This window comes from Bacillus sp. XT-2, assembly GCF_025696525.1.
Classification (GTDB): domain Bacteria; phylum Bacillota; class Bacilli; order Bacillales; family Bacillaceae; genus Bacillus; species Bacillus halotolerans.
Window position 1 is genome coordinate 217,096 of the sequence record NZ_JAHVOC010000007.1, and the last position, 45,820, is coordinate 262,915.

The following is a 45,820-nucleotide window of genomic DNA, read 5'->3' on the forward strand; positions in this document are numbered from 1 at the left end:
GTAACGCAAAATGAACTGATGATCGTCGGCGGGCAATTTTTAGCCTACGTTTTTAATGCGATTCTTGGTGTTGCAATGGCTGATACAGGGCATGTTTGGAGATACATGCTTGTCCTTTGTGCCATACCGGCTCTCATATTATTTGCAAGTATGCTCATGGTTCCGGAGAGCCCGAGGTGGCTAACTTCTAAAGGTAAAAAAAGCGAGGCGCTGCGCGTCCTTAAACTCATACGTGACGAGAAAAGGGCAGAAGCAGAATTTAAAGAAATACAAGCAGCGGCAGTCAAAGATTCAAATGTAGAGAAGGCATCGATCAAAGAGTTCTCTACACCATGGCTGCGCCGTCTTTTATGGATTGGGATCGGTGTTGCCATCGTTAATCAAATCACAGGCGTCAATTCGATTATGTATTACGGCACTCAAATCCTGCAAGAATCCGGTTTTGGTACAAAGGCAGCTTTAATCGCTAATATTGGGAATGGATTGATATCAGTCATTGCCGTTATCATCGGCATTTGGCTGGTTGGCAGGGTGAACCGGCGCCCGATATTGATGATTGGTTTATCAGGAACGACCACAGCGCTTTTATTCATTGCCATATTCTCAATCGTGCTTGATGGATCAGCAGCACTCCCGTATATCGTGCTATCTTTGACCGTTTTATTTCTAGCCTTTATGCAGGGCTGTGTCGGACCAGTAACATGGCTGGTCATTGCAGAAATATTCCCGCAAAGAGTAAGAGGGCTTGGTTCTGGCATCAGTGTATTTTTCCTCTGGATTTTAAACTTTATCATTGGTTTTGCTTTTCCAATCATGCTTAGCTCTGCAGGCTTATCCTTTACTTTCTTTATATTTGTCGCTTTGGGTATCTTGGCAATCGGTTTTGTGTACAAATTCATGCCGGAAACTAAGGGACGAACACTTGAGGAACTAGAAGAGCATTTCCGTTCAATGGATAGAAATTATGACTCTGAAAAATCAATTCATGAAGCGTGATTATCTTATTAAAATGATATTGAATGCAATGGTTAAGCAGCCCACTTTCATCAAGTGGACAATAACAAGTAATTGTTTTCGACTAATCTTATTGAAATTTTTACTTCTGTCTATGAACATATTAATAGTATTGCATTTGTAATTAAAGCTCTCTATATGAGGGCTTTTTATTATGCGTCATACCGGACACTTATATTGGGGAAGCTAATGAAAAAGAAAGAAGGAGATACGAAGTGAAGAAGCATTTACTTTCCTTATGTGTTTTATTATTTGCATTGACTTTTGTTCAAACAAAGACTCAAGCCCTGACATTTACAGAGTTGCCAATTAAACAAAAAATAGAACAATGGTCAGTCGAAATAGCTGAAGCAAAAAATGCAAAGGAATTAGCGAGTCCAAAAAAGGGGGAATATAACGTATATTCAATGGAGATCAAAAACATAGGGGAAGCCGCAGCCACAGTGGATGTAAAATTGTATAGAAATGATCCTGATTCAACCACGAGGTTTTCACTTTTTGGCTGTCCCGAAAACTGTGTGAGACAGAAGGAGGATTTAATAAGCTTAGCCAAAAGTTTAAACGATGGTGCACCGCTGAAGTTTAACCATTTTATGGTGGCTGAAAAGGCATCTGAATTAGAGGTTGTTATTATTTGGACACAAAAAGGAAAAGAAGGACGCCAATTAAAACAAACCTTTACATTCAGTTAGAAGAGGTGAATTAGACAATGTAGTGACCTACATAGGAGTTAAAATACTTGTAAGTAAACTTGTTTCCATTTGGGTTAACAGGCAGGTAATCAACACCTGGTCGGTCTAAAGGCAGATATAGACGCGCTGCGAATCACAAAGCTGAGAACAATGAAGAAAGTCTTATATGGCTGCAAAACTGAAAAGACAATGATTGGGCTGCTTTATGAGCAGCTTTTTTTATATTCTTTTTCAAGTAACATTTTGCCCATTTATTCTACTAATAAAATGAAGAAAGCGAGGGGAAACATGAGAAGCAAAAATAAAATCAAAAAATCACTAATCATTACAGCTCTATTATTGATTTGTTTAGTAACGTTCTTCGCAATGATATCAGGAGACAAAGTAAAATATGAGGGAAGCAGCAGGAACGGATTGTGGGTTTCTACCATTGAAAAATCAGATAAAACATCGATTGGCCCTAATTACTTCTTGAATTTATACTGGCAGGGGAACAAGAAAGAAGCGAAAAGAACCATTGTTGAAAGAATCATATTGTATATAGATGGTAAAAAGTACGATGACAGAGAAGATTATGATTTATCAGAGTACACAGGTGAAGAAATGCCAGGCGGAGGACAAATGGAAGACAACATTGCTACGTTTGATTTTATGCCTGAAGATGAAGTAATTGGACATGATGTAGTTGTTAAGGTGGAGTGGAAGACCGGTAGGGAAAAACATACAGATAAAATAAGATTACAAGAGAAACCATGGTATAAAAGATAAATCTGCAATGGCAAGTTTAGGGATGAACGTCCAAAATATAGGTCTGCTTTCAGAAACATCTGATTGATAAGTACATGTCATGATAAAGGCATGTTTTTATTCAAAGTAAAAATAAAACATGCGAGTTTAGTTCCTTACCTGTACATAAAATGCTTACATTTCTTTCAAATGCTCGTAAAGCAATCTAAAGCAAACAGTACCAGATATCAAAGGGACTGCAAACAAAATAATCACTGCTATGATCTCCCAGCCGTTAAAAAAATCGTGGTTTTTAATGAATACCTGTCCTTCTAAAATGATAAAAGTTATAATCCCTGTTAATACTAAAAAGCATGAAAACAGAATGCTCCTTGCTTTTGGTTTTAGCTTTTTAAACTTATCTTTAAAATAAATGAAAACGAGAACTAAAGAGCAAAAGGATGCTGCAGTGCTTATTACATCAATATTTTTCATGACTTTCGAAATGATGATACATAAGATGAAAAGAAAAAATGCTAAGTTTTTAGACAAAAAATCGCTCCTTATTTTATGGCTACCCAAAAAGTTTACAAGTTTTTCACAATAGGCACAATGCGATGTCAGTAAATTAATCTATTGGTTAACGAAATAGGTTTTTTTATCTTATTGTACCATGTACTAAATATTCAATTTTTTTTTTATGTGCGGGCACTAGGGAATGATGTGTAACGGAAAGGCAAAACTGAATTGAAGAGAGTTTACCTGTGGTAAATGTGTTCTTCAAATCTATAAACTTGTACTGTCTTTCCGGGTCCAGTACTCTTGTGTCGCGTTATTATAAGTTACCTCTAAAATGATTTGCCTTTTTTCACTGTTATAAAACATACACCAAAAAAGGAGAGATAAATGCATAAAATCGGGATATCGGTCTTAGCGTTCTTTGCTTTTATTTCGGGCTGCAATGATAAGGAAGAAAATAAAATAAAAACGCCAAAGATGCAGAACCTTGTTGGTTTTATCCTTTTTAAGGATGAAAGGTCAGCCGTTTTTCTTGAGGGCAAACATGCTCCTGAAAAAGAGGACTTTGAATTGTCTCAAGATAGACTTATAAGAAAATATAAAAATCATGTTGTGATATTGGAATTAAGTCAAATTGAAAACAAAGAAGACCTTGTGGAAGGTAAAAAAATGAAGGTGTGGTTCAACACTCTTAAAGAATCTGATCCTCCAAAAGCAACAATTAAAAAATTCAATTGGTTATAAAGGTTGGCATCCCCCGCATATGATCGCTTAATAGAAAGCTCTACAATTATTATATTTTAATAATGGTACTGCCATAAACAGCGCTATATTCAAATGCTGAGATGCCTGAAAAAAATCAATAAACACAGATGTTCTCTTTACCACGCGCAAGGGCATGAACATCACTTACACAATCAATGCAGCTTGTTGCTGTATAAAAGCAGCATGATGGGCGAGGGCGGCAAGTTTAGTATAAAAAACAGCACTCACACGAAGATGTAGTGCTGTTTTAACGTTTGCAGAGCATTGCATAAAAGTGGTTATTTCCAGACTGACAAATATTTCTTTCGATATTTGCTATCTTTCTCGATCTCAATCAAGTCCATTGCTATTTCCCTAATATGCTCATCTTTATCTTCATCGTATAATTTTTTTAATCCTACAATCATATCGTAGCGAATCAATGTATAATGTTTTTCGTTTATTCCATTTTTAAAGCGATCAATAATATGAGTAAGCACCAGTTCTTTTTGTTCTGGCCCAGCTAAACCAACCTTCCAGATTGCTTGCAAACTATGCCGAGCAGTTACAAATTTTGAATCCCTGGTCACTTCCCATAACGCTGGAAAGTCGTGCAGCATCCGTTTATCCGGATCACTGATTGCTAAACCAGCAAGAAACTGTGCAGCTCTCGCTCGCCTGTGGTTATCCGGATCGGTCAGCCATCCTATTAATTGATCCCACACTTCATAAGCCCAGTCCACTTTTTCTTTTGTGGCGTTAATAATATTCTGAAAGGCTTCTAATTGCAGGCTTTTGTCCTTTGCTTCTAGATTTTCAAAATGAGATTTCATTATACTGTCCATTTTCGAATCACCTTAAAATGATTAGTTATGTTGATTATATCCTTTCACTTGCGATCTTCCATTAAACATCATTTCTCGCGCTAGTGAATGCTTTATGATTGTTAAATCAATTGGAATATTGTAACGCTTATCAGTTCAAAGAAGTAAACGATTAAACAAACAATAACAAGATGCTTATCATTGGCCATTCGTTCTTTCTTAAATATAAATCGCTTAATAATTCTATAAAGAATAAAACCAAAATAAAGTACAAACATGAATGGCAAGAGAAAAGTTGAGTCAAGCATAAATACACCACAATTTCCTTTTTTGATCTATTTTAACATAATTAGGAAAGAGTTAAGATTAAATAAAAAAGACTTTTATTTAGATTTAAAAGAAGGAAAGGGAAGGTGAAACTCACTAACGACAGTGATTTCCAAACCAATTTTGCTGACATGTTTTTAAGAAACGGTTGAGGAGAAGTTTATTGCTCATATGAGTCAAAGTTGAAAATGATTGGAGTGATATTGAATTGATAAAGTTAAAGAATAAAAAATCAACTAAATGTGCGAAAAGATCAATGGCTCTAAAGAATGCCTAATTTCGTATGGACAAATGACATTTGGCTGTGAGGTAAATACAATACAGTAAACTAGAGGAGCGAATGGAGGGTTCGATGTGTTTAGACAATATCCAGTTTGGTATACACAAACACCTTACTACCTGAATTATCATGTGCCTCAATACCAAACAATCTCTTATGATCCACAACGATGTTATCAACGTTGCATGTATCAAACTGGCGGTAACTATGAGTTATGTGACAGATTATGTTATGGAGAAATACAAGTGTAAAAGAGGGGACTTTCTCCTCTTTAAAACCACATTATATAATTGAAAAATGAAGAATCTGATAAAAAGGATGTAAATTGGGATAGCTCTATTTGATAAACGATACATCTCATTTGTAAATAATGGTATATAAGTTGAAGGATGTAAACCAAGTAGGAGTCAGAAAAAGCTTGCAGCTTAAAGAATTACAAAGGAAACAAGAGGACGGTAGCATCGGCAATACATATGATTATAAGCTTGCTAAGAAAATAGAATGTTAACTGATGAAAAAGTTGACCAGGTCGATGATCTTCTATATAAGTTAAAGAACGACTTCATCACACATGCTTTGGAATTCAAGACCAATTAAACTCAATGGCATTTACACCATGCTTTTACGAAATTCAAAGGTATTGTAATCAAGGAAAACTACATCTATGGGAAAGACCGTAGCAATGAAACATTGGGTACCGGTCTAATGAAATCCAATACAATGTATTACAGCACATGAATACTAAAGAAAATGGATAAGAGTTTGGTGTCCATATCTTTAACAATAATGAGGGCATGGTTACACACGTCATATAGATCATCTCAATTAAGGGATCAATCCTGAAGTGAAGAACTTTATTACTTTACACACGATGATTTCAACTTGAATTAATTAATATAACACAAGTTTTCTTTTGAGACAGCAGTTTACATTATGTGGAGAAACACTGATTTGTTAAAATGAATATATCGTCACTATACCTCATTGCGAAAGGGGGATATTTATGACCAAGGTAGCGATAGTTACTGGTTCCGCAGGCGGATTAGGGAGAGGGATAGCAGAGAGATTGTGCAAGGATGGTTTTAGTGTCGTTCTGCATGATATTAACGAGGAACTGCTGCATGCAACTGTATCAGACTTCAAAGAAAAAGGCTATCATGTTATCGGAGTAAAAGGGGATGTATCCAAGCGTGATGACCAATTCAATTTAGTTAAAGCAGCGGCAGATACATTTGGCCGTTTGGATGTGTTTGTAAACAATGCAGGCATTGAGGCAGTTTCGCCATTTTTAGAAATAACAGAAGAACAACTGAATCAATTGTTCAAGGTTAATGTCAATGGCGTTGTGTTTGGTACTCAAGCAGCTGCTGATCAGTTCATTAAGCAAGAAACAAAAGGCAAAATCATTAACGCATGCAGTATAGCAGGTCACGAATCATTTGAAATGCTTGGCACATATTCCGCAACGAAGCACGCAATGAAATCTTTTACACATTCAGCTGCTAAAGAGTTAGCCAAATATCAAATAACAGTTAACGCATATTGTCCTGGTGTTGCAAAAACAAAAATGTGGGATCGCATTGATGAGGAAATGGTTAAACATAGCGATGATTTAAAACCAGGAGAAGCTTTTGAAAAATTCTCTTCAGACATTGCTCTAAAAAGATATCAAACTCCTGAAGATGTGGCCAATTTAGTCTCATTTCTAGCTTCAGATGATTCAGATTATATCACCGGTCAAGCTATTTTAACTGATGGCGGCCTGGTTTATAGATGATAGAATGTACAGTAAAATAAAAGAATCCATTTTAGAAATGGATTCTTTTTGTTTGAGATGAAACCATAATGACCTAGTTGTATAATGAGAAAAGCAATTCAGAGGTCCGTGTGTTCATTCAATGAAAATGGAGTGAACATGTTGGCAAAAAAATATTTGGTCCGTCAGCATGTTCATCTTGTGCAGGAATGATATGTTGGACAAGCAACATCGTGGCGCATGTGAGTTTTAGACACAAGCCAGACGAACAATACATAGCCATAAAGAGAGGCTTGGCGTTATACAAGCCCTATTTGTGTCAGTAGCCAAAAACCAATGTTGTACTTTGTGATCCGGCATATTTTGTGACAAATTCTTTTGTGTACTGCGGAGTTTGAACCCGGTAGCTGTAATTGGAGCCTGGATTCCACGTTGTCAACGGTGAGGATTGCCTGTTCAAGGATGGATAGCTTCCTGTATCCTTAAAGTATCCGGTGCCCTTGTCATCAAGGATTCCGCCTTTTTCGCTGCCTTTTCCAAAATAATTGTATTCAGAATATATTTTTGCTTTTGTCGCGATGGTAATTGCTTGGTTAAAATTGTTGCTGTAATTGTTTTTGACATGAAAGTAGCCATATCTCATCAGCCCCGGACCTCTTACATACAAATTCTCAAAATAGTTGTTGGCGATGGTCATGTGCGGATAGCCGTCATATTGGTGCTGGGAATCATCAGGATATCCTAAAATTAAACCGTACTTATGATTTGCGAATTTTGAGTTGCTGATGGTGATATAATCAGCTGATTTACCGATATACAACAGCTTGTCCAGGTCACTTCCGCCAGCACTATAGCTGTGTCCTGAAAATGTAACATGGTCGATCCAGTAGTTAAAGCCTGAATCGAGATAAAGCTGAATATCGTTATTTCCGTTAATCTGCGGGCTGTGTTCAAAGGTCAGATTTTGAAAGATGACGTTTCCGGATGAAGAAGATGTTGTTAAATAAATATTTTTCAGCGTTTTTTTAGCGTAAGAACCTACAAGTGTTTTATTTGAACCAATCGTTACCGTTGTTTTTGAAGAAGCGGTTAAATCATTTTGAAGCACTAAAATTTTAGGTGTTGATCCGCTCAGATGGGTTTTTAAATCATTTAGACTTTGGATATAAACGATCTGGCCGTTTTTTCCGCCGGTTGTGCTGGCTTTAGAGACTCCTTTTTCATTTTTTGCATTTCCGGCAAATCCTAAAATGCCATTCGTCGAGGTATTTGGAAAATCGACGGCGCCTAAAGCTTTTTCAGGCAAGAGAAGCAATAATAAACTTAACATGGCAAATAATAAAGAAAATCGTTTCAAAGCCACTCAGCTTCCTTTCAAATTTAAATAATTTACATATGGATTATTATTACAGTTGGACAACAGTAAGAATAGAGTCTATATTCCTGATCAAAACCGGGATTTTATATGTTTTTTGATGCAAATAAAAGAGTTACAGTTGGAACCACACGAAAGGATTGATACACCATTGACTGCTGCAGCATATCGAAACACTTTGCTTTCTCTTCTTTGTTTAACAGCGGGAATCGTGGATGTGATCGGTTATTTAAGCCTAGGACACGTCTTCACTGCTAATATGACGGGAAATATCGTTTTATTGGGATTAGCAATCGGAAAATCTCTTCAAGTCACTGTTTTTCATTCTTTAACTGCGCTAATCGGCTTTATCGTGGGAGTGATTGTTTCCACGATCATTGTTGGAAAGGCAGAGAAAACATTTTGGCCATCCGCTGTAACAAAAGCTCTGGCAATTGAAGCGTTCATTTTATTTGTTTTTGCTTGTCTTTCAATATCTGCTGCTTTCGTTCCGGTGTACATCCTTATTATCCTTTTGAGTATTGCCATGGGGATACAAACAATAGCAGCTAAACAACTGGGGATTGCAGGCATTTCTTCTACAGTTTTGACCGGAACATTGGCTTCTCTTTTAGAGGATCTTTCCGGCCGGTTGTTTTTCTCTAAACAGAATAAAACATTCTTAAGAGATGCTGTGTTAAGGGCGCTGGCCATCATATTATATTGTGTGGGGGCTGTTATTGTAGCTTTTGCAGATCCACATTTTCATTACATTATTATCTGGTTTCCGATTGTGCTCATTTTAGGTATTATACTTACTGCTCTGACCAAGTTGCAAAAGGTAAAGTGAAATTCTCCCGCTTGCGATTTCAAGCGGGGATGGGAATTTTTTGAGCTGATATACTTCAGATCCTCACTATAGCTATCCATATTCTATCCATATTAATGAAACAAGAATTTTGGCTCATATGTGCATCTGAACATAAGTAATGCATAGTCGTATAAACGCACCCTTTGATATATATAGAATAGTGAATTAGACATAAATCAATCTATGAATCTATGTCCTCTTTCAATCCATATCGAATGAGTATTACAATGATAATGATTCTCATTCTAAATTTGGATTAGGAGGATGTCTATGAAAAAGAAGATCAGTGCTGTTATTAGCGTGGTTATGTTGATGATTCTTTGTTTTTGCCCGCAGGCTTCGGCAGCCTATAACGATTTGCACGAAGGCTATGCAACCTATACCGGATCAGGCTATTCAGGAGGAGCTTTCCTTCTTGACCCTATCCCATCTGACATGGAGATTACGGCAATTAACCCAAAGGATCTTAATTACGGCGGTGTGAAATCCGCTCTTGCCGGCTCTTATCTTGAAGTGGAAGGGCCAAAGGGGAAGACGATCGTCTATGTTACCGATCTATATCCTGAGGGTGCCCCAGGAGCCCTTGATCTTTCACCCAATGCCTTCAGCAAAATCGGTGCTATGAAAGATGGAAAAATCAAAATCAAATGGCGTGTGATCAAAGCGCCAATCACTGGCAATTTCACATACCGGATTAAAGAAGGCAGCAGCCAGTGGTGGGCGGCAATCCAAGTTAGAAATCACAAGTATCCTGTTATGAAAATGGAATACTACAAAGACGGAAAGTGGATCAACATGGAGAAAACGGACTATAATCATTTCCTCAGCACCAATTTAGGAACGGGCTCTCTTAAAGTCAGAATCACTGACATTCGAGGAAAAGTTGTAAAAGACACGATTCCAAAGCTTCCTGCAAACGGAACATCTGGGGCGTACACAGTTCCCGGGCATGTTCAGTTTCCTGAATAAAACCTTTGAAAAACGGCGGAAAATCTAAATTTTCCGCCGTTTTTTTGTACGTGCAAATGATTATGAAATAAGAATGTTGTGACTTACTTATGCAAGTTGGCACAGCAACGGTAGAGGAACATTTTAAATGAAAAGTCCTGCTCAAGAAAAAGGGCTAAACGAATCCTGCGACTGGTCTTTGTCTTTCAGCTACTTGGATGCTAGATGGTGACTCTGTATTCATTTGGCAACCCCTCCACCAAAGACAGCAATACCTATACTTGATAAGTAAAAATCAATATTTGCATATGTGGGCTGCTTTCGTTAATGTGTTGATTGGTTTCAAATTAAATAAATAACTAAAGAACCAATAAATTGATCAAAAAGCGTTTCCAATCCTGCTTTTTGTTGTGTTTGGAAAAGAAATTTTATAGCTCGTCTTATTGAAAAATTCGCATTAATCTTTCGCTTGTTGTTTCTCTCCTAATGTTAATACCCATTCTCTTAAGATATGTTTTTGCACATATCTTTTTCCGTTAATATCAATATGAGGGAGGTCTGTGAGATCCTTTGCTAAGAGTTTCGCCTCCGCTTGGGTTATTCCTAAAAAATGCCCGATATAAAAGTAAATATCTCGTTCTTTAATCAGCATAATGTCATTTTTTTCGTTAGCTTTTGGGTTGTTAATATGCTTTAATCCTTCTCCGATAAAATATCCAGCCAATGCAATACCGATTCCTAAAAAAACGTCCATGTGTATGCCTCCATTATGTACTCGTCATGTTATACGGTCAATCTATATCATTGGTTTCATTTTTGTTGACTGTGTACACAAAAAACCGCCAGAGCAAGATCTGGACGGTTTCTATGCTTTTTCAATCTGAACTCGGCCTGAGAAAAAAGTGGCGCCTCCGCCCATATCAGACAAGCGGTCGGGGGTCAGGGCGTTAACAAGCTGATTTTTGCCTGGTTCATCTGCCCATAATCCTTGACTGACGACAACACCGGGCAGCACTTGTTCTCCGACTGCGGCGGTTAGTTCACACTCACCTCGGCTGTTCCAAATCCGTACGGCTTCACCATCAGTGATGCCGTGTTTTTCGGCATCTTTCGTGTTGATAAAGAGTTTCGGTGTCTTTTCAAGTTTGACGTGCTTTGCATTATTGGAAAACGTTGAGTTTAAGAAATTATGATTCGGCCCGGGAACATACATAAACGGAAATTCATGATCCGGCGCAAGCGGCGTATGTGTCGGTAACGGCGGGAAACCGGCTTGTTTCATTTTTTCTGAATATAATTCTATTTTTCTGCTCGGTGTCGGCAATTTACCCGGAAATAGCGGCTTTTCACGCTTCGCCTTCATAAATGAACGTTCAGTGAGTGATTCATAACTAATCTCCGCTAAATAAGGATTATCCGGATGGTGAAGTGCCTGGCGGATTAAGTCTTCATCTGAATCTTTGAGCTCCTGATCCGTAAATCCCATTGCCTCAGCCAATAACCGGAATACCTCGGTATTAGACTTGCTTTCTCCGTATTTCTCAATAACCGGCTGCTGAAGCTGAATGTAATGGTGCCAGTATGAGGTGTAAAAATCAGTATTTTCAAAAGCGGATGCAGCGGGCAGTACAATGTCCGCATATTTGGCCGTTTCTGTTAAAAACAAATCATGAACCACGGTGAACAAGTCATCCCGCAGGAGGCCTTGTCTGACTTTGTTCGCTTCTGGCGCCACAACGGCTGGATTCGTCCCATAAATAAAGAGGGAGCGAATAGGAGGGTCTGTTTCCAGAAGAACTCTGCCCAGCTGATTCATATTAAACGATCTCGGTGTGCGGCCTTTCAGTAAATCAGGACGCTGAAGCGCGGTGGTGTTATATTCTAAAATCCCGCTGTTATGTTTGATGGCGCCGCCTCCTGTATGCATCCATTGACCGGTAATCGCCGGTAGACAGGCAATCGTTCTAACAATCATTCCGCCGTTGTCGTGATGCTGAAGGCCGTTTCCGATTCTGATAAAGGAAGGGGAGGTTTCACCATACATTTTTGCCAGCTGATAGATATCGTCGATACTGATACCAGTGATCAGGGATACCTTTTCTGGATGATACTGTTTCACATGCTCGCACAGTTCTTCATAGCCGACTGTATATGCTGAAAGAAACGCTTCATCGTGGAGGTTTTCTTTAAATAAAATGTGCATGATGCCAAGGGCAAGCGCGCTGTCGGTACCGGGTTTTATAGGAATAAACCAGTCTGCGAGACGCCCTGTCTGATTTTTATGCACATCAATCACAATAATTTTTGCGCCTTTTTTCCGTGCTTTTTGAGCGATTGTAATTTGATGCATGTTTGTGCTGACTGCGTTAATTCCCCAAAAGATAAACAGTTTCGTATGTATCGTTTCTTCAGGATCGATTCCAGCACTCACACCCATGGTATATTTATAGCCCTCTGATCCGGCTTTGCTGCAAATCGTGCGCTCAAGCTGGCTTGAGCCCAAGCGGTAAAAAAAGCGGCGGTCCATTCCTTCAGCCGTTAATTTTCCCATATTGCCGTAAAAGCTGTAAGGCAGTATGCTTTCAGCTCCTTCTTCATCAATCAGCTGTTTCCAGCGGGATGTGATGGTGTCAATCGCTTCTTCCCAAGAAATTGGTTTAAACTCTGCCTCGCCCTTCACACCTGTTCGTTTCAGCGGAGTCGTCAGCCGCTTTTCATCATAGAGGCGCTCAGCCATATTTCGTACTTTGTTGCATATATTTCCGGCTGTCACGGGGTGATCAGGATCACCCTGCACTTTCACAATTTTCCCGTCTTTTTTATGTACCAGCAATCCGCACTGGTCCGGGCAGTCCAGTGAGCAAACGGATTTAAAAATGCCGTTTTGTTGAGTGGCGAACGATTTCATAGCCCAGTTCCTCTCCCTAGTTAGATATATTGTAAGAATTATAACATTTCGAATGATAACGTCAATTCTGAAAAAAAGACATTGACATCAATCTGGGTCTTCTTTATGATTAACGTATTCTCAATTCTGAAAATTACATACAAAACATTTTCTATCAAGAGAGGTGGAGGGACTGGCCCTATGAAACCTCGGCAACATTATTGTGCCAATTCCAGCAAGCGTCAGCTTGAAAGATAGGAAAGTAAGGTTTATACCGGCTTCTGTCTGTGGCAGAGTGCGCCTATACATGAATCTCTTTCCATCTTTGGAGAGAGATTTTTTTGTGTGAAAAATAACGATGAAAAGGATGTTTTGCATCATGACGGTTTTGATTACAGCACCGTACAACGAAGAAGGACGAAAAGAGCTTGAAGAATTGTTCGGTTCCGTTGTTTATCAGTCTTGGAAAGAAAACGGCCGGGCATACAGGGAAGATGAATTGATTCAGCTATTAAAAGGATCAAATGCGACGGGTTTGATTACTGAGCTTGATCAGGTGACAGAAAACGTGTTTGCATCAATGCCGGAACTTTCATTTGTAGGAGTATGCAGGGGAATGCCTTCCAATGTTGATGTGGCAGCAGCGTCAAACAGAGACATTCCGGTTTTCTATACACCTGGGCGCAACGTACAAGCTGTTGCTGAAATGTTTATTGGAAATGTGATTTCATTTCTCCGGCACACGAATACCTCTAATCAATGGCTAAAGGATGGAAAATGGAACAGCGATTATTTGCAGGCATATGCCAAATTCAAAGGTAATGAAATAACAGGAAAAACCGTGGGTATGGTCGGATTCGGAGCGGTTGGGCAAAGAATTGCAAAACTGCTGACTGCGTTTGACTGCAAGGTTTTGTATTACGATCCATACGTACAGCACGATTATCCGCAATATGAAAAAGTATCTCTGGAGAAGGTATTTTCAGATAGTGATATCGTTTCTGTTCATCTGCCGCGTACAGATGATACGCTTGGCCTCATTGATCGGCCGTATTTTGACTTGATGAAAGAGAGCGCCATTTTCGTGAATACATCAAGAGCTGTCGTGGTAAACCGAGAGGATCTTTTATCTGTACTGAAAGAAAGTAAAATCAGGGGTGCGATATTAGACGTTTTTTATCATGAGCCGCCAGAGCAATCGGATTATGAATTTATTTCATTGCCTAATGTTCTGGCAACACCGCATTTAGCAGGAGCAACATTTGAAGTAGAGGATCATCACGTTACCATTCTGAACGAAGCGCTTAAAAAGTGGAGGGATGAAAAAACTCTCAATATTCCGACTTTATATAACAAAAACGATCTTAAAGCAGAGGTGTAAAAAGGAGGGCATCAGGATGACGAAACAAAAAGGTTATCTCGTATTTGACATTGGCACTGGCAATGCAAGAGTTGCGGTCGTAAGTGTGTCGGGAAGCGTTCAAACGGTTGAACGGGAGGACATTGTATATACGACCGAGCCGCTTTACCCGGACAGCCGCTATTTTTCTCCACAGGCGCTGTGGAATCAAATCATGAATCTGGCTAAACGTGCGATTTCTCGTTCTCATCATATTGAAATTATTGGTCTCACTTCAACAAGTCAAAGACAGGGGATCGTGCTGTTTGATCAAAATGGTGAGTCTTTCCTCGGTCTGCCCAACATTGACAATCGGGGCAGGGAGTGGGAGGAAAACATACCGAATCGGGAAGAAGTATACAGCCGAACAGGCCGTCTGCCGACTGCGCTTTTTTCAGCGCTCAAGCTTTATGGTTTAAAGCACCGCCAGCCCTCCTTATGGGAAAAAACTGCAAGCTTCACAAGCATCAGTGATTGGGTGACGTATCAGTTGAGCGGAGTATTGACATATGAACCGTCACAGGCGACGGAAACGCTGCTGTTTGATGTAAAACAAAATACATGGTCAGAAGAGATGTGCAATATATTCGGTTTCTCGCCATCTATTCTTCCGCCTCTAGTAAGAGCGGGAACAGTCATTGGATCGATAACAGATGAGTATGCGGCAGAATTGGGACTATCACATCATGCGAAGGTTATAGCGGGTGGGGGAGATACACAGCTTGCTGTCAAAAGCACTGGTGCTGCTCTGGGAGACGCAGTCATAGTATCAGGTACGACAACACCGATTACCAAAATTATTGGTGAAATTCATGAGGACAGACAAAATAAAGCCTGGCTGAACTGCCACACAGATCAAGGACAGTGGCTTGCGGAGACAAATCCCGGGGTAACGGGTCTGAATTTTCAAAAACTAAAGGATATTTTCTATCCGAATGAACAGTACGATGTGATGGAAGAAGAGATTGCTGCTCTTGCTAAGGAAGATCATGCATGTGTATCTTCCCTCGGTTCGTATTTATCGGCAGAAAAAAACGCCCTGACGAAAGGCGGCTTTCTCTTTGATGTACCGCTTTCAGCCCATTTAAGCAGAGCGCATTTTGTACGCGCGGCCTTACAGGAGATTGCATGTTCAATCAAATGGAACTTTGACATTTTAACAGAGATCACTCCGTTTGATCGTGACTATGTGTGGGGATGCGGAGGCGGATTCCAAAGCAGAGCATTTACACAATATATTGCCAATCTTCTTCAGAAAAAAATCTATGTCAAAGAAGGGTACAGTCATGCATCAGTCGTTGGTGCTGCTGTGGTTTGCAATGAGGCCTATAGATTGACCGAAGAAATGTCTGGAAGTGTTCGGGTGATAGAACCGCAGGATTGCCGGATAGAAATGACTTTATACGAGGAGTGGAAGCAGGTCCAACGCTTCTTTTCAGGGTTAGAGCCGTCATCGGGAAACAAGGTATTAGTATAAGGCGGAATTTGCCGCCAATTGAGGAATTATACATTTTATTACTTTAATGAGGTAATACGGTAATTGAGATAAGCATCTAAGGAGGATACAGATATGTTAGATAAAATTGGTATACCAAAGCGGCTGGCATGGGGGTTTTTAGGGGTTGTGCTGTTTATGATGGGAGACGGTCTTGAACAAGGATGGCTCAGTCCTTTTCTGATTGAAAATGGGCTCACCGTTCAGCAATCCGCTTCGATTTTTAGTATATACGGCATTTCACTGGCCATCGCTTCATGGTTTTCGGGTGTGTGTCTGGAAGCATTTGGCGTAAAGCGGACGATGTTTATGGGGTTGTTGTTTTATGTGATCGGTACAGCGGCTTTTATCGTCTTCGGATTTGAACAGCTAAATCTGCCTGTCATGTATGTGACTTACTTTATTAAAGGCTTAGGATACCCGCTTTTTGCTTATTCCTTCTTGACATGGGTCATCTACAGAACACCGCAGAACAGGCTCAGCACAGCTGTCGGCTGGTTTTGGATTGCGTATTGTCTGGGCATGTTTGTTTTCGGTGCTTGGTATTCAAGTTATGCAATTAAAACGTTTGGTTATTTAAATACGCTGTGGAGTTCTATTTTCTGGGTATGCCTCGGTGCAGTCTTCGCGTTGTTTATTAATAAAGACCGGTTTGAAAAAAAGAAAAGAAAAAGATCAGAAACGGCGGAGGAGCTTTTAAAAGGGGTTACCATTCTTGTTACCAATCCGCGGGTGCTGACAGGAGGAATGATTAGAATCATCAACAGCATCGGCACATATGGTTTCCCTGTGTTTTTGCCGATGCACATGGCTCAGCACGGCATTTCAACTAATGTGTGGCTGCAGATTTGGGGAACGATTTTTCTGGGCAACATTGTATTTAACCTCATTTTTGGAATTGTCGGTGATAAATTTGGATGGAAAAACACCGTCATTTGGTTTGGAGGAGTCGGCTGCGGCATTTTCACTGTTTTATTATACTATGCGCCTGTTTTTTCAGGCGGGAATATGGCGGTTGTGAGCATCATCGGCTTTATCTGGGGCGGCTTGCTGGCAGGCTACGTGCCGATTGGTGCGATCGTGCCGACAGTTGCCGGAAAAGACAAAGGAGCCGCCATGTCCGTTTTGAACCTCGCAGCCGGCTTATCGGCATTTGTCGGACCTGCTTTAGCTTGGATGTTCATCGGACTCATTGGTGCACAAGGCGTTGTCTGGATTTTTGCGGTGCTTTATCTTGCGAGTGCAGTCATGACGAAATGTATTAAGCTACCTGAAGAAAAAGAAGTACAGAAAGAGACTTCCCCTCAATATGCATCCTGATGAAAAGCGCCCTGAAACAGGGCGCTTTTTATGATTTTTTTTCAGCAATGGTTTCAGTTACAGAGTGCCGCGCAGATGATTGTCTGGACGGGACTTTATCATTAGGAGTCCGCTCAATAAATAGTTTGGGCGATCGCTTCTGCACTTATATCGCTTTTTAAACTCTCATGGATGATGTTTCAAAAGCACATGATCGAGTGGCGGGTTTGGGGCAAAGCGGTGTGTGACAGGAAGTGTGAGCGCGCAGCCAGTTGCTGGCACGCTAACTAAATTCGTTGGATAGCATTCAGTTTATCTTGTTTCTGCAATATACCCTGCGGAGTGAAAACAGACGAGAGACTTAGGGAAGAGCAGCTATAATCTCTGCTCATTCTCTGATTTTCATGATTTTATCATAGAATAAACATTTGTATCATAAGGGACACCGCTTTGGTACATATATTGTCTTAATACGCCTTCTTTTTCAAATCCCATTTTTAACAGCAAACGATTTGACGCTTCATTTTCCATAAAAACAACTGCACCGATTCTCGTTAGTTCAAGGATATCAAAGCCGAAAGACACAATTTCTAAAATGGCTTCTGACGCATAGCCGTTTCGCCAATTCGCCGGGCTGATTTCATAACCGATTTCTGCACGTTTATGCTTGGGGGCCAAAGCATGAAAGCCAATCGTACCGATGAGTTCTTTGGTGTCTTTTCTTTCAATTCCCCACCGTATTCCCCGCTTTTCTTGATAATTGTCGGCAAACTGATGAATCATTGTTTTTGCTTGATCTATACTTTCAAAGGGATCAAGTCCGTAGTAGCGTGTGACGCCATGGTTTGAAAAACAAGTAAAAATGGCTTCCGCATCTTTCTCTGTCAACTCTCTTAGAATAAGCCTGACGGTTTCTAATTCAGGAAACACCGAATCCCTCCCTTATGGTGTATGTAGGTTTATCATATCCCTTTTATTTCCTCTTTTCTATAACGAAATCGAATTTGATGAAGCAAAGGAGCGGATTTGTTTTTCTAATTCCTCTTTGTTTTTATTAAATTGTTTCGTTCGATGGCCGTTCGCGCCCGATGGGTGAGGGAAGCCGTGTAGGCAGGTCAGCCGCCATTTGCTGTTTTCCCTGATCAGTGTTTCACAGACTGTTTCGGCTGCTTTGCCTAGCGGGATAAGAAGAGCAGGGCTCGATAGCTTTTCAAGTTCAGCGGGAAAATGCTTATATGCATAAGTGCTTAGCATAGATGAACGGGGGATAGCCGGACGATGTCCTGTATAGTTTTTCTGTTGAATGAAAACAGGGTATTTGATAACAGAAGTGGTGTGAAGCATATGGCGCAAGTCGCCGAAAAGCTGTGCGGCGCTTTGAATGCCTAAAACCTGCGGCAGCCCGCATTGATCCAGCATCGTAATCAGGTTATCTCTCATAGTTCCAGAAAGTCCTGCCGCTTTTTTGGTGTCTAAAGCTATCTGTTCTAGAGATCGGCCTTTGCGCAAGCTTTCTGCGGCTGTTTCATAAGCTGTTTTCATCTGTGAAAAACCCGGCGTTATGCCTGAAATCACAACTGAAGCATCTTGATTGATATATTCATTATGAGGTGAATAGTACATTTCAAGCGCGTTTTCTTGGTGTATGCGAAATGGGGAAGTGAGCAAATCCGTTTTCGAAAGCGGTCTTGATACCGGAAGAGTATTTAATTTCTCTGCAAATGCTGCTAAACCGCTGCGGTTTCCAATCATGGGTGAACCTCCCTAAAAATGATATCCCATTGTCCATTTTAAACGTTACAACGGGATATCATTCATATTTAACCTCTATTCAAATGTCCTGCGTGCCACACCTCTTTAACTGCTTGAGGGGCTTCTTTCACTTCAGCAGCAGTCTGCTGCAACGCGGTTTTTTTCATTTCAACATCGTACTGAATCATTTTTTGTTTTTGAGACAGCTGCTGTGCTTCCGTTTTTACCATTTCAACTTGTTTTTGCATGGATTGCGTAACTGCAGTGAGTTCCTTCATGGCGGGATCTATTTTCTTCTTGTTTTGAATCACATTTATCCCTAAGTAAATGATTGAAATGGCTATTACTGCGATACTGATATAAACGATAACCATATGTTCACCCCTTTTCTAATGTCATACCCTATTTCGCCTATTATAATCAGGTGAAATGTTATCTGGTCAGTTCATATGATTTGCGTATTGGTTTTCTTGTGCTTATAATGTGTTATCGTACATATGTAAACAAAGAAAGGGTGCTTCAATTGCAAAGTTTACAAAATAAAACTGCTCTTATCACAGGCGGAGGCAGAGGGATTGGACGCGCGACAGCTCTTGCGCTTGCGAAAGAAGGCGTAAATATCGGTTTAATCGGACGAACTGCCGCCAATGTTGAGAAAGTCGCAGAAGAAGTAAAAGCACTTGGTGTGAAAGCTGCGTTTGCCGCTGCGGATGTAAAGGATGCGGCGCATGTTGATCAAGCTGTGGCTTCTATTAAAGAGGAGCTAGGCGAGATTGATATTCTCATTAACAATGCGGGAATCAGCAAATTTGGCGGATTCTTAGATCTATCCGCTGATGAGTGGGAAAATATCATTCAAGTGAACCTAATGGGTGTATACCATGTTACTCGTGCGGTGCTTCCTGAAATGATTGAACGCAAAGCTGGTGACATTATTAATATTTCTTCTACAGCCGGCCAAAGAGGAGCAGCTGTCACAAGCGCTTACAGCGCATCCAAATTTGCCGTTCTTGGGTTAACAGAATCTCTCATGCAAGAAGTGAGAAAGCATAATATCAGAGTCAGCGCGTTAACGCCTAGCACTGTCGCAAGTGATATGTCGATTGAACTGAACCTGACAGACGGCAATCCTGAAAAGGTTATGCAGCCTGAGGATCTTGCTGAATATATGGTAGCTCAATTGAAATTAGATCCGCGTATTTTCATTAAATCTGCAGGATTGTGGTCAACAAATCCGTAAAACGAAAGCCTGTCTAGCGACAGGCTTTTTTTATTTGAATTCAATCCGCACAGGTAAATGTTTAACACCAAACACGAAAGGACTTGGTACCGCTTCGAGTTTCTGTTCATCATCAGCTTTTTTAATATAAGCTGACATAGACAAGAGGGAGGAAAGAGCGATTTTTGCTTCGAGCCTGGCCAATGGTGCGCCGAGGCAAAAGTGAATTCCGAACCCAAAGCTGAGATGGGGATAGGAGGGGCGGTTAATGATAAAACGATCAGGTTCAGAAAATTTAGCTTCATCCCGATTGGCTGACGCGACCCAGCTGATAACGGAAGATCCTTTCTTTATAAATGCTCTGCCAAGCGCTATATCTTCTGCTGCAACTCGTCCGATGGCTTGAACAGGCGGATAATAGCGGAGTGTTTCTTCTATTATATTAGGCACATAGTCTGTATTCTGTCTTATCTGTTGTTGCATGGCTGTGTCTTCCGTGATATAGCGAACAGCATTCGCGATCAAATTAGTAGTCGTTTCGTTTCCCGCGACAAGAAGTAGAATGCAAAAACCGAGCAGCTGCTCTTCTGTTAGATATTCTCCATCGACTTCTGACTGCAAAAGCATCGTAATCAAATCTTCTTTTGGCTGGGCTCGTCGTTTTAATAGAATGTCTCTAAAATAGTTACTTAAGAAAGCGTGGCCGTCCCGGCGTTTTTGAACCATGTCAGCGACAGATTTGTCTGAACTGTCCTTCGCTCCGGCAACGAGCACGTCGGAGTATGTTTTGATGATGTGCCGGTCTTCAATCGGTGCTCCAAGCATTTCAGCAATGATAATAACAGGAAGGGGGCCTGCTATATCATCTATCATATCGATTGTGTCTTTTTGCCGCGCCTCCTGTAAGAGGAATGCTGTAACGTCTTTTATGCGGGTTTCGATTTGTTTCACTGCCTTTGGAGTAAACGATTTGTTGACGAGTGCACGTAATTTGGTATGTTTCGGAGGGTCCATTGTTAAAATGCTTTCTGCCTGTATGCCGCGTTTGGATGAAAAAAGTTTGGGATTTTTCAGGACGAATTGAACGTCATCATACTTAAAAACATCCCAGCAATCACGCTGTTTGTCATAGCGAACAGGAGACGATTTCCGAAGCTTTTCATAAATCGGGAAGGGGAAAAGACGATCCTTTTCGAATTGCAATTCTTTCATGGGAATCAAGTTGGCGTAACGTTCTTCTTTGGCAGGGCGCGCTGTTTGCTTTGTCATTTTATCATCTCCTTTATCGATACGTTATCAAAGGCTGTTTTTCAATTCAATGGACATATATTGAAGAAAATGTAAACCGGACAATAGTTTTAAATTGAAGATCATAGTGAAAACAAGTTATAATGAACCAAACAAACTATGTACCAAATGTTCATTTTATCTTTTTCTATTCCCACCAGCCATACAAACACCAAACACAAAATAACTTGATTATCATGTTATTAATAGAAGAAGGAGAACAGCATGAAAAAATTGAATATTTAGTACATGGTGTTCTCAGTTTACAGAGAAGGGGTGCAGACCGATGAAAGAAGAAAAAAGAAGTTCCACTGGATTTTTAGTCAAGCAGCGCGCGTTTTTGAAGCTTTATATGATTACCATGACTGAGCAGAAAAGACTTTACGGGTTAAAGCTTCTGGAAGTGCTTCGATCAGAATTTAAAGAGATTGGTTTTAAACCAAACCATACAGAGGTTTACCGGTCTTTGCATGAGCTTCTTGATGATGGGATATTAAAACAAATCAAAGTAAAGAAAGAAGGGGCTAAGCTCCAAGAAGTGGTCCTCTATCAATTTAAAGATTACGAGGCAGCCAAGCTGTATAAAAAACAGCTGAAAGTAGAGCTGGATCGCTGCAAGAAACTGATTGAAAAAGCACTGTCAGATAATTTTTAACATAGAAAACACCCGGCATAGTCAAGAGTATCGGGTGTTTTCTGTTTTTCATTATACATATTTGTCGAAATGAAACAATACAAATCAATAGTGACCTTCAAACTTGACATCATTTCCTCACGTGGTAACATTTTAAACGTGTGAAAATACGAACAAAAAAGCGAACAAAGGAGATGTTACCGATCTTTGATCAAAAAAAAGTAGCTTTTATCGGAGCCGGATCTATGGCGGAAGGAATGATATCAGGTATCGTTCGTGCCAATAAAATCCCAAAACAAAACATCTGCGTTACAAACCGCAGCAATACAGAGCGATTAGCTGAGCTTGAACTTCAATATGGAATCAAAGGCGTGGCGCCGGATCACTTATGTATTGAAGACATGGATGTGCTCATTTTGGCGATGAAGCCAAAAGATGCCGAAAGCGCTCTGTCATCATTAAAAACACGCATCCAACCCCATCAATTAATTTTGTCGGTGCTAGCCGGCATAACCACCTCTTATATTGAACAATCATTGCATAATCAACAGCCGGTTGTCAGAGTAATGCCTAACACATCAAGTATGATCGGCGCTTCTGCAACTGCCATCGCACTTGGCAGGCATGTGACAGATGATTTAGAAAAACTGACGGCGGCTTTGCTCGGCTGTATGGGTGAAGTGTATACAATCCAGGAAAATCAAATGGATATTTTTACGGGAATTGCCGGCAGCGGCCCTGCGTATTTTTATTATTTAATGGAATTCATCGAAAAGACAGGCGAGGAAGCGGGCCTTGATAAACATTTATCACGAAGCATCGGTGCACAGACACTCTTGGGTGCTGCAAAAATGCTGATGGAGACAGGAGAACAGCCCGAGGTGCTGAGAGATAATATCACCTCGCCAAATGGAACGACTGCTGCCGGATTGCAGGCCTTGAAGAAGAGCGGCGGAGGAGAAGCCATTTCTCAAGCCATTAAACATGCGGCTAAGCGTTCAAAGGAAATCAGCGATGATATCGAAAAAACAGCGGCACCGCTATAAAACAGGAGTGATAAAGTGACGTCTGAAACAGAAATGAAAAGAGTTGTCGTGAAGATCGGCAGCAGTTCATTAACAAGTCTTCATGGGGAAATCAGCATTCGCAAACTGGAAGCTTTAGTGGACCAGGTCGCCAAACTAAAAGACGCCGGATATGAAGTCATCCTGGTTTCTTCCGGCGCAGTAGCTGCAGGATATCGCAAGCTCGGGTTTCTTCAGCGACCAGAAAATCTGCCTGAAAAACAAGCGTCTGCTTCAATCGGTCAAGGGTTGCTGATGGAGGCTTATTCAAAGCTGTTTTTGGCGCACGGTTATGTGGCTTCCCAAATTTTAATTACAAGAAGCGACTTTTCTGATGAATACCGATATCACAATGTTCGGAACACAATGAATGTACTGCTCGAACGCGGTATTATCCCGATAATTAACGAAAATGACACAGTGACCGTCAATCGGCTTAAGTTTGGCGATAATGATACACTCGCGGCCAAAGTCGCCGGATTAATCGATGCGGATTTGCTTGTGATTTTATCGGATATCGACGGTTTATATGACGGCAATCCGCGAAATAATCCAAAAGCGAAAAGGGTGCAGCGGGTCAGTGAGATTACACCGGAAATTGAAGCGTGTGCAGGCGATACAGACAGCGAGGTCGGCACCGGAGGCATGCGGTCCAAACTGGATGCGTTTAAAATTGTGATGGCATCCGGCATAAAAGGATTTCTTGGCCAGGCAGACGCTGCAGATATATTATATCAAGCTGTTCATGGAGAGGCGGAAGGCACCTATTTTGAAGCTGAGGGAACGCTTCCGTTGAATCAAAAAGAGCAGTGGATCGCTTTTAATTCCGGACCAGAAGGTGAAATTGTTTTATCAGATGACTGTTCCGGCCAAATAGCTGACGGTCAATCGCATATATACCCAGATGGTGTAAGGGAGATTAAAGGAAAATTTAAAAGCGGCGCTGTTGTCCGCCTGACTGATTCTCATGGTGAAGACATCGGCCTCGGGATCGTCAATTATTCTTCCTCGCAGCTTGAGACACCCGAAAAAAATAAAGGCATGAAAAACAAAGCTGTGATTGATCCAGAAGCGTTTGTATGCCATGTGGATTTATCTTTGCCTGTATATTAATAGAAGAAATACACGGGAACAAAAAACCCGAACTTCTCCAGAGAAGCTCGGGTTCTTTTTTATTGATACTGTTCCAATTTCGAGAAAAACTGAATGACAAACTCATAAAAATCCTGAGCTGACGGTGCAAGCTCTCTATTTTTCGGCTTAATAATTCCGACAGTCCGTTTCACTTGAGGAAACTCAATTGGAATCTTCACAGTAAATCGGGGTGTCGTTTCAGCAAAAGTGCTCTCCGGCAGAAGGGTGACACCCATACCTGCGGACACCAATCCTTTGATAGCGTCCAAATCCTCACCCTCTGTAGAGACAAGAGGGGCAAACCCGGCTTGTTTGCAAGAGTCAATCGCCATTTTTCTGAGCACAAATCCTTCCGGAAACAACACAAATTGATCGTTGCGCAAATCGATTAAATGCACCGTTTTTTGTTTGGCGAGCGGATGATTTAAAGGTACAAGCGCGTAAATTTTTTCCGTGAATAAAATATTTCCTGCTATGTCTGGAAAATTCGTCGGCACCGGGCCTAATAACGCTAAATCGATATCGCGGTTTCTGACAGCTTCAATCAGAAACTTATAAGAGCCTTGGCGCAGCAAAAACTCTACGTGCGGATATTCTTCTTTAAATGCCGAAACGACAGTCGGCAGTAGCTGACTGGCGAGGCTTGTAGGAAAGCCGATTTTTACGGTTCCGCGATGCGGGTCAAGGTACTCATCAATTTGTTCTTTTGCATAATCGATGGCTTTCATCGCTGTTTTGACATGAATTAAAAATTCTTTTCCAATCGGAGTGAGTTTGATATTTCTCCCTTCACGCTCAAATAAAGTAACATTTAATTCTTCTTCAAGGTTTGCAATTTGTCTGCTGATTGCTGATTGGGCCACATGCAGATAATCAGCGGCTTCTGAAACGTGTTCCCGTTCAGCAACCTCCATAAAATAACGCAGTTGGCGCAGCTCCATGTAAGTCTCACATCCATCTATCTCATTTTGAGATTCTTTTGATCTAAATTATATATTGTTTATATCGTTTTGAAAACCTACAATAATATTAGAGTTGTTAGATTTTATGACCGGTATTATCGGAAACTGATCGGGGGAGAGGAATTATGACTTACAATCAAATGCCAAAAGCTCAAGGTCTCTACCGTCCTGAATTTGAACATGATGCATGCGGAATCGGCCTATATGCGCACTTAAAAGGCAAGGCGACACATGACATCGTCAAACAGGGGCTGCAGATGCTTTGCCAGCTCGACCACAGAGGAGGTCAAGGCAGTGATCCGGATACGGGAGACGGTGCCGGCTTACTGGTTCAAATCCCTGATGCTTTCTTTAAGAAAGAGTGCAAAGACATCAATCTGCCGGAAAAAGGACGTTACGGGGTAGGAATGGTCTTTTTCTCGCAGAAGGAAGATGAAAGAAAAAAAATCGAAAAGCAAATCGATGCACTGATTGAGCAGGAAGGCCAAGTTGTGCTTGGATGGAGAACTGCACCTGTAAATGTCGGAAAAATCGGAACAGTAGCACAAAAAAGCTGTCCGTTTGTCCGTCAAGTATTCATTGGCGCAAGTTCTGACCTGAAGGATGATTTGTCCTTTGAGCGAAAATTGTATGTCATTCGTAAACAGGCTGAAAACTGGGGAGTAACGGAAGGTCTAGATTTTTATTTTGCCAGTCTTTCAAGCCAAACTATTGTTTATAAAGGCCTTTTAACACCTGAACAGGTTGATGCGTTTTATTCCGATCTGCAAGATGAGGCATTCGTATCCGCTTTTGCACTAGTTCATTCACGCTTCAGCACGAATACCTTCCCTACATGGGAAAGAGCACACCCAAACCGTTATTTGGTTCACAATGGTGAGATTAACACCCTTCGAGGAAATATCAACTGGATGAGAGCACGTGAACAGCAATTTGTGTCTGAAAGTTTTGGTGAGGATCTCAATAAAATTCTTCCGATTCTGAATGCTGACGGCAGTGACTCTTCCATTTTAGATAACGCATTTGAGTTTTTCGTTATGGCTGGACGCAAGCCGGCACATACGGCGATGATGCTGATTCCTGAGCCATGGACAGAAAATACGCACATGTCTAAAGAAAAAAGAGCGTTTTATGAGTATCACAGCTCATTAATGGAGCCTTGGGATGGTCCGACGGCCATTTCATTTACTGACGGAAAACAAATCGGCGCAATACTCGACCGAAATGGTTTACGTCCGGCCCGTTATTATGTGACAAAGGATGATTATATTATTTTCTCATCTGAGGTCGGCGTTATTGAGGTTGAACAGGAAAACGTTTTATATAAAAACCGCCTTGAACCAGGAAAAATGCTTTTAATTGACCTGGAAGAAGGCCGCATCATTTCTGATGAAGAAGTAAAAACACAAATCGCAACTGAATATCCGTACCAAAAATGGCTTGAGGAAGAGCTTGTGCAAGTGAATCCTGATCCGGAAACAAGAGAGGAAGAGCAGTTCACGGATCTTCTTACGCGTCAGAAAGCGTTTGGATACACATATGAGGATATTCAAAAATATTTAATTCCTGTTATTAAAGAAGGAAAAGATCCTCTCGGCTCAATGGGGAACGATTCGCCGCTTGCTGTTTTGTCTGATCGCCCGCAATCGCTGTTTAACTACTTTAAGCAATTGTTTGCACAGGTGACCAACCCGCCGATTGACGCGATTCGCGAGCAGCTCGTGACTTCAACAATGACTTGGCTCGGAGCAGAAGGCGATCTCCTTCATCCGAATGAACGAAACGTCCGCCGAATCAAGCTGTATACACCCGTGTTATCCAATGAGCAGTTTTATGCGCTGAAAACCATCGTCCATCCTGATTTAAGAAGCCAAAAAATGAATGTGCTGTTTTCAGAAGATCTTGAACGCGGGTTAAAAGACATGTTCACCCAAGCTGAGAAAGCAATCAGCCAAGGCGTCAGTCTTTTGATTTTGTCCGATAGAGCAATGAATGAGCAGTTAACGCCAATTCCGCCGCTGTTAGCAGTCAGCGCACTGCACCAGCATTTAATCCGAAAAGGATTGCGCACGAAAGTCAGCATTATCGTTGAATCGGGAGAAGCACGTGAAGTTCATCACTTTGCAGCTCTAATCGGCTATGGAGCCGATGCTGTCAATCCTTATCTGGCATATGCGACCTATAAGCAGGAAATTGACGAAGGCCGCTTGGATATCAGCTATGAAGAAGCTGTCAGCAAGTATGGAAAAAGCATTACTGAAGGTGTCGTAAAAGTGATGTCGAAGATGGGGATTTCTACTGTACAGAGCTACAGGGGCGCCCAAATCTTTGAAGCGGTAGGAATCAGCCGTGACGTGATTGACCGTTATTTTACGGGAACAGCATCACAGCTCGGCGGCATTGACTTAAATACCATTGCGGCAGAGGCACAGCGCCGCCACCAGGAAGCCTATAAGGATGACTACAGCAAAACGCTTGAACCGGGAAGTGACTTCCAATGGAGAAACGGCGGAGAGCATCACGCATTTAACCCGAAAACGATTCATACCTTGCAATGGGCGTGCCGCAGAAATGATTACAATCTGTTTAAACAATATACGAAAGCGGCAGATGAAGAACGAATCGGATTCCTGCGAAACTTGTTCTCATTTGACGAAAACCGCAAGCCTCTAAAAGTGGAGGAAGTAGAATCTGCTGAATCGATTGTCAAACGGTTTAAAACAGGTGCGATGTCATTTGGATCATTAAGCAAGGAAGCCCACGAAGCATTAGCGATTGCGATGAACCGCTTGGGCGGAAAAAGCAACAGCGGTGAAGGCGGAGAAGATCCAAAACGCTTTGTGCCTGATGAAAACGGCGATGACAGAAGAAGCGCGATCAAACAAATTGCATCCGGACGATTCGGTGTGAAAAGCCATTACTTAGTCAACGCCGATGAGCTGCAGATTAAAATGGCGCAAGGCGCAAAACCGGGAGAAGGCGGACAGCTGCCAGGCAATAAAGTGTATCCTTGGGTTGCCGATGTCCGCGGATCAACACCAGGGGTCGGATTGATTTCACCGCCTCCGCACCATGACATTTATTCAATCGAGGATTTAGCCCAGCTGATTCACGATTTAAAAAATGCGAACCGTGAGGCAAGAATCAGCGTGAAGCTGGTCTCAAAAGCGGGTGTCGGTACGATCGCTGCGGGTGTTGCTAAAGCAACTGCAGATGTCATCGTTATCAGCGGTTACGACGGGGGTACAGGTGCTTCACCTAAAACAAGCATTAAACATACAGGGCTTCCGTGGGAGCTTGGCCTTGCAGAAGCGCATCAAACCTTAATGCTGAACGGACTCCGTGATCGTGTTGTATTAGAAACAGACGGAAAGCTTATGACAGGCCGGGACGTCGTCATGGCCGCATTGCTCGGCGCCGAAGAATTCGGTTTCGCAACTGCTCCATTAGTTGTTCTCGGCTGTGTTATGATGCGCGCCTGCCATTTGGATACATGTCCTGTCGGGGTAGCGACTCAAAATCCTGAACTTCGCAAAAAGTTCATGGGAGATCCTGATCATATTGTGAACTACATGCTGTTTATTGCTGAAGAAGTCCGTGAATACATGGCTGCATTAGGTTTTAAAACGTTCGATGAAATGATCGGCCGCACTGACGCACTTAACGTGAGTGAGCGGGCAAAGGCGCATTGGAAAGCGAGTCAGCTTGATTTGTCCACACTTCTTTATCAGCCGGAAGGGATACGGACATTCCAAACGCCGCAAAACCATAAAATTGATCAATCGCTCGATATCACAACAATTCTTCCTGCTGTAAAAGATGCCATTGGATCGGGAAAAGAAGCTGATATTTCAGTCGAAATCAATAACACAAACCGTGTAGCAGGCACTGTAACAGGCAGTGAAATTTCGAAACGTTACGGAGAAGAAGGACTTCCGGAAGATACGATTAAGCTGCAATTCACAGGTTCAGCCGGTCAAAGCTTTGGAGCGTTCGTTCCAAAAGGCATGACGCTTTATTTAGACGGAGATTCAAATGACTATGTCGGAAAAGGTCTGTCTGGCGGAAAAATTATTGTCAAATCACCGGAAGGATTCAACTCCGAATCACATGATAATGTAATTATCGGCAACGTAGCATTCTATGGCGCGACGAGCGGAGAAGCATATATTAACGGCCGTGCAGGTGAACGCTTTGCCGTTCGGAACAGCGGTGTGAATGTTGTTGTTGAAGGCATCGGTGATCACGGCTGTGAATACATGACAGGCGGAAGTGTTGTCGTACTGGGTGATGTCGGCAAAAACTTCGCGGCTGGTATGTCCGGCGGAATCGCGTATGTATTGGCCGAAGATGTAAAGGCATTTAAACGCAAATGCAACCTTGAAATGATTTTGTTAGAGTCATTAGAAGTTGAAAAAGAAATTCAACAAGTTAAAGCAATGCTTGAAAAGCATGCCGCGTATACAAACAGCCAAAAAGCAGCAGACCTGCTTGAACAGTGGGAAGACAGCGTGAAAACATTCATTAAAGTGATTCCGAAAAACTATAAACAAATGCTTGCGAGCATCGAAGAGCAAAAAGCTGCGGGCTTATCTGAGGAAGAAGCCGTCATGTACGCGTTTGAAGCCAATACGAAACTAAAGCAGAAAAAAGCGCCGGCGGGACAAAAACAAACGGTAGTACAGTAAGGAAGGGGAGAGGAACATGGGGAAACCAACTGGATTTATGGAAATCAAACGAGAAAAACCAGCTGAGCGAGACCCTCTCACTCGCTTAAAGGACTGGAAGGAATATTCTGCTCCTTTTTCAGAAGAAGCGTCGAAACGGCAGGGGGCGCGGTGTATGGATTGCGGTACACCGTTTTGCCAGATCGGTGCTGACATTAACGGATTTACATCCGGCTGTCCGATTTACAACTTAATTCCTGAATGGAACGATCTTGTCTACCGAGGCAGATGGAAAGAAGCATTAGAACGGCTTGTAAAAACAAACAACTTTCCTGAATTCACAGGGCGGGTTTGTCCCGCTCCTTGTGAAGGGTCATGTACACTAGCGATTTCCGACCCGGCCGTATCGATTAAGAATATTGAACGGACCATAATTGATAAAGGGTTTGAGAATGGCTGGATTCAGCCTAGAATTCCGAAAAAACGAACAGGCAAAAAAGTCGCCATCGTTGGGTCGGGCCCAGCCGGACTGGCGAGTGCTGACCAGTTGAACCAAGCTGGACATTCTGTCACTGTATTTGAACGCGCAGACAGAGCGGGCGGACTTTTAACTTACGGCATTCCAAACATGAAACTTGAAAAAGGAATTGTCGAACGCCGCATTAAGTTGCTGACGCAAGAAGGAATCGATTTTGTTACAAATACGGAAATTGGCGTTGATATAACGGCTGATGAGCTGAAAGAGCAATTTGATTCCGTGATCCTTTGCACAGGTGCTCAAAAACAGCGGGATCTGTTAATCGAGGGACGCGAATCAAAAGGTGTTCACTACGCGATGGATTACTTGACGCTTGCTACAAAAAGCTATTTAGATTCTAACTTTAAAGACAAGCGATTCATTGATGCGAAGGGGAAAGACGTTATCGTGATCGGAGGCGGAGACACAGGAGCTGACTGTGTGGCTACCGCTTTGCGCCAAAAAGCCAAAAGCGTGCACCAATTCGGCAAACACCCGAAACTTCCTCCGGCTCGCACGAATGATAATATGTGGCCTGAACAGCCGCACGTCTTTACGCTTGAATATGCATATGAAGAAGCAGAAGCAAAATTCGGAAGAGATCCGAGAGAATATTCGATCCAAACAAAAAAATTGGTTGCCGATAAAAACGGCAAATTGAAAGAGCTCCATACGATTCAAATGGAGAAAGTGAAAAATGAGCATGGAAAATACGAGTTCCGTGAACTGCCTGGAACTGAAAAAGTATGGCCTGCTCAGCTCGTCTTTATCGCTATCGGCTTTGAAGGCACAGAACAGCCGCTTTTAAAACAATTTGGTGTTGATTCTAATAACAACAAAATCAGCGCAGCATATGGGGATTATAAAACAAATATCGATGGTGTTTTCGCCGCAGGGGATGCAAGAAGAGGCCAAAGCTTAATCGTATGGGCGATTAATGAAGGCCGTGAAGTGGCGCGTGAAGTTGACCGATATTTGATGGGGAGTTCAGTTCTGCCGTAAATAAAGGGGATTATATAAAAAAAGAAACCGGACTGTTTGTCAGCCGGTTTCTTTTTTAATCTATTGTGATTCCGATGTTCCCAAACTGGCTGCCTTCCAGCATACTGGTATATGCTTCATGTGCTTGTTCTATAGGATATGTCCGGTCAAGCACGGGCCGAAGTTTATGTTTTTCCATGAAATGCAGCATTTCACGGAATTCATCGCGACTTCCCATTGACGTTCCCAATATATTGATTTGCGGAAAGAATAAAGAACGCAGCGGAAAACTGAGATTATCACCCGAACTTGCACCAAAGCTGACAATACGGCCGTTCGGTTTAACATGATCAAAGTATTCTGAAAAGAGGGCCGGCCCTATGCTATCGAGAATGACATCAGCTTTTTGTCCTTGAAGATGTTCAGACCAATTGCTGTAACTTTCAAAAGCGTGGTCAGCGCCTAATTGTATTGCTCTTTTTCTTTTTTCCTCGCTTCGAGAAGTCACGCTTACAGTTGCTCCAATCGCTTTAGCCATTAATAGTGCGTAAGTTGCAACGCCGCTTCCAATTCCGGGTATCAAAATATGCTCGCCTTTTTTTAATTGGGCCTTTGTAAAAAGTGCTCGATATGCGGTCAGAGCTGATAATGGCAACACGCCTGCTTCCTCCCAGGATAGATAAGAAGGTTTTTTCACTGCGTTTTGTGAAGGAATGATCACATATTCAGCAAGTGTTCCGTTTGAAGGGCCTCCCAAAATATCCGGAACAGGAGGTACATCATCTGTTACTTCCCAATTCAAAGTCGGTAAAATCACCACTTCTGTTTGAACAGCCAGATGATCTACACCTTCACCGACCGCTTCAATAATACCAGCACCGTCAGAGCCCAGAATAAACTCAGGATCTTGTTCAGTTTTATTTTTCATGAGAAACAGGTCCCGATGATTTAATCCGGCCGTTTTCAACTTTACTTTCACTTCTCCGTATCCGGGATTTTGAGAAGGGATGTCCTGATACGCTAACCCCCGAAGTCCTCTTTTTCCGTTATGAATAACCGCTTTCATGCCGTCTGCCTCCTATATTCCTCGTAATCTATGATCTTCACATATTTTACACAGCGGTTTTCTTCAAGTAAAATGAACAAAAATGATTGCCGGTATCACATTTAATCATAGCAAGAAGGTGACAGTGTGTGGAAAGCGGAGAATTAAAGATATTCCGGGCTGTTGCCCGTGAAGGAAGTATAACAAAAGCAGCCCGGCAGCTGAATTATGTTCAATCTAATGTAACAGCCAGAATCCATAAGCTTGAGACAGATCTGAATATCAAGTTATTTCACCGGACAAATCGTGGAATGACGTTAACGGCTGCGGGGGAAAACCTATTACAATACGCAGATCAAGTTTTAACATTATTAGACGAAGCTGAGAAATCAGCGCAGTTAAGTCAGCATCCGAAAGGGCCGTTGCGGCTTGGAGCATTGGAAACAACAGCGGTCACTCACCTGCCTGAACATGCAGCTTCATTCCTCAGACGTTTTCCTGAAGTTGATTTATCAGTGAACACAGGTGATACGCACAGCTTGGTTCGGCAAGTTCTAGATCATAAGGTGGATGGCGCTTTTGTGTACGGTCCTGTTGAATACATGGATATCAAACAAATTCCTGTTTCCTATGAGGAATTGGTGTTGATTTCACCGGAGGAAGGGGCGATAGAGGACATGCTAAGGCTGCCGATGCTCTTTTTTGGAACCGGCTGCTCTCATCGCGATAGGGTCAAAAGATTATTGGAGGAAGCAGGTATTCAACAGCAAAAAATCATAGAATTTGGCACGTTGGAAGCCGTTATCAGAGGTGTTTCCGCTGGTTTGGGAACGGCGCTGCTGCCAAAGTCGGCCATTGCCTGCTCTGTCCATCGCCAAAGGGTATACGTTCACCAGCTTCCCGCATCATATCAGGATATGACGATTGTGTTTATTTACAGGAAAGACTTTTTTATGACCAGTGCATTTCAGCGGTTTATTGCAGAATTGAATGAGGCCAAATTTATCCAATCAGTCTAATCAAGAAGAGAAGATTCAACAATAGCAGGGGATGCGGGATAGATTTTTGTTTTGTAAGCTGGAGAGACTGTTTTCAAAAAAACAAAGAAGCTTTAAGGTCTATGAATTGATTAGCTGATCAAACCTTTATGTGTTTCGAATTGTTATCTGGCGCATGTCTGGATGTTATATTGAAAGGTATTCGTACCGACCGTTAAGGAGTTTGCGGGGACCATAGGCAAGATTAATCGTTCACAGCAAAAAACTGTACTCGGCAAAAATGAGTACAGTTTTTCTTTTTTATTTATGTTTTAAATTAATTCCGATCGCTGCGCCGTTTCTGCTTGAATCGGCTACTCCTTTGAAGGTGCCGTTTTCACGGTCGATAAAAATGCTTTGCACGTTTCCGATGTCCACTGGACTTGTGCCGAATTTATGGCCCATGTCTTTTAATTTGCTGAGTACATTCTCTGGAACTCCGTCTTCGTATCTGTAGGAGCTCATACTGTTTGTGTAAATTCTCGGCTCTTCAACCGCTGCTTTTAATTCCATTCCATATTCTATATTATAGAGGATGGTTTGCAGCACGGAAGAAATAATCGTTGCCCCTCCAGGAGATCCGACGGTGAGAACTGGTTTGTCATCTTTAAACAAAATCGTCGGAGTCATGCTGCTTAATGGCCGCTTGTTCGGCTGAACTTCGTTGGCTCCGCCTGGAACCGCATCAAAATCTGTTAGTTCATTGTTTAAAATGACGCCGTAATCAGGAACCATAATGCCTGTGCCAAACAGCTGTTCAATTGTTGTTGTATAGGAAACAACATTGCCCCAGCGGTCCGCGACGGTAAAGTGTGTCGTTTGGCCGTCTACTTTATCATTCGGCTGTTCGACTTGCTTATAGTTTGCGGTTCCTTCTTCGTATTTCCAAGGATCACCGGCTTTTGGTTTTTTGTTGACTTCATCTAAACTGATTAATTGCTGGCGCTCTTTTATATAGTCGGGGTGAAGCAAACCTTTGAGAGGAACATTTACAAATTCGGGATCGCCTGCATAAGCCGCGCGGTCAGCGTAAGACAAATGCATGGTTTCAGCGAGCAGATGGTATTTTTCCCATGAGCGGATATCATATTGTGAAAGGTTAAAATCATCGAGAATGTTCAGCATTTGCAGCAAGAAAACGCCGCCAGAACTTGGAGGAGGAGTCGTTGCGATTTGATAGCCTTGATATTCTCCCCAAATTGGTTCGTCAATTGTGATGTCATAATTTTCTAAATCTTTTTCGGTCATTGATCCCCCAAAATCCTGAACAGTATCAGAAAGGGCTTTGGCGAATCTGCCTTCGTAAAAGGCGTCTATCCCTTTCGAACGAATGAGCTTAAAGGTTTTGGCCAGATCTTTTTGAATGAGAGTATCGCCTTCTTTAAGCGGCTCGCCATTCGGCAGAAATACATCCTTAGCGGCAGTCCGTGATAATTTTTCCTGATAATCAGAAATCGCATCTGCTAACACTGAATCAATCGGAAAGCCTTTATCAGCGAGTTTTATAGAGGGGGAAATTAATTGTTTCATCGAACGGGTTCCCCATTTATCCAAGGCTTTTTCCAGCCCTTTCAGTGTACCCGGAACACCAACGGCAGTACCTTTTGTGACACGTTCGGAGAAAGGTATCGCTTTGCCGTTTTCATCGAGAAACATATCCGGAGTTGCGCCTGCGGGAGCGCGTTCACGGCTGTCAATGATCGTCGTATCTTTTGTTTTTCCGTCATACACCATCATAAAACCGCCGCCGCCAATACCTGACATCATCGGTTCTGTGACATTAAGCGCAAACTGAATGGCAACCGCCGCGTCAATGGCATTTCCGCCTTTTTTCAGGACGTCAGCTCCGATCTCTGAAGCGAGAGGATGCGCAGTCGCAACCATTCCGTCTTTGCCTACATCTACTTGTTTGTACTCGTCATAGCCTTTGGGCGGCTTTTTAGCTTCCGCGTGAAATGGAGCACTTCCAGCGACTAACAGAACACTAAGCATGGCTGCTAAACAGACGTTCCACGTTTTTTTCATGTTCTCCCTCCTATTAAGCTGTTATGTTACAATCTTAGCGTAAAAAAAATACAGCGGTTTCACAAGTGACAAATGGTATATTATCTATATCATCCGGCCTTTTTTCTGTGTGAAATTGATTATATGGGGGTGAGTCATGTGCTATAGTAGAAACAGCATACGGATTAAGAAAGGAATGCTATATGTATTTAACGATTAAAGAAACAGCAGAATATGCAAATCTTTCAGAGGATTATATTAAAAGTTTGGTGCTCGAAGGTAAAATCAGGGCCGTTCATGACGGTGAGCAATTTTTGATTTATAAGGGACAGTTCAAAACGCATCTCGAACAGCTGGAAAATTACAAAGCGCTCGTGCAGGAAATATTAAATGAACCGATCCCAGAAGATATTGATGTAAAGGATGAAGACTAGGACACAATTTCAAATTGTGTCTTTTTTTGCATATTTTTTTGAGAGCATCTCGAAAAGCAAAGCGTCATATTGCGTTTTAAGGGCTTTTTCGGGAAGGGTCAGAGTGATTTGTCTCAGGAGGTGAAAAAGCTTTATATGAGCCTGTAAATGTCATTTCAGAAGACAGGGCGTTTCAAGAGATATCTTTTCTGCTTATGTAACACTATGTATATTATGTTACATAAATGCCTCCGAACTTTGACATTCAACGTTTTTCCGCTATAATAGTAACATAGACCTCAAAACGTTACATAACGGTTTTTAAGGAGTTTTTTGATGCATATTGTACAGCCGATCCGCAGTTTAGAGAAAATTCAAGATGTAAAACAGTATTTACGCAGCAAAAACAAGCGTGATTATTTTTTGTTTATTTTCGGCATTAACAGCGCGCTCCGAATTTCTGATATTTTGCCGCTTCAAGTGAAAGATGTCAGAAATAAAGACCATTTATGGGCGACTGAAAGCAAAACAAAAAAGAAAAGGAAGATTCTCATTTTAGAATCTTTGAAAGCAGAAATATACGAGTATACGAAAGATATGAAAGAAAATGAATACCTCTTTAAATCTGTACGAACCAGAAAGCCAATTTCACGCATTCAGGCATACAGAATTTTAAGAGAGGCAGCCGAAGCGTGCGGACTTGAGGAAATAGGGACCCATACGCTCCGGAAAACATTTGGCTATCATTTCTACCAGCGGACAAAAGATATCGCTGAGCTGCAGAGGATTCTTAATCATTCATCACCTTCGATTACAATGCGTTATATTGGAATCGATGAAGATACAACAAGAGCTGCTTATAAGGTATTTGGAGGGCTGTAAATCAAATCGCTTGAAAATCGTGACAATCGGAGCTACTATATAGATATTAAAAATGCTCTAGTAGCACAGCGGATAGTGCAGCAGTTTCCTAAACTGCAGGTCGGGAGTTCGAATCTCTCCTAGAGCGTAATAAAACAAAAGGGCAATGGACGATACGTCCGTTGCCCTTTTTATGCTTAACATAAAAAACACCCGTTTTTCTCGGGCGTTTTTTTCTTATATAACTGCGTCAAAGCGATTTACTTTCCACTTTTTATTCTCTTTTACAAATGTCACTTTCCGTTTTGCTGAAGGTGATCCGTCCAAAGTAGGAACGGTAAATTCATATGTGACTGTGCCGCCTTTTTTAGAAATGAGTTTAACGGTTGATTTTTTCCAATTTAAGAGATTGTCTCCGTCACCGACCGGAACAGCCAGTTTTCCTTTTGAGACAACGAAATGATAGTCTTTAAAGCCTTTTTCAATCGCTGTTTTTGAGAAAATAGGTGTTAAGTAATTCACAGCTTTTTCTTTTGTGCCAAGGTCACTGCACATGTATACGTACTGAAGATTTTGATGCTCGAATGTGCCTGATGGGCAAACTGCTTTTTTCACTTTTGGATTGTGCCCGCTCATTGTATTCCAAAAATGCTCTCTTGCTGTTAGTGCCAGCTGCAATGCTTGTTTTTGTGATAAATCCCCGGATGTGTTTTTCGCAAATGCATTTGTGTTTAATGACAGAATAAGTGCAATAGTGGTTAGAAATAGAAGATATTTTTTCAATGTGGCTCTCTCCTTTAAAATCTCTTTCTCTTATGTTACAAATGTTACAATAGTTACGTTTAGATTACAATACTTTTGCATAAATTATTTTTTATTCTTTCATCTCACCAAAAGACTATGCTGTATCGCGCTAGTTTATTCTTGCAGATTGAAAAATGTGTAAAAATAGGAGAATCGGGAAGGGTTTTATAAGTACTGTGGTGAATAGTTACATGTTGCATGTCGTGTTCATTTCAAAAGAAACGGGAGCACGTTAGTGAAACGAGTTTAAATAAAGGAGTCATTCATATGGAAACATTACAAGAAAATCCCGTATCTAAGAAGAAGAGCAATCCATCTGTTTGGCGGTCAATGTCACTATTTTTAGTGCCGCTCCTTCTGAGCAATGTGCTGCAATCAGTGGGCCAATTAGTTGGGATGGTCGCTGTGGGCAGATGGCTTGGCGTAGATGCGCTTGCAGCTGTCTCATCCTTTTTCCCGCTGTTTTTTCTTCTCATTTCATTTACGATCGGCATCGGTTCCGGCAGTTCCATTCTTATCGGGCAAGCCTACGGGGCAAAAAATGAGGAACGGTTAAAGGCCGTTGTCGGAACAACGCTGACATTCACCTTTTTATTAGGAATTGTGTTAGCTGTGATCGGCAGTATATTCACCTTAGATATTCTGCGTCTCATGGGAACGCCGGAAAATGTAATTCATGTCAGTGTCAGCTATGCGCGTATCTTATTTTGCGCAATGCCGTTTATGTTTTTATATTTTGCTTATACCACATTCTTGCGGGGGACAGGAGATTCTAAGACACCGTTTTATACATTGATAGTAAGCACAGTCATCAATATAGCACTTTTACCGATCTTCATTCTCGGCATGTTCGGCTTGCCGAAGCTGGGCATTTACGGCTCTGCTTACGCAACCGTTATTTCTACAATTGTGACCTTTATCGTATTATTGGTGTATCTGCGGAAAACGAAACACCCGCTGCAATTTGATAAGACAGTGCGGCGTTATTTGAAAATGGATAAGGAATTGCTGGCGCTTCTGCTGCGTCTTGGTATTCCGTCAAGCATTAACATGATTCTCGTCTCACTATCGGAAATAGCGGTCATTTCATTCGTCAATCATTATGGCTCTGATGCAACCGCAGCATATGGCGTGGTCAATCAAGTAGCCAGCTATGTGCAAATGCCGGCTGTCAGTCTGGGGATCGCGGTGTCTATTTTCGCCGCTCAATCTATTGGAGCGAATGAGTTTGACCGGTTAAAGCAAGTCATTCGGGTCGGTATTTGGCTGAATTATATCATTGGCGGTGTGCTGATCCTCCTTATCTATCTTTTTGCACATCAGATTTTAGCATTATTTTTGACCGAGAAAGATACACTTTACATTGCACACAGGCTTTTGATGATTACATTATGGAGCTATTTGCTGTTTGGGAATGCCCAAATTATTTCTGCGACGATGCGTGCAAGCGGAACGGTTTTATGGCCGACCCTCATCAGTATTTTTGCCATCTGGGGAATCGAAGTGCCGGTCGCGTTTGTTCTGTCTCACTATACAAATCTTGAAATACTCGGCATTTGGGTAGGCTATCCGGCAGCATTTGCCGTGAGTTTGCTTTTGATTTACGGGTATTATCAATTCATTTGGAAAAAGAAGCAGATTACACGTCTGATTCAATAAACTCCAAAAAACACCGTTCATTTTGAATGGTGTTTTTTGTTTACTTAAAGACAAAAGGGAAAACATAAAATGGAGGAAATAGTGCACACTGAATTGAATTTATATATAAGCATTGAACTAAGGAGAGGTTGAGTACACATGACAAATTATATTGAAAAGATGACGTATTTAGGAACACCAGCTGTCAAAGCGGGTAATGAGCATTTGGAAATAATAGTCGTGCCTGAGTGGGGCAGCAACGTCATTTCTCTCGTAGACAAAGAAACAAAGATGCACCTTTTACGAGAACCGGAAACAACTGAAAGCTTTCATGACACACCTACATTGTATGGAATTCCCATTTTGTTTCCGCCTAACCGCATAAGTGACGGAACGTTCACCTTCCGGGGCAGAACGTATCATTTTGATATCAATGAAAAAGATAAACACCATCACCTCCACGGCTTTCTCTATGACAAAAAGTGGGACATCATAACGATGAAACAAACAGCCGAAGAAGTGATCATAGAAACTGAAATTGATCTATCGGAAATTCCCCATGTTTATAAACAATTTCCGCATCATGCTGTTGTACGGATGACATACATTTTAAAAGATAACACTCTTTATAAGCATGCCACGATCATGAATAAAGGGAAGGATGCATTTCCTTGGGGGCTTGGTTATCATACGACCTTCGTTTTCCCAGAAGAGAGCTCTTTATTTTCTCTTACTGCTGATCAGCAATGGGAATTGGATGAACGTTTATTGCCGACCGGAAAGCTGATCGATATACTAAATCAGGAAGCTTTGCACGAAGGAATGCTCTTGCGGCAGCAGCTTGATGATGTCTTTTTATCTTCTTATCAGAAGAGAGGAGGAGAAAATCAGGCCGTCATTTACCATCAGCATGCACACCTGAATATGATCTACAAGGCGGATGAACAATTTAAGCATTGGGTTGTGTATAATGCTGATGGAACACAAGGGTATTTATGCCCGGAGCCTTATACATGGGTGACAAACGCAGTTAACCTTGATCTCCCTTCGTCACTCACTGGCTTACATGTGTTAGAGCCTGGTGAAGAGAAGACAGTAAAAAGCAGCATCACGATTGAGCGTAATCATCGATAGCCAATCAGGAGAGGCGGGATAAGAAAATGGGAAAAAGCATGAAGCTTTATTTTGTAATATTGCTGCTTTTCATCTTTGCTTCCATTCCATATATGCATCATGCTGTACAGGCGGCTGAAGAACAGGATACACTTGCCGGGCAGATTGAAACCATTTTAGCCAATGAACCTGCTTTAAAAGGTGCAATGGCCGGCATTACTGTCCGTTCTGCAGAAACAGGCGACGTCATTTACGACCATTTAGGGGATGTCCGGATGAGACCCGCCTCTTCTTTGAAGCTTTTTACAGCAGCCGCGGCACTTTCTGTTCTCGGTGAGGATTATTCTTTCACAACAGAAGTGCGGACAGACGGCCGCCTTAAAGGACAAAAACTGAATGGCAACCTTTATCTGAAAGGAAAAGGAGATCCGACACTTTTACCATCTGATTTTGATCAAATGGCCGAAAAGCTGAAAAAATCCGGCATCAAGTCCATAAAAGGCAATCTTGTCGCCGATGACTCATGGTATGATCATATCCGCTATTCGCCTGATTTGCCATGGAGTGATGAGTACACTTATTACGGCGCGCAAATTTCCGCACTGACAGCGTCTCCAAATGAGGACTATGATGCAGGCACTGTGATAGTAGAAGCCAGCCCGGGAAAGAAAGAAGGACAAAAGCCAGCAATATCAGTGTCACCAAAAACGGATTATGTAGCGATTGAGAATGAGGCGAAAACAGTTGAGGCGGGAAAAAAGAAAGATCTTTCTATCGAAAGGGAACATGGAACCAATACTATCACGATTAAAGGGAGCATACCGGTTGATGCAAGCAAAACAAAAGAGTGGATTTCCGTCTGGGAGCCGGCAGGATATGCTTTAGATTTATTTAAGCAGGCTCTTAAAAAACAAGGCATTACAGTAAAAGGGGAAATCATAATGGGCACAGCGCCCGACTCTTCAGACGTACTGGCCACTCATCACTCAATGCCTTTGTCTAAGCTATTTCTTCCTTTTATGAAATTAAGCAATAACGGACACGCCGAGGTACTTGTAAAAGAGATGGGGAAAGAGGAAAAAGGAGAGGGCAGCTGGGAAAAAGGGCTTGAAGTGCTAAACAGTACGCTTCCGAATTTCAGCGTTGATCCCAAAACACTTATTTTGAGGGACGGTTCCGGGGTCTCTCATATCAACGCCGTATCATCAGACCAAATCACAAAGCTGTTATATGACATCCAAGATGAAAAGTGGTTTCAACCTTATCTGCATGCTCTGCCGGAAGCGGGGAACAGTGACAGACTGGTAGGCGGGACGCTAAGAAACCGCATGAAAGACACCCCGGCAGAAGGAAAAATAAGGGCAAAGACCGGGTCCTTAAGCACTGTCAGCTCTCTGTCTGGCTATGCAGAAACAAAGAGCGGAAAAACGCTCGTTTTCTCTATTCTTCTAAACGGTTTGATTGATGACTCGGATGGCAAAGACATTGAGGATCAAATTGCTGTTATTTTGGCAAATCAATAAAAACGCTAAACCTGTTTTCCGCTAAAACAGGTTTTTTTATATTTCTTTTTACATTATTGCGCTTGTTTTTAAAACATCCATCTGAATATTGTAGAAATGTAACTGATACTGAGGCGGAGAATATCTTATAAACGGTTCAACACTATCCTCATATGAAATTAAATAAATGAAGAAAAAATCTAGTGATGAAGAACTATTAAAAATCGATACTTTCATAACTTTACATTCGAAATCCTAATAAAATTAATCAAGAAAAATAAATAATTAATACTATATTCAAAAAAATGTTATAAAAATTTTATATTTTTTATTGTACTTTAAAAAAATTCGGTTAATATAATGCATATATGGATTATATAGTCATATAATTTCTTTTTATTGTAATTTTTTCAGTTTCTTATCCTCTTATAAATTAGAATTGGAGGGAATTCGTTGAAAGAAAATACTTATGGTTTAACTCATGCCCAAAGGAGAGTTTGGTTTACTGAACTGTTGGAGCCTGGTACAAGCATCTGTAATCTGACCGCCTGTGTAAAATTCAGGGGTGATGTTGATCTTGATGCTCTTCAGTTGGCTCTGAACCTTTCAATCTCCCGTAATGATGCAATCAGGTTCCAGCTGACAGAAGGAATTGAATCGGAGTCAGAGCCTCGTCTGTATCTTGCAGAATACAAAGGATTATCACTTGAAATAATAGATTTTACAAATGCTGAAATGACTGAAACAGAGCAATGGATTCATGATCAAGCCAGAATTCCGTTTAAGCTGCTTGATTCGCCTCTGTATCAATTTTATCTCCTTAGAATCCACCCCCATGAAATTTGGCTATATGCGAAATTCCATCATATTATCATGGACGGCATCTCTTTAAATTTGATGGGAAATCAAATTATTAATCTGTATCAAAAAATCAAAAAAGGGGAGCCTATACCCGATGAGCAAGAGCCTTCCTACATTAGCTACATAGAAAAAGAGAGGCAGTACTTACAATCTTCACGTTTTGAAAAAGACCATTTGTTTTGGACGCAAACCTACCAACAGCCGCCGGAATACCACTCACTAACCGGACAGAGCACTTCACAAAAGCAGAGTACCTCCGCATCGAGAGATACTATCACACTTTCACCTTACCTAGCACATACCATCCAAGCTTTTTGCGAAGAACAGAAAATCAGTATGATTTCCTTATTTATGGCTTCATTTTACATATGTATCAGCCGCATCACCTCTAAAACGGACCTTGCGATCGGAACCTACTATGGAAACAGGGGGTCAAAGGCGGAGAAAGAAATGCTTGGCATGTTTGTCAGCTCTCTTCCAATCAGAAAAACAGTTGATTCTGACGCCGATTTTCTTTCCTTTGTACGCAGTGTCGGCAGAGAACAGCTTTCAGTCATGCGCCACCAAAGATTTCCTTATAATTTGCTGGTGAATGAATTAAGAAAAGAACACAAGGATTTACACAACCTGATCGGTATATCAATGCAGTACCATCCGCTTCAGTGGCAAAAAGCGGATGATTTGAACTATGAGACGGCGCTTTATTTCAGCGGATACACCGCGAATGAGCTTTCTGTTCAAATACAGGAGCGGATAGATACTGGAGCCATTCAATTAAATTTCGACTATCAAAATATCTTATTTTCTCTTGAGGACATTAAACGGATTCAGCACCACCTGCTTACGTTGCTGGAAAACGCGCTTCAAAATCCGCATAGTACTATAAAAGAATTAGATATGGCAGAAAAACGTGAGAAAGAAAAAGTTTTGTATGAATTTAACAGAACGAAAGCTGTTTCGCCTGCAGCTTCGACGCTGCACGGTCTGTTTGAACGCCAGGCAGCTTTGACGCCGGATCGGACGGCCTTACGCTTTTCTGGCGGTTCGCTGACTTACGCGCAGCTTGACATGTACGCCAACAGGCTGGCAGCGCGCCTTACGGCGCATGGTATCACGAAGGAAAGCATTGTCGGTGTTCTAAGCGAGCGTTCGCCGGACATGCTGACAGCCGTTCTCGCCGTATTAAAGGCAGGCGGAGCTTATTTGCCGCTTGATCCTGCATATCCAGAGGAGCGGCTGAGCTATATGCTGAAAGACAGCGGGGCAGCATTGTTGCTGACGCAGCCGGGATTAAAGGCACCTGTTTTTTCCGGAAAGACACTTGAAGTGGATATGACGGCGCTTGCGAATGAAGAATCCGAATATCACTCTCTTCATCAAGCGGACAGCGATTCTCTCGCCTATGTAATCTATACGTCGGGCTCCACTGGACGGCCGAAAGGGGTCGCCGTGGAGCACCGCCAGGCTGTTTCCTTTCTGACCGGCATGCAGATGCAGTTTCCTTTAGAGGAAGACGACATCATTATGATGAAAACGTCTTTTTCCTTTGATGCATCTGTCTGGCAGCTGTTTTGGTGGACGCTTTCAGGTGCTTCGGCCTATCTGCTTCCGTCCGACTGGGAGAAAGATCCGGCATTGATGGTAAAAGCCATTCGGGAGGAAGGCGTTACAACGGCCCATTTTATTCCGGCCATGCTGAACAGCTTTTTGGATCAAGCGGAAATAGAGGCACCGAGAAGCCTGAAGCGCGTATTCGCCGGAGGTGAACCGCTGGCACCCCATACGGCAGCCCGTTTCGCTTCTTTGCTGCCGGAGACATCACTGGTCCACGGCTACGGGCCGACAGAAGCAACCGTTGATGCGGCATTTTACGCGTGTAATCCTGAGCTGGACAAGGATCGCTTGCGCCTTCCGATCGGAAACCCCGTGCCTGGCGCGCGTCTGTATGTGTTAGATCCTCATTTAGCCGTACAGCCTGTCGGCGTAGCGGGAGAATTGTATATCGCCGGAGCCGGGGTTGCCAGAGGCTACTTGAATCGTCCGGAATTAACAGAAGAACGTTTTCTTGATGATCCATTTTATCCGGGTGAACGCATGTACAAAACGGGTGATTTGGCGCGCTGGCTCCCAGACGGACAGGTTGAATTCCTCGGCCGTCTGGATGACCAGGTGAAAATCCGCGGCTATCGTATTGAGCCGGGAGAAATCGAAGCGGCGCTCAGAAGCATAGAAGGCGTCCGGGAAGCGGCTGTGACTGTTCGTACAGAAAGCGGCGAGGCGGAATTATGTGCGTATGCGGAAGGACTCGGAAGAAATGAAGTGCGCAAGCAGCTTGAGACATTGCTGCCGGGCTATATGATTCCTGCTCATATCATTGAGATGGAACAATGGCCGGTTACCCCGAGCGGAAAGCTCGACCGAAAAGCGCTGCCTGCTCCTGACGGAGCGGCAGATCGGAAAACCTACACAGCGCCGAGAAATCTGACAGAGATGAAGATTTCCCAGCTGTGGGAGGAAGTGCTGAAAAGCGGACCTGTCGGCATTCACGACAACTTTTTTGACCGGGGCGGCCATTCCTTAAAAGCCACCGCGCTTGTTTCCCGGATCGCTAAGGAATTCGGCGTCCAAGTGCCGCTGAAGGATGTGTTTGCCCATCCGACGGTAGAAGGTTTGGCTTCTGTCATCAGCGAAGGAACGGAAAGTCCGTATGAAGCCATTAAGCCGGCTGAAAAACGCGAGACCTACCCGGTTTCCTCCGCCCAAAAGCGGATGTATGTGCTCCAGCAGCTGGAGGATGGTGGCACAGGCTACAATATGCCGGCAGTCTTGGAGCTGGAAGGAAAGCTGGATCTTACAAGAATGGATGCCGTATTCAAAAAGCTGATCAAACGCCACGAGTCACTGCGCACGTCCTTTACAACGGACACAGGCGGCGAGCCGGTTCAGCGCATCCATGACGAAGTGCCGTTTACATTCCACACCTCTGTGCTCGGCGGGCAAACTGAACAGGAAGCCGCGGCAGCTTTTATCCAGCCGTTTGAGCTCAGCCAAGCTCCGCTGTTTCGAGCGGGGATCGTCAAGGTATCAGACGGGCGGCATCTATTACTGGTCGATATGCATCACATTATTTCAGACGGTGTGTCAGTCAATACGCTCATTCGGGAATTCGGGGAGCTGTACGCCAATCAGG

34 protein-coding genes, 1 tRNA gene, 2 pseudogenes and 1 riboswitch (1 of these 38 cut by a window edge) are annotated in these 45,820 nt (G+C 42.2%); of the genes and pseudogenes, 24 read left to right on the forward strand and 13 right to left on the reverse strand.

Annotation, left to right across the window (positions count from 1 at the left end; genetic code table 11):
- From KXD37_RS18240 to KXD37_RS18250, 3 genes are all read left to right on the forward strand, one after another.
- Nucleotides 1–996 carry the 3' portion of a sugar porter family MFS transporter gene (locus KXD37_RS18240; RefSeq protein WP_127696881.1) on the forward strand. The gene continues 420 nt to the left of window position 1, outside the view, so the window shows 996 of its 1,416 coding nt (coding positions 421–1,416); its start codon lies off the left edge, out of view; its stop codon occupies nt 994–996.
- 233 nt (nt 997–1,229) lie between these two features.
- The gene (locus tag KXD37_RS18245) at nt 1,230–1,706 is read left to right on the forward strand and encodes a hypothetical protein (protein WP_127696882.1); all 477 of its coding nucleotides are present in this window, start codon (nt 1,230–1,232) and stop codon (nt 1,704–1,706) included.
- Between the two features lie 288 nt (nt 1,707–1,994).
- Complete coding sequence (locus KXD37_RS18250; RefSeq protein ID WP_127696950.1) at nt 1,995–2,474, forward strand: DUF4944 domain-containing protein; 480 nt, start codon at nt 1,995–1,997, stop codon at nt 2,472–2,474.
- A 153-nt stretch (nt 2,475–2,627) separates the two neighbouring features.
- Here KXD37_RS18250 and KXD37_RS18255 read toward each other — a convergent pair whose 3' ends face one another.
- On the reverse strand, nt 2,628–2,984 hold the full coding sequence (locus KXD37_RS18255) for a YoqO family protein (protein WP_188323043.1): 357 nt from the start codon (nt 2,982–2,984) through the stop codon (nt 2,628–2,630).
- 354 nt (nt 2,985–3,338) lie between these two features.
- Here KXD37_RS18255 and KXD37_RS18260 point away from each other — a divergent pair, with 354 nt between their 5' ends.
- Entirely contained in the window at nt 3,339–3,695 is a 357-nt protein-coding gene (locus tag KXD37_RS18260) for a DUF3221 domain-containing protein (protein ID WP_263463674.1), read from the forward strand.
- 299 nt (nt 3,696–3,994) lie between these two features.
- Here KXD37_RS18260 and KXD37_RS18265 read toward each other — a convergent pair whose 3' ends face one another.
- On the reverse strand, nt 3,995–4,540 hold the full coding sequence (locus KXD37_RS18265; RefSeq protein ID WP_106021708.1) for a hypothetical protein: 546 nt from the start codon (nt 4,538–4,540) through the stop codon (nt 3,995–3,997).
- A 1,589-nt stretch (nt 4,541–6,129) separates the two neighbouring features.
- Between KXD37_RS18265 and KXD37_RS18270 the strand changes: the two genes are divergently transcribed.
- Nucleotides 6,130–6,903 carry an acetoin reductase gene (locus KXD37_RS18270; protein WP_263463675.1) on the forward strand — a complete coding sequence of 258 codons (774 nt, stop codon included), beginning with the start codon at nt 6,130–6,132 and terminating at the stop codon, nt 6,901–6,903.
- 298 nt (nt 6,904–7,201) lie between these two features.
- Here the strand turns inward: KXD37_RS18270 and KXD37_RS18275 are convergent, their stop codons facing one another.
- Nucleotides 7,202–8,212 (reverse strand): polysaccharide lyase family 1 protein, encoded by a 1,011-nt coding sequence (locus KXD37_RS18275; protein WP_395958042.1) that lies wholly within the window; start codon nt 8,210–8,212, stop codon nt 7,202–7,204.
- A 196-nt stretch (nt 8,213–8,408) separates the two neighbouring features.
- On the opposite strand from KXD37_RS18275, the gene KXD37_RS18280 reads away from it, so the two are divergent.
- A complete protein-coding gene (locus KXD37_RS18280) occupies nt 8,409–9,086 on the forward strand; it encodes a YoaK family protein (RefSeq protein WP_106021707.1) in 678 nt (225 codons plus the stop codon).
- A gap of 291 nt (nt 9,087–9,377) precedes the next feature.
- On the forward strand, nt 9,378–10,076 hold the full coding sequence (locus tag KXD37_RS18285; RefSeq protein WP_185847886.1) for an expansin EXLX1 family cellulose-binding protein: 699 nt from the start codon (nt 9,378–9,380) through the stop codon (nt 10,074–10,076).
- Between the two features lie 436 nt (nt 10,077–10,512).
- Here KXD37_RS18285 and KXD37_RS18290 read toward each other — a convergent pair whose 3' ends face one another.
- A complete protein-coding gene (locus KXD37_RS18290) occupies nt 10,513–10,809 on the reverse strand; it encodes a hypothetical protein (protein ID WP_024121653.1) in 297 nt (98 codons plus the stop codon).
- Nucleotides 10,810–10,920: 111 nt separating this feature from the next.
- Entirely contained in the window at nt 10,921–12,963 is a 2,043-nt protein-coding gene (locus KXD37_RS18295; protein ID WP_263463676.1) for a molybdopterin oxidoreductase family protein, read from the reverse strand.
- 148 nt (nt 12,964–13,111) lie between these two features.
- Nucleotides 13,112–13,203: riboswitch (SAM riboswitch) on the forward strand.
- Nucleotides 13,204–13,300: 97 nt separating this feature from the next.
- Here KXD37_RS18295 and KXD37_RS18300 point away from each other — a divergent pair.
- The 3 genes from KXD37_RS18300 (at nt 13,301) to KXD37_RS18310 (ending at nt 17,156) form a co-directional block, all read left to right on the forward strand.
- Nucleotides 13,301–14,323, forward strand: a complete 1,023-nt coding sequence (locus KXD37_RS18300) for a 2-hydroxyacid dehydrogenase (protein ID WP_127696889.1) — start codon at nt 13,301–13,303, stop codon at nt 14,321–14,323.
- Nucleotides 14,324–14,339: 16 nt separating this feature from the next.
- Complete coding sequence (locus KXD37_RS18305) at nt 14,340–15,818, forward strand: FGGY-family carbohydrate kinase (protein ID WP_127696890.1); 1,479 nt, start codon at nt 14,340–14,342, stop codon at nt 15,816–15,818.
- Between the two features lie 93 nt (nt 15,819–15,911).
- Nucleotides 15,912–17,156 carry an MFS transporter gene (locus KXD37_RS18310; protein ID WP_127696891.1) on the forward strand — a complete coding sequence of 415 codons (1,245 nt, stop codon included), beginning with the start codon at nt 15,912–15,914 and terminating at the stop codon, nt 17,154–17,156.
- Between the two features lie 381 nt (nt 17,157–17,537).
- Here KXD37_RS18310 and KXD37_RS18315 read toward each other — a convergent pair whose 3' ends face one another.
- The 3 genes and pseudogenes from KXD37_RS18315 to KXD37_RS18325 all read right to left on the reverse strand — a co-directional run bounded on the left by KXD37_RS18315 (nt 17,538) and on the right by KXD37_RS18325 (nt 19,261).
- A complete protein-coding gene (locus tag KXD37_RS18315; RefSeq protein WP_263463677.1) occupies nt 17,538–18,065 on the reverse strand; it encodes a GNAT family N-acetyltransferase in 528 nt (175 codons plus the stop codon).
- A 43-nt stretch (nt 18,066–18,108) separates the two neighbouring features.
- Nucleotides 18,109–18,887: pseudogene (locus KXD37_RS18320) on the reverse strand (hypothetical protein).
- Between the two features lie 68 nt (nt 18,888–18,955).
- Nucleotides 18,956–19,261: a DUF948 domain-containing protein gene (locus KXD37_RS18325; RefSeq protein WP_059336520.1), complete on the reverse strand. Its 306-nt coding sequence runs from the start codon at nt 19,259–19,261 to the stop codon at nt 18,956–18,958.
- Between the two features lie 149 nt (nt 19,262–19,410).
- Between KXD37_RS18325 and KXD37_RS18330 the strand changes: the two genes are divergently transcribed.
- Nucleotides 19,411–20,127, forward strand: coding sequence for a 3-ketoacyl-ACP reductase (locus KXD37_RS18330; protein ID WP_059293344.1), 717 nt, complete (start codon nt 19,411–19,413; stop codon nt 20,125–20,127).
- Between the two features lie 30 nt (nt 20,128–20,157).
- Here the strand turns inward: KXD37_RS18330 and KXD37_RS18335 are convergent, their stop codons facing one another.
- Nucleotides 20,158–21,375, reverse strand: a complete 1,218-nt coding sequence (locus tag KXD37_RS18335; RefSeq protein WP_213418683.1) for a cytochrome P450 — start codon at nt 21,373–21,375, stop codon at nt 20,158–20,160.
- A 304-nt stretch (nt 21,376–21,679) separates the two neighbouring features.
- On the opposite strand from KXD37_RS18335, the gene rtp reads away from it, so the two are divergent.
- From rtp to proB, 3 genes are all read left to right on the forward strand, one after another.
- Entirely contained in the window at nt 21,680–22,048 is a 369-nt protein-coding gene (rtp, locus tag KXD37_RS18340) for a replication termination protein (RefSeq protein ID WP_010334473.1), read from the forward strand.
- 146 nt (nt 22,049–22,194) lie between these two features.
- Nucleotides 22,195–23,073, forward strand: a complete 879-nt coding sequence (proC, locus tag KXD37_RS18345) for a pyrroline-5-carboxylate reductase (RefSeq protein WP_101863279.1) — start codon at nt 22,195–22,197, stop codon at nt 23,071–23,073.
- A 15-nt stretch (nt 23,074–23,088) separates the two neighbouring features.
- On the forward strand, nt 23,089–24,204 hold the full coding sequence (gene proB / locus KXD37_RS18350) for a glutamate 5-kinase (protein ID WP_202647348.1): 1,116 nt from the start codon (nt 23,089–23,091) through the stop codon (nt 24,202–24,204).
- A gap of 59 nt (nt 24,205–24,263) precedes the next feature.
- On the opposite strand, the gene gltC is transcribed toward proB, so the two are convergent.
- Nucleotides 24,264–25,166 (reverse strand): glutamate biosynthesis transcriptional regulator GltC, encoded by a 903-nt coding sequence (gltC, locus tag KXD37_RS18355; protein ID WP_024121635.1) that lies wholly within the window; start codon nt 25,164–25,166, stop codon nt 24,264–24,266.
- 146 nt (nt 25,167–25,312) lie between these two features.
- Between gltC and gltB the strand changes: the two genes are divergently transcribed.
- Both gltB and gltD read left to right on the forward strand, forming a co-directional pair.
- Complete coding sequence (gene gltB / locus KXD37_RS18360; RefSeq protein ID WP_263463678.1) at nt 25,313–29,875, forward strand: glutamate synthase large subunit; 4,563 nt, start codon at nt 25,313–25,315, stop codon at nt 29,873–29,875.
- A gap of 16 nt (nt 29,876–29,891) precedes the next feature.
- On the forward strand, nt 29,892–31,373 hold the full coding sequence (gene gltD, locus KXD37_RS18365; protein ID WP_044155668.1) for a glutamate synthase small subunit: 1,482 nt from the start codon (nt 29,892–29,894) through the stop codon (nt 31,371–31,373).
- 55 nt (nt 31,374–31,428) lie between these two features.
- On the opposite strand, the gene KXD37_RS18370 is transcribed toward gltD, so the two are convergent.
- Entirely contained in the window at nt 31,429–32,418 is a 990-nt protein-coding gene (locus KXD37_RS18370) for a zinc-binding dehydrogenase (protein WP_151175070.1), read from the reverse strand.
- Between the two features lie 128 nt (nt 32,419–32,546).
- Here KXD37_RS18370 and KXD37_RS18375 point away from each other — a divergent pair, with 128 nt between their 5' ends.
- Nucleotides 32,547–33,416 carry a LysR family transcriptional regulator gene (locus tag KXD37_RS18375; protein ID WP_151175069.1) on the forward strand — a complete coding sequence of 290 codons (870 nt, stop codon included), beginning with the start codon at nt 32,547–32,549 and terminating at the stop codon, nt 33,414–33,416.
- 279 nt (nt 33,417–33,695) lie between these two features.
- Here KXD37_RS18375 and ggt read toward each other — a convergent pair whose 3' ends face one another.
- On the reverse strand, nt 33,696–35,459 hold the full coding sequence (ggt, locus tag KXD37_RS18380; protein WP_106021689.1) for a gamma-glutamyltransferase: 1,764 nt from the start codon (nt 35,457–35,459) through the stop codon (nt 33,696–33,698).
- A gap of 182 nt (nt 35,460–35,641) precedes the next feature.
- Here ggt and KXD37_RS18385 point away from each other — a divergent pair, with 182 nt between their 5' ends.
- The 3 genes from KXD37_RS18385 to KXD37_RS18395 all read left to right on the forward strand — a co-directional run bounded on the left by KXD37_RS18385 (nt 35,642) and on the right by KXD37_RS18395 (nt 36,860).
- On the forward strand, nt 35,642–35,872 hold the full coding sequence (locus tag KXD37_RS18385) for an excisionase family DNA-binding protein (protein ID WP_024121629.1): 231 nt from the start codon (nt 35,642–35,644) through the stop codon (nt 35,870–35,872).
- A 315-nt stretch (nt 35,873–36,187) separates the two neighbouring features.
- Complete coding sequence (locus KXD37_RS18390) at nt 36,188–36,733, forward strand: site-specific integrase (RefSeq protein WP_044155674.1); 546 nt, start codon at nt 36,188–36,190, stop codon at nt 36,731–36,733.
- Nucleotides 36,734–36,787: 54 nt separating this feature from the next.
- A tRNA-Arg gene (locus KXD37_RS18395) sits at nt 36,788–36,860 on the forward strand.
- Between the two features lie 89 nt (nt 36,861–36,949).
- Here the strand turns inward: KXD37_RS18395 and KXD37_RS18400 are convergent.
- Nucleotides 36,950–37,495: an IseA DL-endopeptidase inhibitor family protein gene (locus tag KXD37_RS18400; protein ID WP_106021688.1), complete on the reverse strand. Its 546-nt coding sequence runs from the start codon at nt 37,493–37,495 to the stop codon at nt 36,950–36,952.
- A gap of 288 nt (nt 37,496–37,783) precedes the next feature.
- On the opposite strand from KXD37_RS18400, the gene KXD37_RS18405 reads away from it, so the two are divergent.
- The 4 genes and pseudogenes from KXD37_RS18405 to fenC all read left to right on the forward strand — a co-directional run.
- Complete coding sequence (locus KXD37_RS18405) at nt 37,784–39,175, forward strand: MATE family efflux transporter (protein WP_024121626.1); 1,392 nt, start codon at nt 37,784–37,786, stop codon at nt 39,173–39,175.
- Nucleotides 39,176–39,313: 138 nt separating this feature from the next.
- A complete protein-coding gene (gene galM / locus KXD37_RS18410) occupies nt 39,314–40,288 on the forward strand; it encodes an aldose 1-epimerase (RefSeq protein ID WP_151175067.1) in 975 nt (324 codons plus the stop codon).
- Nucleotides 40,289–40,314: 26 nt separating this feature from the next.
- Complete coding sequence (dacB, locus tag KXD37_RS18415) at nt 40,315–41,790, forward strand: D-alanyl-D-alanine carboxypeptidase/D-alanyl-D-alanine-endopeptidase (protein ID WP_263463679.1); 1,476 nt, start codon at nt 40,315–40,317, stop codon at nt 41,788–41,790.
- A 432-nt stretch (nt 41,791–42,222) separates the two neighbouring features.
- Nucleotides 42,223–45,820: pseudogene (gene fenC / locus KXD37_RS18420) on the forward strand (fengycin non-ribosomal peptide synthetase FenC); the annotation flags it as partial.

What these genes read in the sequence shown, in the direction of transcription:
- KXD37_RS18250 (WP_127696950.1), top strand. Translation starts at nt 1,995, where the DNA reads ATGAGAAGCAAAAATAAAATCAAAAAATCACTAATCATTACAGCTCTA.
- KXD37_RS18260 (WP_263463674.1), top strand. Translation starts at nt 3,339, where the DNA reads ATGCATAAAATCGGGATATCGGTCTTAGCGTTCTTTGCTTTTATTTCG.
- KXD37_RS18265 (WP_106021708.1), bottom strand. Translation starts at nt 4,540, where the DNA reads ATGGACAGTATAATGAAATCTCATTTTGAAAATCTAGAAGCAAAGGAC.
- KXD37_RS18270 (WP_263463675.1), top strand. Translation starts at nt 6,130, where the DNA reads ATGACCAAGGTAGCGATAGTTACTGGTTCCGCAGGCGGATTAGGGAGA.
- KXD37_RS18275 (WP_395958042.1), bottom strand. Translation starts at nt 8,212, where the DNA reads ATGTTAAGTTTATTATTGCTTCTCTTGCCTGAAAAAGCTTTAGGCGCC.
- KXD37_RS18285 (WP_185847886.1), top strand. Translation starts at nt 9,378, where the DNA reads ATGAAAAAGAAGATCAGTGCTGTTATTAGCGTGGTTATGTTGATGATT.
- KXD37_RS18290 (WP_024121653.1), bottom strand. Translation starts at nt 10,809, where the DNA reads ATGGACGTTTTTTTAGGAATCGGTATTGCATTGGCTGGATATTTTATC.
- KXD37_RS18295 (WP_263463676.1), bottom strand. Translation starts at nt 12,963, where the DNA reads ATGAAATCGTTCGCCACTCAACAAAACGGCATTTTTAAATCCGTTTGC.
- KXD37_RS18300 (WP_127696889.1), top strand. Translation starts at nt 13,301, where the DNA reads ATGAAAAGGATGTTTTGCATCATGACGGTTTTGATTACAGCACCGTAC.
- KXD37_RS18305 (WP_127696890.1), top strand. Translation starts at nt 14,340, where the DNA reads ATGACGAAACAAAAAGGTTATCTCGTATTTGACATTGGCACTGGCAAT.
- KXD37_RS18310 (WP_127696891.1), top strand. Translation starts at nt 15,912, where the DNA reads ATGTTAGATAAAATTGGTATACCAAAGCGGCTGGCATGGGGGTTTTTA.
- KXD37_RS18325 (WP_059336520.1), bottom strand. Translation starts at nt 19,261, where the DNA reads ATGGTTATCGTTTATATCAGTATCGCAGTAATAGCCATTTCAATCATT.
- KXD37_RS18335 (WP_213418683.1), bottom strand. Translation starts at nt 21,375, where the DNA reads ATGACAAAGCAAACAGCGCGCCCTGCCAAAGAAGAACGTTACGCCAAC.
- rtp (WP_010334473.1), top strand. Translation starts at nt 21,680, where the DNA reads ATGAAAGAAGAAAAAAGAAGTTCCACTGGATTTTTAGTCAAGCAGCGC.
- gltC (WP_024121635.1), bottom strand. Translation starts at nt 25,166, where the DNA reads ATGGAGCTGCGCCAACTGCGTTATTTTATGGAGGTTGCTGAACGGGAA.
- gltB (WP_263463678.1), top strand. Translation starts at nt 25,313, where the DNA reads ATGACTTACAATCAAATGCCAAAAGCTCAAGGTCTCTACCGTCCTGAA.
- gltD (WP_044155668.1), top strand. Translation starts at nt 29,892, where the DNA reads ATGGGGAAACCAACTGGATTTATGGAAATCAAACGAGAAAAACCAGCT.
- KXD37_RS18370 (WP_151175070.1), bottom strand. Translation starts at nt 32,418, where the DNA reads ATGAAAGCGGTTATTCATAACGGAAAAAGAGGACTTCGGGGGTTAGCG.
- ggt (WP_106021689.1), bottom strand. Translation starts at nt 35,459, where the DNA reads ATGAAAAAAACGTGGAACGTCTGTTTAGCAGCCATGCTTAGTGTTCTG.
- KXD37_RS18385 (WP_024121629.1), top strand. Translation starts at nt 35,642, where the DNA reads ATGTATTTAACGATTAAAGAAACAGCAGAATATGCAAATCTTTCAGAG.
- KXD37_RS18390 (WP_044155674.1), top strand. Translation starts at nt 36,188, where the DNA reads ATGCATATTGTACAGCCGATCCGCAGTTTAGAGAAAATTCAAGATGTA.
- KXD37_RS18405 (WP_024121626.1), top strand. Translation starts at nt 37,784, where the DNA reads ATGGAAACATTACAAGAAAATCCCGTATCTAAGAAGAAGAGCAATCCA.
- galM (WP_151175067.1), top strand. Translation starts at nt 39,314, where the DNA reads ATGACAAATTATATTGAAAAGATGACGTATTTAGGAACACCAGCTGTC.
- dacB (WP_263463679.1), top strand. Translation starts at nt 40,315, where the DNA reads ATGGGAAAAAGCATGAAGCTTTATTTTGTAATATTGCTGCTTTTCATC.